At 42.2% G+C, this 57671-nt stretch carries 48 protein-coding genes (1 of these 48 running past the window's edge); 33 read left to right on the top strand and 15 right to left on the bottom strand.

All coding sequences use genetic code 11. From position 1 onward, the window contains the following. From DV872_RS00230 to DV872_RS00215, 4 genes are all read left to right on the top strand, one after another. Positions 1-375, top strand: the end of a protein-coding gene (locus DV872_RS00230) for an amidohydrolase (protein WP_114627816.1). 1014 nt of this gene lie to the left of the window's left edge; the window shows 375 of its 1389 coding nt (coding positions 1015-1389); its start codon lies off the left edge, out of view; its stop codon occupies positions 373-375. Positions 376-508: 133 nt separating this feature from the next. Further along, on the top strand, positions 509-1834 hold the full coding sequence (locus tag DV872_RS00225) for a VWA domain-containing protein (protein ID WP_114627815.1): 1326 nt from the start codon (positions 509-511) through the stop codon (positions 1832-1834). Positions 1835-1843: 9 nt separating this feature from the next. Then, a complete protein-coding gene (locus tag DV872_RS00220) occupies positions 1844-3376 on the top strand; it encodes a cell wall metabolism sensor histidine kinase WalK (RefSeq protein WP_114627814.1) in 1533 nt (510 codons plus the stop codon). Then, entirely contained in the window at positions 3373-4050 is a 678-nt protein-coding gene (locus DV872_RS00215) for a response regulator transcription factor (protein WP_114627813.1), read from the top strand. The genes DV872_RS00220 and DV872_RS00215 overlap by 4 nt, the downstream gene beginning before the upstream one ends. A 20-nt stretch (positions 4051-4070) precedes the next feature. On the opposite strand, the gene DV872_RS00210 is transcribed toward DV872_RS00215, so the two are convergent. From DV872_RS00210 to DV872_RS00200, 3 genes are all read right to left on the bottom strand, one after another. Further along, positions 4071-5144: a sensor domain-containing diguanylate cyclase gene (locus tag DV872_RS00210; protein ID WP_114627812.1), complete on the bottom strand. Its 1074-nt coding sequence runs from the start codon at positions 5142-5144 to the stop codon at positions 4071-4073. 85 nt (positions 5145-5229) lie between these two features. Next, positions 5230-6996, bottom strand: coding sequence for an HD domain-containing phosphohydrolase (locus DV872_RS00205; protein ID WP_114627811.1), 1767 nt, complete (start codon positions 6994-6996; stop codon positions 5230-5232). A gap of 160 nt (positions 6997-7156) precedes the next feature. Continuing rightward, a complete protein-coding gene (locus DV872_RS00200; protein WP_114627810.1) occupies positions 7157-8386 on the bottom strand; it encodes a hypothetical protein in 1230 nt (409 codons plus the stop codon). Between the two features lie 164 nt (positions 8387-8550). Here DV872_RS00200 and DV872_RS00195 point away from each other — a divergent pair, with 164 nt between their 5' ends. After that, entirely contained in the window at positions 8551-11319 is a 2769-nt protein-coding gene (locus DV872_RS00195; RefSeq protein ID WP_114627809.1) for a hypothetical protein, read from the top strand. A gap of 47 nt (positions 11320-11366) precedes the next feature. Here DV872_RS00195 and DV872_RS00190 read toward each other — a convergent pair whose 3' ends face one another. The 6 genes from DV872_RS00190 to DV872_RS00165 form a co-directional block, all read right to left on the bottom strand. Next, a complete protein-coding gene (locus DV872_RS00190) occupies positions 11367-11807 on the bottom strand; it encodes a hypothetical protein (protein WP_114627808.1) in 441 nt (146 codons plus the stop codon). 403 nt (positions 11808-12210) lie between these two features. Beyond that, complete coding sequence (locus tag DV872_RS00185; protein WP_158546756.1) at positions 12211-13377, bottom strand: uroporphyrinogen decarboxylase family protein; 1167 nt, start codon at positions 13375-13377, stop codon at positions 12211-12213. A 13-nt stretch (positions 13378-13390) separates the two neighbouring features. After that, the gene (locus tag DV872_RS00180) at positions 13391-14404 is read right to left on the bottom strand and encodes a DUF2961 domain-containing protein (RefSeq protein ID WP_114627806.1); all 1014 of its coding nucleotides are present in this window, start codon (positions 14402-14404) and stop codon (positions 13391-13393) included. 25 nt (positions 14405-14429) lie between these two features. After that, complete coding sequence (locus DV872_RS00175; RefSeq protein ID WP_114627805.1) at positions 14430-15275, bottom strand: carbohydrate ABC transporter permease; 846 nt, start codon at positions 15273-15275, stop codon at positions 14430-14432. Positions 15276-15296: 21 nt separating this feature from the next. Next, on the bottom strand, positions 15297-16184 hold the full coding sequence (locus DV872_RS00170; protein ID WP_158546755.1) for a carbohydrate ABC transporter permease: 888 nt from the start codon (positions 16182-16184) through the stop codon (positions 15297-15299). A 73-nt stretch (positions 16185-16257) separates the two neighbouring features. After that, positions 16258-17541, bottom strand: coding sequence for an ABC transporter substrate-binding protein (locus tag DV872_RS00165; RefSeq protein ID WP_158546754.1), 1284 nt, complete (start codon positions 17539-17541; stop codon positions 16258-16260). Between the two features lie 495 nt (positions 17542-18036). On the opposite strand from DV872_RS00165, the gene DV872_RS00160 reads away from it, so the two are divergent. Then, complete coding sequence (locus tag DV872_RS00160) at positions 18037-18921, top strand: sensor histidine kinase (RefSeq protein ID WP_171832026.1); 885 nt, start codon at positions 18037-18039, stop codon at positions 18919-18921. Further along, positions 18914-19558 (top strand): response regulator transcription factor, encoded by a 645-nt coding sequence (locus tag DV872_RS00155; RefSeq protein WP_114627801.1) that lies wholly within the window; start codon positions 18914-18916, stop codon positions 19556-19558. The genes DV872_RS00160 and DV872_RS00155 overlap by 8 nt, the downstream gene beginning before the upstream one ends. Before the next feature lie 117 nt (positions 19559-19675). On the opposite strand, the gene DV872_RS00150 is transcribed toward DV872_RS00155, so the two are convergent. Both DV872_RS00150 and DV872_RS00145 read right to left on the bottom strand, forming a co-directional pair. Then, entirely contained in the window at positions 19676-20098 is a 423-nt protein-coding gene (locus tag DV872_RS00150) for a hypothetical protein (RefSeq protein WP_114627800.1), read from the bottom strand. A 3-nt stretch (positions 20099-20101) separates the two neighbouring features. Beyond that, a complete protein-coding gene (locus DV872_RS00145) occupies positions 20102-20296 on the bottom strand; it encodes a helix-turn-helix transcriptional regulator (protein WP_114627799.1) in 195 nt (64 codons plus the stop codon). A 143-nt stretch (positions 20297-20439) separates the two neighbouring features. On the opposite strand from DV872_RS00145, the gene DV872_RS00140 reads away from it, so the two are divergent. The 5 genes from DV872_RS00140 (at position 20440) to DV872_RS27205 (ending at position 23227) form a co-directional block, all read left to right on the top strand. Further along, positions 20440-20817: a hypothetical protein gene (locus tag DV872_RS00140; protein WP_114627798.1), complete on the top strand. Its 378-nt coding sequence runs from the start codon at positions 20440-20442 to the stop codon at positions 20815-20817. 300 nt (positions 20818-21117) lie between these two features. Then, positions 21118-21735 (top strand): transporter substrate-binding domain-containing protein, encoded by a 618-nt coding sequence (locus DV872_RS00135; protein WP_158546752.1) that lies wholly within the window; start codon positions 21118-21120, stop codon positions 21733-21735. Positions 21736-21805: 70 nt separating this feature from the next. Further along, entirely contained in the window at positions 21806-22627 is an 822-nt protein-coding gene (locus DV872_RS00130; protein ID WP_114627796.1) for a hypothetical protein, read from the top strand. Positions 22628-22632: 5 nt separating this feature from the next. Then, the gene (tsaA, locus tag DV872_RS26785; RefSeq protein WP_199563404.1) at positions 22633-22974 is read left to right on the top strand and encodes a tRNA (N6-threonylcarbamoyladenosine(37)-N6)-methyltransferase TrmO; all 342 of its coding nucleotides are present in this window, start codon (positions 22633-22635) and stop codon (positions 22972-22974) included. Next, positions 22901-23227, top strand: a complete 327-nt coding sequence (locus DV872_RS27205) for a hypothetical protein (protein WP_370446646.1) — start codon at positions 22901-22903, stop codon at positions 23225-23227. Before tsaA ends, DV872_RS27205 begins: the two co-directional genes overlap by 74 nt. A 251-nt stretch (positions 23228-23478) precedes the next feature. Here the strand turns inward: DV872_RS27205 and DV872_RS00120 are convergent, their stop codons facing one another. Beyond that, complete coding sequence (locus tag DV872_RS00120; RefSeq protein ID WP_114627795.1) at positions 23479-24909, bottom strand: Sapep family Mn(2+)-dependent dipeptidase; 1431 nt, start codon at positions 24907-24909, stop codon at positions 23479-23481. Positions 24910-25130: 221 nt separating this feature from the next. Here DV872_RS00120 and DV872_RS00115 point away from each other — a divergent pair, with 221 nt between their 5' ends. From DV872_RS00115 to DV872_RS00035, 17 genes are all read left to right on the top strand, one after another. Further along, a complete protein-coding gene (locus tag DV872_RS00115; protein WP_114627794.1) occupies positions 25131-26213 on the top strand; it encodes a LacI family DNA-binding transcriptional regulator in 1083 nt (360 codons plus the stop codon). Between the two features lie 5 nt (positions 26214-26218). After that, positions 26219-29368 (top strand): glycoside hydrolase family 2 TIM barrel-domain containing protein, encoded by a 3150-nt coding sequence (locus DV872_RS00110; RefSeq protein WP_114627793.1) that lies wholly within the window; start codon positions 26219-26221, stop codon positions 29366-29368. Further along, a complete protein-coding gene (locus tag DV872_RS00105; RefSeq protein WP_230391357.1) occupies positions 29365-30249 on the top strand; it encodes a carbohydrate ABC transporter permease in 885 nt (294 codons plus the stop codon). Before DV872_RS00110 ends, DV872_RS00105 begins: the two co-directional genes overlap by 4 nt. Continuing rightward, complete coding sequence (locus tag DV872_RS00100; protein WP_114627792.1) at positions 30246-31058, top strand: carbohydrate ABC transporter permease; 813 nt, start codon at positions 30246-30248, stop codon at positions 31056-31058. Before DV872_RS00105 ends, DV872_RS00100 begins: the two co-directional genes overlap by 4 nt. Positions 31059-31124: 66 nt before the next feature. Beyond that, the gene (locus DV872_RS00095) at positions 31125-32405 is read left to right on the top strand and encodes an ABC transporter substrate-binding protein (protein ID WP_158546751.1); all 1281 of its coding nucleotides are present in this window, start codon (positions 31125-31127) and stop codon (positions 32403-32405) included. 68 nt (positions 32406-32473) lie between these two features. Then, entirely contained in the window at positions 32474-33871 is a 1398-nt protein-coding gene (locus DV872_RS00090) for an MATE family efflux transporter (RefSeq protein WP_158546750.1), read from the top strand. After that, positions 33868-34794, top strand: coding sequence for a DMT family transporter (locus DV872_RS00085; RefSeq protein WP_114627789.1), 927 nt, complete (start codon positions 33868-33870; stop codon positions 34792-34794). The genes DV872_RS00090 and DV872_RS00085 overlap by 4 nt, the downstream gene beginning before the upstream one ends. Before the next feature lie 972 nt (positions 34795-35766). Then, the gene (locus tag DV872_RS00080) at positions 35767-36372 is read left to right on the top strand and encodes a GNAT family N-acetyltransferase (RefSeq protein WP_114627788.1); all 606 of its coding nucleotides are present in this window, start codon (positions 35767-35769) and stop codon (positions 36370-36372) included. Positions 36373-36629: 257 nt separating this feature from the next. Beyond that, a complete protein-coding gene (locus tag DV872_RS00075) occupies positions 36630-37511 on the top strand; it encodes a sugar ABC transporter permease (protein ID WP_199563402.1) in 882 nt (293 codons plus the stop codon). An 11-nt stretch (positions 37512-37522) separates the two neighbouring features. Further along, entirely contained in the window at positions 37523-38416 is an 894-nt protein-coding gene (locus tag DV872_RS00070; RefSeq protein ID WP_114627786.1) for a carbohydrate ABC transporter permease, read from the top strand. A 59-nt stretch (positions 38417-38475) separates the two neighbouring features. Next, on the top strand, positions 38476-39936 hold the full coding sequence (locus DV872_RS00065; RefSeq protein ID WP_114627785.1) for an ABC transporter substrate-binding protein: 1461 nt from the start codon (positions 38476-38478) through the stop codon (positions 39934-39936). Positions 39937-40215: 279 nt separating this feature from the next. Then, entirely contained in the window at positions 40216-41265 is a 1050-nt protein-coding gene (locus tag DV872_RS00060) for a glycosidase (RefSeq protein WP_304481663.1), read from the top strand. Between the two features lie 88 nt (positions 41266-41353). After that, a complete protein-coding gene (locus DV872_RS00055) occupies positions 41354-44515 on the top strand; it encodes an alpha-mannosidase (RefSeq protein WP_114627783.1) in 3162 nt (1053 codons plus the stop codon). Beyond that, positions 44508-46682: a glycoside hydrolase family 3 C-terminal domain-containing protein gene (locus DV872_RS00050; protein WP_233516401.1), complete on the top strand. Its 2175-nt coding sequence runs from the start codon at positions 44508-44510 to the stop codon at positions 46680-46682. Before DV872_RS00055 ends, DV872_RS00050 begins: the two co-directional genes overlap by 8 nt. A 140-nt stretch (positions 46683-46822) precedes the next feature. After that, positions 46823-48241 (top strand): response regulator, encoded by a 1419-nt coding sequence (locus DV872_RS00045; RefSeq protein ID WP_114627781.1) that lies wholly within the window; start codon positions 46823-46825, stop codon positions 48239-48241. Continuing rightward, on the top strand, positions 48238-49962 hold the full coding sequence (locus DV872_RS00040; RefSeq protein ID WP_114627780.1) for a sensor histidine kinase: 1725 nt from the start codon (positions 48238-48240) through the stop codon (positions 49960-49962). The genes DV872_RS00045 and DV872_RS00040 overlap by 4 nt, the downstream gene beginning before the upstream one ends. A 221-nt stretch (positions 49963-50183) precedes the next feature. Beyond that, positions 50184-51542, top strand: a complete 1359-nt coding sequence (locus DV872_RS00035) for a hypothetical protein (protein ID WP_114627779.1) — start codon at positions 50184-50186, stop codon at positions 51540-51542. 65 nt (positions 51543-51607) lie between these two features. On the opposite strand, the gene DV872_RS27200 is transcribed toward DV872_RS00035, so the two are convergent. Continuing rightward, a complete protein-coding gene (locus tag DV872_RS27200; protein WP_147283073.1) occupies positions 51608-51760 on the bottom strand; it encodes a Fic/DOC family N-terminal domain-containing protein in 153 nt (50 codons plus the stop codon). Between the two features lie 28 nt (positions 51761-51788). Between DV872_RS27200 and DV872_RS00025 the strand changes: the two genes are divergently transcribed. Next, a complete protein-coding gene (locus DV872_RS00025) occupies positions 51789-54212 on the top strand; it encodes a CHAT domain-containing protein (protein WP_114627778.1) in 2424 nt (807 codons plus the stop codon). A gap of 191 nt (positions 54213-54403) precedes the next feature. Here the strand turns inward: DV872_RS00025 and DV872_RS00020 are convergent, their stop codons facing one another. After that, entirely contained in the window at positions 54404-55510 is a 1107-nt protein-coding gene (locus DV872_RS00020; protein ID WP_114627777.1) for an alpha/beta fold hydrolase, read from the bottom strand. A gap of 99 nt (positions 55511-55609) precedes the next feature. Beyond that, positions 55610-56179: a Crp/Fnr family transcriptional regulator gene (locus tag DV872_RS00015; protein ID WP_199563401.1), complete on the bottom strand. Its 570-nt coding sequence runs from the start codon at positions 56177-56179 to the stop codon at positions 55610-55612. A gap of 492 nt (positions 56180-56671) precedes the next feature. On the opposite strand from DV872_RS00015, the gene DV872_RS00010 reads away from it, so the two are divergent. From DV872_RS00010 to DV872_RS27195, 3 genes are read left to right on the top strand one after another with little or no spacing between them, the layout of a single operon-like run. Continuing rightward, positions 56672-57070, top strand: coding sequence for a transposase (locus tag DV872_RS00010; RefSeq protein ID WP_114627775.1), 399 nt, complete (start codon positions 56672-56674; stop codon positions 57068-57070). Between the two features lie 11 nt (positions 57071-57081). Next, positions 57082-57447, top strand: a complete 366-nt coding sequence (locus DV872_RS00005; protein WP_114627774.1) for an ATP-binding protein — start codon at positions 57082-57084, stop codon at positions 57445-57447. Next, positions 57434-57511 (top strand): ATP-binding protein, encoded by a 78-nt coding sequence (locus DV872_RS27195; RefSeq protein ID WP_370446645.1) that lies wholly within the window; start codon positions 57434-57436, stop codon positions 57509-57511. Before DV872_RS00005 ends, DV872_RS27195 begins: the two co-directional genes overlap by 14 nt. The last annotated feature ends 160 nt before the right edge of the window (positions 57512-57671 follow it).

Genomic DNA, 57671 nt, shown 5'->3' with positions numbered 1-57671 from the left:
TACCTGATGCAGTGCTTCCACAGCAAAGAACGAGGTGGCAGCCCGTCCCCCTACCAGATGCTTAAAATCGCCAGCGCCGATGGTGCAAAGATGATGGGACGTAATGATCTGGGCAGCCTGGAAGCAGGAAAAGCTGCGGACCTTTTTATGGTGGATATGTCCCGCCTGGAAATGGCCGGAACCACCCATGATCCGGCAAATCTTCTGGCCAGAGCCGGAGTTACGGGAGAGGTCTACCTCACAATGATAAACGGGAAGGTAGTCTTCAGAGAGGGAGAACTCATCGGAATTGATGAAAAACGTCTTTTCAATGAAGCAGAAAAGTCCTGCAATTCGTCTATTAGGGACAGATGTTCAGCCTATAAGAATACTTAAAGAGAGCTCGATCTTTCATCGTATAATTTGAACCTTACAAATTTCTTACAAAGCTTTTACAGTCAGCTGAGCCGCCGAACTCAGGAGGCAGATAGAATCAGAAGTATATTCATATTATGAGGGAGGGAAGAAAATGAAATCTTCCAGATTAATTAAAGGGATTATGCTTCTAGTAATTTTTTCTTCTGCTGTTATGGCTCAGGCCCAGAGTGTTGAGCTCAATGTATCTGTCACCAATTCATGGCTGATTGCCGATGAAAACCAGAAAACATATCTTAAAGTCGGCTTAACAGGATTTGAACTGACTGGAAACACAGAACGAACGGCTTCTAATATTGCGATCGTCATGGACAAGTCGGGCTCCATGGATGGTGATAAGATTGAAAAAGCCATCGAAGCCGCCATGCTGGCCGTAGATATTCTGGGTGAGAATGATATTTTATCAATTATCACCTACTCCGACTATGTAGATGTTCTGCTGCCTGCAACCAAAGTCAGCAATAAACTCTCTATTAAAAGAAAAATTGCCTCCATTAAATCGGGAGGCAGCACAGCACTGTTTGCGGGTGTCAGCAAGGGTGCCGATGAACTTGAAAAATTCCTTGACAGGAATAAGGTGAACAGGGTTATTCTTCTTTCCGACGGTCTGGCCAATGTAGGCCCTGAAAGTCCTGCAGCCCTGGGAGACCTGGGTTCCTCGCTGAAAAGAATCGGAATATCTGTCACAACCATAGGGTTGGGATTAGGATACAATGAAGACCTTATGACCCGCCTGGCTCAGAAGAGTGACGGGAACCATGCATTTGTAGAAAACTCAAGAGACCTCAGCAGAATCTTTGAGTATGAGTTTAAAGATATTCTGTCTGTAGTCGCTCAGGATGTTACTATTGAGATAGAGTGTAAAGAGGGATTTCACCCCGTAAGGATTCTGGGAAGAGAAGCTGATGTCATAGGTAATAAGGTCTATACTTCTTTGAACCAGCTTTACAGTAATCAGGAAAAGTATTTTCTGATAGAAGTGGAAGTGGATCCTTTTGCAGAAGGAGAATCTGTGGACATAGCCGATGTACAGATGACTTACTCCAATATGGCCACAAGAAAAAAAGAGACCCTCACAGGTTCCGGAGTCATCACTTTCACAAGAAACGATAAAGTTGTGGAAGACAATATAGATAGAGAAGCAATGGTGAATGTGGTAACCCAGATTGCAGCGGAAAAGAGTGAAGAAGCTCTCCGTTTAAGGGATGAGGGAAACATTGAAGAAGCAAAAGCTGTCCTCAATGCCAGTTCGGATTATCTTAAGGAACAGTCAGAAATATTGTCAGCACCGGAACTGGCCGGTTATGGAGCCGAGTACGAGGAAGATGCAGAATCCATAGACGATGAAGAGCAGTGGAATGCCACAAGAAAGAAAATGAAAGATGACCAGTTTGAGCTGCAGAACCAGCAGAGTTATTAAGGGGAATAAGTGAAAAGAAGGCTCCTTCTTACATTCATACTCATTATATTTATGCCCATCACCGTCATGACGGTGATGGCTGTTTCAAGCTATAGGGGTACGAAACAGCAGATTATCACTGAGCATCAGGAAGAGGCTGCGGCAGTTCTTTTAAGCAATGCCCGCCTGCTCCAGAACCGCCTTAATCAGATTGAGACAGAGTTGAACGAGACTCTCCTTGATCCGTCCCTTCCCCACCAGGAACTGCGGAATGAGATGAACAGCAAGAGGCTTGTGAGGCAGGCCTTCATTATTGATTCTTCCAATACCTTTCTATATCCCCTCAAAGAGGGAGAAATCAGTGAGCGGGAAAATGATTTCATTATTGAAGCGGAGGGCATGGAACTGGCTTCCAACCTGCGCGCCCGTTCTTCTCATTCTGAAAATAGATCTATTGAATCTCACTGGTACACCTGGTTTATGGGAGATGGAATCAACTTCATATCCTACCGAATTGAAGAGGGAACTGTAAAAGGGTTCCTTATTGAACGATATGCCCTTATATCCCAGCTGATCAATGTTCTGCCCGTAGCACAGGGGACAGATGAAAGCTTCAGAATCCAACTGACCGATGCCAGGGGAGATGTATTGTATCAATGGGGAGATTACAGTGTCGGTGAGACGGTTGAGCCCCTGCAGGAGTATTCTCTCAAGGAACCCCTTGGTTCCTGGCGGCTGTTCTATTACCACAATCCGGCAATTAACAGTGAAACAGATCTAAGCGCCTTTTCCATGATTCCTGTCATAGCACTGTTCACAATTCTCATGCTTTTACTGGCTATCTATTTTTACAGAGAAAACACAAGAGAAATGAGAATAGCCCGGAACCAGGTAAGTTTTGTGAATCAGGTGTCCCATGAGCTGAAAACGCCCCTGACAAATATCAGACTCTACTCAGAATTATTACAGAATCTGCTTACAGAACCGAAGGAACAGGCCTATCTCGATGTCATTGTTCAGGAAGGGAGCAGACTGGGCAGAATGATCAATAATGTCCTGACATTCAGTAGAGGAGAACGGGGTGAACTGAAGAAAAATATTGAGAAAACAGATATTAATAATCTGATAACAGAGACCCTTAATAAATTCAAACCTCTACTGAAAGAACACGCCATACTCTATGAATTTGAAGAAATCGAACTCCCCCTGATAGAGACAGACAGGGATATGGTAGAACAGATTCTTGTAAATCTCATTGGTAATTCCATCAAATACGGCAGGTCTGGAAAATACCTGGGCATTAGGACTGAAGTGGATGAAAAAAACTGTACCATACTTATCAGCGACAAAGGCCCCGGGATAGGGGACTCAGAGAAGAACAATATATTTCAACCCTTCTACCGCATAGATAATTCATTATCCCAGAACAGCTCAGGTACAGGCATCGGACTGTCCATTGCCAGAACACTGGCAGTAGAATCGGGTTCAATTCTTAAACTGGAGAAATCGACGACTGGTGCCTGTTTTTCTCTGACCATACCCATCAAGGAAGTTAACAATTGAAAATACTGATTGCCGAAGATGATCTATACACAAGGATGGGTCTACAGGAGATCCTCAAGGGTGAGGGTTATGAAACCGTATGTGCAGAGAATGGAGAGGAGGCATATGAGCTTTATCTCAGAGAGCAGCCGGATCTTCTCTGTCTGGATATAATGATGCCCATTGTTAACGGCTATGATCTGTGTAAAAAAATAAGGAAGCAGAATCAGCAGGTTCCTGTTATTTTCATAAGTGCCAAGACAGAAGAGATTGATAAGGTTGTGGGCCTGGAACTGGGTGCTGATGACTATATTGTAAAACCATTTGGTGTGAGAGAAGTGATTGCCCGGGTAAAGGCAGTCTTAAGAAGAAGCACCCCTGCCGCAGAAACAGAAGGAGAAAGTTTCCCCTTCGGGGAGATAACCATAAGCCCGGAAACATTGACGGGCACAGTTCAGGGCAGGGAAATTGAGTTTTCTCCCAGAGAAATGAAACTGCTTAACTACTTTCATCAGAATAAGGGAAAAGTACTCAGCCGGGACCAGTTATACGATTATGGCTGGGGAATGGAATACCTTCCCAGCTCCCGCTCTCTGGATCAATTCATATCTCAGCTGAGAAAAAAAATTGAAGATGACCCGGTCCATCCCAGCCTGATTATCACAATACCTACCGCCGGGTATAAATACCCCTGACAGTAATTCATTCAGGGATATCATTGTTGGATTTCGTTATCTTCCGACTCAATAATTTCCTCAAGGTGCTCGGGCATATCAGAGATTGTCATCTCGGATTTTCTATTTTTTTCCTTATACATATTCATATCGGCCATATGCATTATCTCGTTGAGACTCCTGCCGTCTGATTCATAAACCCCTATACTGAGTCCTATCTGTATGGTTTGTTTTTTATTCATATCATCAAGCTTTGAAAGCAGGCGGGTCTTGAGCAGTTCAGCATCATGTAAGACAGTATCAGGCAATAGAATAGCAAACTCATCTCCCCCATAGCGGCAGGGCATATCAGCAGCCCTGAGATGTTCACGAAGGAAATCTGCTACTGAAATCAATACACTATCACCTTTTTTATGGCCGAAATTATCATTAATCTTCTTAAAACCATCTATATCAATCATCATCACAGAGAAGAAACGTTCAGTCCTTTTACAGCGATCAGATTCTTTCTCATAATATCTGATGAAACTACGGCGATTATTTAGCCCTGTCAGAGAATCTACTGTGGCAATCCTTTTAAGGGCTTTCATATAATAGGCTTTTTCTATGGCAATGGCTGCAAAGTCGGCGATTGTAGTTAACAGCTGCAGTTCCAGTGCTGTAAAGGGCTTTCCATCAATCTTATTGATAAGTTCAATGACCCCAAAAACTCTTTTTCCATTTTTCAGAGGAACTCCGATAATGGACTCTGTATTAAAATGATTCAATTCATCCATATCCGAAGAGAAGCGCTTATCACGTTTGACATCTTCGACTATCAGGGCTTCACCGTTTTCTGCTATCCAGCCTACAATGCCCTGACCACAGGGTATGGTCTGCCCCCGCATCTGCTCCACTCCACTTCCGACAACAATTTCAAATTTCAATGTCCCCGTTTTAGGATTACGCAACAGCAGTGACCAGTATGTGGGCGCAAATATTATTCCGACATGCTTCATCACAGCATGCATTGTTTTATTGACTGTACTGGATGAGCTGATTGCCTTTCCCATCTCCGTAAGAAATGAAAGCCGCACCAGATCATTCAGCTGGTCATTAATATCAGTTTCACTCATATCAACTCCTGAATTTTAAAATAATAACATAATTTAAACAGCATTACGAGTTTCTCTGTTTCCAGACCGTTGCCATGCATCAAATCTATTTAGTCTCTGTAGGGGCAGCATACTGGCTATCAACTTCAATATTGATTCTATTGATCTCATCAATGTTTTCCAGGAAGACCTTAACCAGTATTGGATCAAATTGTTTACCACTTTCTCTCTTCAAGTATTTTAATACACGAGGCTGATCCCAGCCCTTCTTATAGTGACGATTTGAAATAAGAGCATCATAGACATCTGCTACTGCTGTAATTCTGGCCAGCAAAGGGATTTCATATCCCTGCAATCCATCAGGATAGCCTGTACCATCCCAGAATTCATGGTGGGAATAGGCTATGGTTCGAGCGGTTTGAAACAAGATCCTATCTGAGTTTGAAAGAATATCCCGGCCAATGGTTGTATGTGTCTTTATGATTTCAAATTCTTCAGGCGTCAGCTTTCCGGGCTTTTGAAGAATACTGTCCGGAATACCGATTTTTCCAATATCATGCAAAGGGGATGCTGCTTTCAAATTCTGAATATGATCTTCAGACATCCCCAGTTTCCAGGCAATAAATCCGGATATTTCTGAAACCCTTTTAACATGAGTGCTGGTTTCTTTAGATCTTTTCTCGATAACTTCACCCAGGGTTGTAATAATCTGATTCTGAGTTTCTATGAATTCTTCTCCAAGTTGGATAATTTCTTCTTTCTGAACATTAATGATTTTCACCCTTTTCAGCCCCCTGACGGTGGTATACAAAAACTGCCCAAGCAGGACGAATATTAAAATAACCAAAGCAAAAGAAAGCCCATGTATATATAGAAAAGAAGGCTCTTTATTAATAAGGATCGCATCATCAGGCAGTAATGATGAATCTATGCCGAATTTACTTAAAACTTCATAGTCATAAATTGTTTTATACATATCTTCATAATTGGTAATAAACTGTTTCGCTTTACCTTCCAGAAGGTACCCGGTCATTGTTTTCATGGCCACAGTTCCCATTCGATACGAATCAATGACACTGCCCCCGAGAACCCCTGTACCTAATTGGTTATCCCATCCGACAAAGATAGGATTATTCGAAATATCGGAAAGCTCCTGCTCTGCTTTTCCTTCTGAGTAGAGATTATTTCTGCCATCAATTGAATAGGGAGCCAGAAACAACACACTGTTATCTGGTAGACAAGCAACTGAGTTCTTCAATTTGGGGAAACAGCGATGAGTCATAATAGAAAAATCAATGGAACTGCTATAGGATTTCTCTTGTAACAACTTAAAATTCTGATAAGTTTTATCTGCTAAATCGGAACCAAGTATGAGATGAATAGAAGCTGTCTCTGGAAATATTTTTAGGATCTGATGCAGATTTCCCCAGTAATCCGGCCTTTCCAGTATGATACTCTTCAAATTTGGATTCTGAAATTCATAATTATAATCATTGATCCCACAGGCGATAACAGGAACAGCTGGAAAACCTTGATTCCCATACTTCATTATGAAATGAAGGGCATTGTCATCTGATACAATTATGCCGTCAAATTTCATCCATCTATATTTATCAGTTATCAATTTATAAAAAGCATCATAGAAATATTTGCTTTTTGAAAACTGTGTATCCATAAATTCCACATTATAACAGGCCTCCGGAAAGTCCTGTTTAAGGGTATCAAGGATTCCATTATTGATATTATGGGACCATGAGTTTTTAGATGAGTAAGAGTGAAGAATCAAAAAACGGTGAGATACATTGACCTCAGAGTAAATTGTCACGGCATTAATACAGAAAAAGAATAGTATTACATTTTTTTTATTAGTCATTAACAGTCAACATCCATATTTTTTAAATAATAAAAAAAATATATCATAATATTGAATCAATAAACACATATTCAATCACTATCAATTCCAGCTCAGAACAAGAGCGATCTCTCCATATATTCTACCTTGAAGAAGACTCTGACAGCAGTCATTGTTTCAGCTACCTGTAATCGCGGCTGTCAATGACCATTATATGTTTTGAGGAAGGGACCGTTATATTAATATCCCCTTCTGGTAGGGGGAGATAGACCGCTCCTCCAGGGTATAGGTATCCTTTGAAATTGGAATCGGCATATTCAGGTTGAAAATCATATATCTTATTCATAGACTTAAAACCGTATATCCCTTCATCTTCCTTCAATATAAGAGCCAGGTAGAAGCTTTTGAGAATATTGTGAAAGCTGTCGAATTCCGGTACATACTCCTTCATTATCTTGGGAAGACTGTGAGCAGTACCCTGAGGATGGTTAATCATTTTTCTGAATATATCACTGGTTCCCGCCTGTATTTTTAAATACTGCATAAAGAGATAACTTAAAGCGTAATCCTCATCCCTCTCCTCCCAGGTACAGAGTGCTGTTCCCGTCCAGGGAGAATATGAGCTGTCACTGAATACTTCCAGATTTGAATCAATGACTCTCCTCATTACAAATTCTGTAGCACTCTCTGCCAGACCTTCATCCATCCAGAGATCCATCTCTGAATAACCGTGTTTCTGCCTGTTGGTATAATTTATAAGGTGCATATATTCATGGGGGAGGGTTTCCATCATTTCTTTTGAACCAGGGCTGCCATATTCAATATTCATGTAGAGGATCTCCATCTCATTGGAACTCTCCATATGATTTATACTCTCAAGATCACCGGAACTGAAATAACCCAGCATCGTATCATCCAGAAAAGAGTAGTAGAGAATGACAGTCTTACCGTTCTTATCAATATCGCTGGGAGTGCCGAAGGAGCGATCCATTCTGCTGCTTATTCTACGATCAAAGAAACGGCCGATCATCTCCCATTGGGAAAAATTATCAAACTTAGATCCTTTCTCCATATAGATCAGGCAACGGCTGTCTTTATCACCATAGACAAGATTAGCTTCCACTTCATAAATGGATTCCTCTTCTTCAATTAAAAAGATGTGATTCCTGTCATTATGAGTCAAGGAATTACGGGGCTGAAAAGTGTATTGAGGAATGGATTCTGCCGGTGATCCTGATGACCTGTGACCGGATGATTTCTCAAATTGAAGATGGCTGAAAGATCCTATAAAATGAGGCTTTTCATCCGGCTTTGCTGAACCATTTACAATAAGGAGGAAATCATTTCCAAAAATGGAAAAAGGGAGCAGAAAAGAAAAAATCAGAATATTCAGAGCTAATAACCGTTTCATATTTTGAGATATTAACACTCACCCGGATACAGCGGATACTCTTTTGCGACATAAAAGCGATTTTGATTTTTTGAACACATGTATATGAAACTATCTTGACAGACGAATAGGGAATCATTAGCCTGACTCCGGTCTGAATTAAGTTACGGAGAAACTCAGAACAAATGAAAAAAAATGTACTCTTTCTATTATTGCTTACAATAACAATCGGTCCCCTCACTGCACAATATGCACCGGGAGTCGATTGGAAGAAAATTGAAACTGAAAACTTCACAATCATTTTTCCCGCAGAAATCGCCGAACAGGCCGCAGTTGTAGCCGGAAAGATAGATCTGGTTTATGAAATGGATGCCATGGCTTTTAAGAAAGTAAGGCAATCCAAATGGCCTGTCATCCTAAGCACATCCGGCATGGTTCCCAATGGTTATGTTGCCATGGGACCTCGAAAAAGCAACTGGTTTGGAACCCCAATACCAGAAGATATTTCAACACTGGACTGGTATGATACTCTCGCTCTCCATGAGACACGTCACATGGTTCAATTTGACAGGCTGAACAGCCGCCTGAATCACCTGTTATATATTCTGATGGGACAGACCGGGCTGAATATAGGTATTTCTTTAGGAGTACCGGACTGGTTTTTTGAAGGAGATGCTGTTGGAGCAGAGACAGCTTTTTCAGATACAGGAAGAGGAAGAGATCCACTCTTCTATCAGGGAATGCTGGAGGTAGTCAGGGAAGGTGAGTTTTCCTATCAGAAAATGGTTAACGGTTCCTTCAGAGATTCGGTCCCCGGTCATTATGAAATGGGATATTTCCTGACTTCATATATAAAAAAGAACTATGGTGAAGACAGCTGGGATAGGATTCTTGATTCAGCAACTCTCTTCCCCATCCCAGCCTTTGGGATGTATCTGGGTGCAAAAAAAATCAGCGGAAAATCATGGTCAGCTCTATATGATGAGATGGCAGAGGATTTGAAAAAGCAGTGGAAAGCACAGACTGACAAGGTGGATCTGACAGAGAATACAATTATAACAAATCCGCTGGAAAAGGATGCTGTCAGATGGGAAATAATATCTGTGGAGAATGGACGTATCCTGGCCAGAAAAACATCCATGGCTGATACTGCGGAACTTATTGAAATCACAGACAAGGGTGAGAAGAAACTGCAGAGAGTCCCCGAATATGGCTCAATGCATGCATCCGGGAATAAAGTTGTATGGTCATACATTAAACCATCAACCCTCCACGCAGCACAGAGTTGGTCTGATGTGATGGTATTGGATCTCGAAACAGGAAAAACAATAAACCTCAGCAAGAGAGAACGATATTTAATGCCTGCTCTCAACCATACAGCCGATAGGATTGCCGTAGTGGAATGGAGTGAAGAGAGAAAAGCTTCGCTGGTAATACTAAATACATCAACTGGTGAAGTAACAAAATCCTACAGGCTGCCCGAGGGATATTTTCCTGCAAATCCGGCATGGTCAGACAATGATAAGACTATCTATTTCACCGTTCAAAGCGACTCCGGCCGTGCCATAGCCGGTATGAAGTCAGATTCTGGAGATTTTTCTCTTCTGACAGAGTTTAGTGCAGAAAATATTAAATCAGTACGGCCCTGGGGTGATTATGTATTATACAGTTCACCCTTAAGCGGCTTAGAAAATATCATGGCTGTTCATATTGCATCGGGAGAAAAATTCCAGATAACATCTCGTATCAACGGAACCATAAAGCCCTTCACCGATATCCGGAATGAGAGTCATGTTCTTTATTATGAGGAAAATACTCCTGGTGGATCACTCCATATTGCCCGTCAGGAATTAAATCCCGAAAACTGGATAACAGAAAAAGCTATGACCCCCCTGCCCTTTGTCTATTACGGAGACACCGGGCATGTAGAGGCGGACGCCGGTTGGAATCTTGAGCGCGTCAATCAGGAAGCGGATGTATACACAGAGGAAGATATTCAGGATTACTCTCTTCCAGGGAGTAAGTTCAACATTCATTCATGGGGTATCGGCAGTGTAGAAAATTTCGATTCAAGGCTTCAGGTCTATGTAAAATCAAATGACATCCTTGATACAATGGAATGGACCCTGGGAGGGGAATATGATTATAATGACAACTCCCCGGGAGCATTCTTTAATTTAAAATGGACCCAGTTATATCCAAATATAAGCTGGAAGAATTCATACCGGTACAGAGAAATTGAAAGCAATATGAGCCATGATTTATCAACAGCCCTGGACCTGTCCTTCCCAATTAACCTTAGCCGGGATATATGGTATCACTCATTATTACCCTACACAGGAAGCAGTCTTCAGGCATGGATTGATAAGAGGGGTGTTCAAGATTCAAATCTGACTGTTCCCCTCTATTATGGAATGGATTGGATATCAGCCCTACCCGGCAGTTACCGCAGTTTGTATCCTAAACTGGGAATAAACGAACAACTATACTTCGAACACAATCCCCTGCAGAACAGTGAGTACTTCTTTTCAAACCGCTTGACTCTCTATCTGCCGGGAGGCATAAGAAATACAAGCCTGATGTTAAGTTGTAACGTTGAGAATCAGACCGGAAACTATTCAAGCAGAGTCTTATTCTCCAGAGGATATGAAGCCGACACTGCGGGTCAGCTCTATCAATTCAAGGGCAACTATGCTTTTCCCCTATTGTATCCTGATCTGGCTCTTGGCTCCTTTTCCTATATAAAAAGGATTAAAGGAAACCTGTTTTATGATTACACAGGACTATATGAAAACAAGACAGAACAGGGAAGCTTTCAGTCGGTGGGAGCTGAACTCTCTATGGATTTCACTGCTTTAAACTTTAAGAATCTCCCAATTAATATGGGTGTTCGATTCTCCTGGCTTATAGAAGAAGAGAAACCAGTTGTTGAATTCATGTTTATGAATCTTTAGCCCTGAGTTTGTGTCAGTCCGGGGGTCAGAAGCCCTTTTCCTCCGGACTAATTAAAAACCGTCAGAAAGAGAACCGCAGCAATCAAAAAGATGCTGATAAACCCGGCAATCATGACTCCCAAAGTTTTTGAATAACCTACAGGGCTAATCTGCTTCCTTTTGTCCAGTGATTTAATTATCGGATATAGTCTCCAGTAAAAAGAGGAGATTGACAGTATCAGAGCCCCGATACTGACCAGCTTGATTGTATCATTTCCAAGAATAACAATGACAATCAATAAGGAGATAAAGATAAGTTTGGTACCGGCTACCCAGTTAATCAAGTAACTGACAAGGGGATAAATTACTGAATCATTCTTTGACTTTTCGTAGGCATTAAATACGCCCATACCGTTACCCCGTCTGGTCCCTGGTGTGAAGTACAGCATAACAATATTCGCCGTTTCCAAAACAACAAAAATCATTATTACAACAGATAGAATATTCACTGCTTACATCCTTTTAGTCTTCAATTTATTTTAAAAAAACCTGAGATCTTACATTTATCTATATCATTATTTTAACAGACGTACATTTATATGCATACATTAACACCATGGAATTGTAATCCCGGGGATGGCCAGCTGTTCATGACTTCAATTATCATTGCGGAAACAGATGATGCGGTGGGTTTTTATATTAAATAAATTCTCCACTGCCGATAACATCCTGAAAACTCTGTCTACAACTCTATTTTTATTTACTTAACAGAAAAAGCCCTGGATTTATTGATACAGAGCATTATATTTAGAGTTCTGACGATGTGATAGGAGAGAGGGCAGCGGCCGTTGGCCATGTCTTATTCCCTCTTAAAAGCATTAATGGGGTACAGTATTTCGCTGTACCCTTTTCTTATGTACTGAGTTGCTCAGTAATCTCAATCATTTTTTTATAGTTTTCGAGAGTAGAAGGACTAATATTCCTCCCGATGGGAGAGGCCGAGGGCATGAGAATAAATCCGCTGCCAGAGTCTGACGGTCCGGATCCAAGGGCTTCTCTCACTTTTAGTTCAAAATCGCCCTCCCCCATTATCTCTATATCACTGAGTTCCAGATTCCCAAAGAGAACAAGTTTGTCCCCATATTTTTCTCTCAGGTATCTTAGGGAGACATCCCCCTGGGGAGGAGGTTCAACGGGATCCAAACCTATACATCCCGTAGAGACAACATCATCGAGGACTGACTTCAAATTTCCATGTAGGTGCATTCGTGGATATCCATCATATTTCCTGATAATATCAATGATTGGTTTATCATAACGGACCACATATTCCCTGAATAGACGGGGTGGAAGATAGGGAGGACAGGCATATTCAGGACCATAGATCCGCCAGAGCCGCCCCGGCAGAGCCCGGGCTATTGCTTCTGTCCTCTTTAAGATCAGTCGACTTATCTTTTCCAGGGCTTTGTGAAAAAGCTCCGGCTCAGTCAAAGCCATAATTGTGTATTCTCCCATATCAAAAAGTGAAGCGGCCTCGCACAAGGGATCACCCATATCCAGGCATACAATCCCCGAATCTCCCAGAGCTTCTTCAATCTTAATAACTGAAGAGACATCCACCTCTCCGCTAAACTCAGACACAGGTAGATTAATCCACTCTTTAAAGTCTTCAATATCCTTTATGAAATGCTCCAGCGTCCAGATTGTATCGACATCTTTGTCTCTGGCAGTACGCTGAGTCAGTATCTTCTTTCCTGCCTTTATTGTGGTTGTCCTGCAAAAAGATCCCTTATCATTATAAAACTCTTTTATACTGGTCAATTCTTCCAGAGGATCGGGAGCTGTATTCAGAAAATTCACAGTTTTCAGCACAATCCTGTCTGATTTTTTAATCGTCAGATCAATCAGGGGCTGCCAGGTTGGATCTGTATAGATATTAAAGGGATCTTTGTCTGTAACATCCTGGGTCAATCCATCAAGCTCATAAAAAGAGACGGGAGGCCTATCGACCTTCTCTCCCCGTATAGCAGCCATAAGTCTCTCTTTTCTGGTCATAATAAGCCCTTTACTTTTTTCCATACCTATCATGTCCTTATTTTTTAAGAGAGTAATAATAATAGCAGCTTCGAAAATCGGCCATGAATTTAACTTTGGGATAACCATCCCTTTCCAGAGGAAAGACTGATTGATCTGATTTTATATCAGAGAAATATTCCTCAGTATAATCCATTACAATCCGGCAGGATTTTTGGTACCGAATCTTATCCATCTCCCTGCAGCGGAGCATAGCAATACGAGAGCCTCCTGCAGGCAGAGTCTCATTTTTTAAAATGGCAGAGTAGCTGTTGGACTGGACACACTTGAATCCCCAGGAATAGCCGTAATAGTCTTCTGTTCCGAGATATTCCATGGAAGGATGGTCCTCACCATCAATGTAGACCTCATTATTGGCCTCACAAAGGCCTTCTCCCTTTGCACAGAAGGGATTGTCCGCTTCAATTTGCAGCCAGTGAGCGGCAATAGCTCCAGCGGATTCACTCTTAAACACTTCGAGAATATCATTGGGAACAAGATTACGCCCCACTCTGTAATCTACCAGAAGATATCCGCAGTTTTCCGGCAGTGAAGGGAGAAGGTCATACTGCAAATCGCTGTATCCGATCAGATCAATATCTGATGTATTTTCTATCTCAATTCTTATATGTTTCCGAAAGGGCATTTCCAGATGGAAATTGTGTGAATATTTGACTTTTGAAAAGAATACAGTATCAAAAAAGCTGCTCCCGCACTGAATATCTCCCAGAAAATCCATCCAGGGCATCTCTATGGAAGGAGTCTCTTCCATGTCGTACCACACTCGAACAATCAGAGATTTTGCGCTGTCGTCGCTCCCGTCTTCAACATTCAGATCTTCTTTTTTTTTAAAATAAATTGAGGAGTGAATTTGAGAAACTACGCCGGGGCCTTCCCTGTCAATGAGTGTAATAACTGCCCGGCCGTTTAATTCCTGCATACCCGGATATTTATCATAAGGCCAGGTAACCGAACTGAGATAAGTTCTTCCCGGTTGAAGAAGAGAATTATTCAAAAGTCTATTATGCTCCATAGAAAAGCCCCCCCCTCATAATTTTTTAACTCTTGACTGAGCCGGAGGTTAATCCGGAAATGAAAAACTTCTGCAGCCAGATATAACAGATGGCCAGCGGGGTGATAGCGTAGAACAGAATGGCAAACACATCATCCCACTTCTGGGTGTATTGTCCGATTGCCCGGAATATTCCGGTGGTGACAGTATAGAATTTACTGCTTCCGAATATCACGAAGGGTGTTATAAAGTCATTCCAGGTCCAAACTGTAATAAATATAATTACACTGATCAGGGCCGGCTTCATGAGGGGAAATATTATACGGAAGAAAATCAGAATCGGCCCGGCCCCATCCATTCTGGCTGATTCATCCAATTGGGGAGAGATCGTGCTGATATAACCTGTCAGGACAAAAGTAGTAAAAGGCATGTACCAGGCGATGTAGAGAAGAACCAGACCCGGGGCTGTGAGCATCAAGCCGATTGTTTTGAGTATCTGTATTACTGGTATGAGAATAACCTGTATGGGAATGAGCATACCTGCCAGGAGCAGCATATATGCAATTTTGAAAAAGCCTGTTCTGTTCCTGGAGAGGATGTATGACATCATTGAGGCAATCAGAACGACTAGAATAAGTGTCACAATTACCAGCCCCATTGTGAATACATAGGCTCGGGTTACATTGAAATTGGGAGCATTGAAGTTTCTTATCAGATTATCCAGGGTAAGGTTTCTAACAGGGATTCCCATGGGATTGGCATAGATGTCTTTTTCTTTCTTAAAAGCATTGATAATGGCAATATAAAAGGGAACCAGACTGATGAAAGAGACTATCAGTAAAAAAAAATGCTTAATAATTGCCGGTATGATTTCTTTCTTTCTTATCTTCATATTTCGTTAGTTTCCTTCTTATCAACTTATGAGAACTTCTTCTCTTTTACGAAGAATCCCTGTCAGTACCAGAGCGATTGTCATTACCAGGGAAGTCATGTATATAGCCACTGCAGATGCATAGGATATTCTAAATTGATTAAATCCAATTTTCATTATATAGACAGCAATGGTTTGGGTTGTTTCAGCGGGTCCCCCTCCGGTCATAACAAAAATGATATCAAAGATCTTCATATAACCGGTAAACAGGAATATTGTGACTGCTGTGAATGAGGGAGCCAGCCAGGGGAATGTAATGGCCCGGAATTTTATCCAGGCATTTGCCCCATCTATTTTTGCGGCCTCATATAAATCCAGGGGGATTGCCTGGAGTCCCGCCAGATAGAGAACTGTAGCGAATCCGGTTGTCTGCCATATACTTATTATAAGGACAGTAACAGGCGCATTTCGGGGAGTCCCCAGGAAATCAAATTTGGGAATTCCATACTGTTCAAAGAGAGTATTTACAATCCCTATATAACTCAGCAATCCTTTAAAAATGAATCCTACAGCCACAAGGCTTATAAGTTGAGGAAAGAAAAATGCTGCTCTGTAAAAGTTATTAATATGATTCTGCTGCTTTAACAGAACCGCCAGAGTTAATGAAATAACATTTACAAGAATCGTACCCAGAATTGCAAAATAAAAGGTCGTTACAATACTTGAACGGAACTCATCATTAGAAAATGCACGGATATAATTGGTGAATCCGATAAATTCCATGGATTTTCTAATTCCGTCCCAGTCAAAAAAGGAATAGTAAAAACATAAAATGATGGAGAAGACAATCAAACCCACATAGATGATAAATCCAGGAGAAAAGAGTATCAGATTCTCAATCTTGATTTTTGTTGGTCCTCTTAACTTCATACAATATTTTTCCTTATACAAAAAATTAAATTGGAGAGTGTGAAGTGCAATTGATGTCACACTCTCCATTATTTTATTTTACTTCTGCAACAAAATTATCAATTTTCTTAAGAAGGTCATCCAGGCTTGAATATGACTGAGTCAGAACAGCCTCAGCCCCACTGGTGAAATAATCACCAATACCCATGGGTGGTGCATCACCTAATGGGTGCTGCATCACAGGACGGGAGAATTCCGCACTGGTAACCAGATCAGCCAATTCTTGCTGAAGTGATGACATGGAATATGACAAGGGGGGGGTCAGGTTGGAGTAAAGACCATCTACCTGAAGAAATTTAGCTCCTAATACAGGGTCGAGAGTCGCTTTTTTCATCAGCTTAAAGGCTAATTCCGGATTTTCAGAACCTGAATAAATAGCAAAACCATTTCCATATCCACCGGATTTAGTGACATTAACTCTTCCGTCTTTTGTTGGAAGAGAGAACACGCCACATTCCCAATCTTTCTCCGCTGAAGCTTCAGCGGCGGTAAACCAGGAACCCATGGGGTACATTACGGCCTGCTCATTAAGAAATGCCTGTTCCAGCTGTGCATAACCGATACTTAAGGCTCCTTCCATGAAGTAACCATCTTTCACAAGTTTATCCATATATTCAAGAATTTCAAGAACCTGGGGATCATCCCATTTCTTTTCTCCTGAGTAAATCAGACTCCACCAGTCGGGGTATTCTTTAGAGAGTTCAGATCCCATAAACAGATCCCAGAAAAGTACAGGAACCCACTCACCTCCCATGGCTATAGGAGTAAATCCGGCATCCTTGATTTTTGCACAGACGGTGTTTAAATCATTCCAATCATATGGAATATCATCTTCTGTCAAGCCGCTCTCGGCCCAAAGTTTTTTGTTATAGAACATTAAACCCTGAGGCTGGGCTGAAGAGGGAAAACTATACAGCTTGCCCTCATAGGCTGCAGACATAAGATTCTTGACCTGCTTTAAATCAGTATCATATGCAGGGATCTCCCAAAGATGACCGGCATCAGCAAAGGCCGGTACATCCTGAAAATTCATCCAAAGGTCAGGAACATCACCGGAAGCCAGCCTGTTACGTATAAAATCGCTTGAAGTGGCAGATGTGGTGGCAGATGTTTCTACAATTTCAACCAGCACACCTGGATTCTCCGCTTCAAAAGCGATTGCCACAGTTCTATAGAATTCAAGGTCAATGTTGGGTGTAATCCATACCATCCATTTGATAGTGGTCGTCTCTTGTTTGTCCTCCGCCTGCCCACCGGAAAAAGCCGGGAGTAGAACCATCAAAGAACACAGAATAATAAACAGTAATCTCTTCATCATATAAGCCTCCATTTTTCTTTGTCAAAATATGACATTTTCAATCCATTATATTTTCACACGGTCTGTTTGGGGTGTATAGTTACCCTGGTAACCAATTAAAGTACCCTGGTACTTTTTACTTTAATTGTTTTTCCATTCAAACTCAGATATCATATTGCCATGCTGCAAAAAAGAACAATCCGGCTTCTGTTATTTCTTTTTTCAATAACCTTACAATGTCTTTCCATTCTCCAGTATCTTTGGAAGGACATTGAAGTATATAGCTTTAACTGGTTCCCTCAGTATATTACGGTCGTTATTATTTCAATACTGTTGACGATTCTGTACTATTCTATTAAAGCCAGGAATTATCAATTTTTATCTTTATTAATCAGATTTGTTCTGTTGTTGGTCGTTTTTTTACCATCGGGAATTTACATTGGATTGAAGCAATTTTTTCTACTTTCTTTTCTCCTTGATTTAACCTTTTTTTACCCTTTCCCCAAGAATAGTATAATGTCCATATGTTCTTTTATGACAATTTATATGGTCAGCATTATCAGTAGATTCTCAGCCCAGGATATTCCTCTTCCTGTATTTCATGACATTCTTTATGTGTTTATTTTTTCTTTCCTGGCAATATTCTTTTTTACATTCTCAAAATATAATTTTGATTCCTATTCTCATATGGTAAACAGGGTCAGTCACCTGGAAAAGACGATTAAAAAACTTACTGATGCAAACAGTGGATTTCAAAACTATTTACAAATCACAGAAAAAAAATCTACTGAAGATGAGAGAAACAGGATTATCAGAGAAATTCATGATTCCATAGGATACACTCTTACAACTGTAATGATGCTCTCTATGTCTATTTTGGAATCAAATGAACTGAACATAGATAATAAAATAAAAAAGGTATTAAACAATATAAACAGTTCGGCAAAAAGTGGCTTGAATGATATGCGGATTGTGCTGCGCATTTTGAAAATTAAAAAAGAGGATAAGGAGTCTGACTTATCAAAGCTCCGTAAAATGGTACGAGCTTTTGAGATGGCCACGAATATCGAGGTCAGGCTGGAGTACGGAAACTCTCCAAGTAATTACAGTAAAGAGGTTTCTCATTTCGTATTTCGGCTCATTCAGGAGGGGATGGTTAATTCCTTAAGACATGGACATGCTACTAAGATCGATGTTTATTTGTTCATAGAAAATAAATATTTGATAATTTCTATCTGGGATAATGGAAAAGGATTCAATGAATTATCCCTTGGAATCGGTTTGAAGGGAATGGAAGAAAGATTGAAAAAAATTAACGGAACCTTCTCAATATCAAACAACACAACGGGTGTCTCCCTTCGCATTGAGATACCCATGAACAAGGAATCACTTGATGAATAAAATTAAAATTCTCCTGGTAGATGATCAGATTCTTTTTATTAACAGCCTCAAGACAGTCCTCGAAACCAAGGGAAAGGAAATTGACGTTATCGGGGTATGCTATAACGGAGAGGAGGCTATCGATTTCTGCCGGCACCACAGTCCAGACATGATTCTTATGGATGTAAAAATGCCTGTAATTGATGGTGTGAAGGCCGCAAAATCAATAACAGAATCCCAACCACTTATCAAGATTGTCATGCTGACAACTTTTGATGAAGATGAGTATGTTAAAGAAGCACTGAATGTGGGTGCTAAAGGCTATTTACTTAAAGATATGCTCCCGGAGGATCTTATCTATGCTGTAAAGACCGTGATGAACGGAATGATGCCTATATCTCCCTCAATCATCAAGCAAAGTATGACCAAAGGTGTATCCAGGGACGTCATGGGGTGGTTTAAGGAGTTAAACAGCAAAGAACTTGAAATCTTAAAACTTATTACCCATGGATATGATAATCAGGAAATTGCCGAAGAGGTCAATCTGGCAGGGCAGACTGTTAAAAACTATGTATCAAATATTTACGAGAAAATGGATGTGCGAGACCGAATGCAGGCGATGAGGCTGTGCATTGATCTTAAACTATTTGAAGAATAATGAGAAATCAGGATAATATGACATTCTCAAACCGGCAAATAATTTTTAGCATTCAGAACGCATGCATGAGCTGCGTGGTGTATACAGAGACAGATAGCTGATCACCATTTATAAAAATCAATGAGAGGTCTCTTGATTTTTATTATTTAAACTCTTGTTGTAGAATTTTGTAAATATCACTGTAATAAGTACTACTGCAAGAACCCAAAAGTACATTTCCGAATCTGATATGTATGAAATTAAAGTAACCGCAATGATCAACAAAGATTGAAGTGTATATCCCATAGCCCGAGATCTTTCGATATTTCGAATGATCCTTTCATCTTGTAGGCTGAGATCATAATCCTGCTGATATTCTTTATCATTATATTTAATAATTAGAAATATTAAAAATGGAAAAACAACAGCAAATAATCCGATTCCAAATCCATTAAAAAATGAGGAATTAAAATCTGTCAATCGTGTAAGAACCAGAGTTATTGCTGCAACAATATTTAATGCACCAATTAGTATAATCCTGTTTTTTAAAGTAATTTTCATCTGTTATAGCTCTCCAAATAATTCGTCTAATGTTTTTCCCAGTACCCTGCAAATATTATTACAGAGTGAAATTGTCGGATTATAATTGCCCGACTCAATTAAACCAATGGTTTGTCTGGTTACACCGCAGAGTTGGCCCAGCTCTTTTTGTGTAATGTCTCTTTCCATTCTTGCAATCTTTATTCTATTTAGATTCAATAATGCCCCTCTTCATGTAACTATTATATTCCATATGTAATATATATATTGCATAAAGTCAACTATACATTGCATTCCTTCATGAAATATGTGATAAAATAGATGAAATCAAAAATGATGATGCGAAACGGAGTGAATCAATAGTGAAATGCTACTATCATAATGACATAGACGCTGTTGCAATATGCAAAAACTGCAGCAAAGGCTTATGTAAAGAATGTGCTGCAGAACTGGATGATGGAATAGCCTGCAAAGACAGGTGCGAAGAACAAGTAGAGTACATCAACTCACTGATAAACAGAAATATTAAGGCTATCTCAAACAGAAAGCGTTTTTTATTACGATCCTTTCTCTTTACCTTCCTATCCGGCCTGATCTTTATTATTTATGGAGTCTACAACTTTCGAGGAAATGGATTTGACTATTTTACCATTTCAGTCGGTTCTGTTTTTCTACTGACATCTTTATTTACAGTACTGAATGCCAAATCTCTTGAAGAGAAAAAGAAGAGAACGAAGTAATATTCTATTCCGGGTTTTATTCGTTATTACAAGAGCTGATATCTCTGGATATTCCAGCTCTTGTGCAGGACATTATGAAAAATATCTGCCCATAGCCTCCAACTTTCGAACTCAGAATCCTCAACAGTAAACTGTTTCTCCGCAAAACAATAAAGGATTCCTGCACAAGAAGATTGACACATAACAATTATGATCCTATATTCACGTTTCCTCTTGCTTCGAGTGCTTGGTTCACTTATCTTTAGTAATACAGTACTACTTTTTTATGCTTATTCATCAGTTAATAAGAAGGCATATAAAATGTGTATCAAAAAGATACAAAATATTCTTATCCTCACGACACTGGTTCTATTGAGTGTTATGGCACATGGACAATCATCAACCGGACAAAACCTCAGCAATTTACCCGATCTTCCCTTAACAGTTGAGGAACAGAATTGGATACAGAATCATTCTGTAATACGAATCGGTGTGGATTCCTCTTATGCTCCCTATAGTTTCCGTGAAGAAGATGGAAGCTACCACGGTATCGCAATGGAGTTTACCGAATACCTCAGCCAATGGCTTGGAATTACCATGGAAGTAATTCCTGATTTAAGTTGGACTGAAATTCTAACTGCTGTTCAGGATCGGGAATTGGATGTGGTACTCACCATGTCCCACAGGCCTGAACGCGAAGAGTTTGTGAACTTCACCGAGATCTATCTCCCCACACCTCTGGTCATTATGGAGCAGAAAGGTGTGACCAGAATCCGAAACGAATCTGATATTGATGGTCTAACGGTGGCACTGGTAGAGGAATACTCATCAACGGCCAGGGTATTGGAAGAACACCCCGCTGTGAATCCGCTTCTATGTGGCCGGAAAAACCGCTATCACCAACCTTGCTGTAGCCTCTCTTTATGGAACAGGGCTTAATGGTCAGCGTTATGGAGTGAGGAAAGACTGGCCGGAACTGGCATCAATATTGAACAAAGCCATGTAGAACATGCCCGAGAAAGATAGACGTTCATTGTTTGAGCAGTGGCTGCCTCCCGAAGCATCACTCCAGGCCGTAAAGAGGCCTCCAACAGAACAATTCTTTCTGACAAACGAAGAACGTATATTGCTTACTGAAAATGCACCCATTGAGATAGGTGTGATGAATGCCTGGCCCCCCATTGATTATGTAAATGACCAGGGAAAGCCAATCGGGATCGGTGCCAATTTTATAGAAGCCATCAATTTAAGACTTGATGGAGCACTGAAAATCATACCCGGTTCGTGGGATTTTATATATGCAGAGTATCATCCATTTACAGTCAGTTCTCATCCTTCATGCTGCAATCTGAGAGTGACGGTAAAAGCCCTGGGTGACTATACTTCTAAATTGCAGTCCAGTTTGCATGAGGGGGTAAGTTCTTCCATACAGGGACCATATGGGATGTTTAACTTTAAAAATGGAAAATACAAGAAACAGCTCTGGATAGCAGGCGGAATAGGAATTACACCGTTTTTATCGTTCATCACAGAGGTCGATGAAAACTATCATGTAACCCTCATCTGGACAGTGAAGACCCTCGGTGAAGCGAGCTATCAGGATGAATTGAATTCTGCAATCAAACATAAGCCAAATGTCAGAATTTTGATTCATGATACAGAGACAAAGAATCATTTCAGCATAGAGAATCATTATAACAGTGTCAATTTAGCAGATACGACGGCTTTTATTTGTGGTCCTGAAGGAATGCGATATGGCTTTATTGAGCAATTATTGAAGAAGAGAGTGTCTATTAATGATATTCACTTTGAAGAATTCAGCTTCAGGTAAAGCTTGTGAACAATCAGGAAAAAAATGAAATGCATATTATTGCCCATATTCACACAGATTTTGTTACAAAATTTGGAATTCCGCGGCAAAGCGGTCTTATTGAATCGTTGGAAGGAAAGATTATATTTGAACCAGAATATCGTAATTCTGCGGCAGTTCGAGGATTAGATGGATTTTCACATATTTGGCTTATCTGGAAGTTCTATGAGATTGATAGGGAAACCTGGTCACCAATGGTGCGACCACCACGCCTGGGAGGTACTCAAAAGATGGGTGTTTTTGGTACCAGATCTCCATTTCGCCCCAATCCGATTGGACTTTCAGCCGTATCTATCCTATACCGATAGCCATTCTGAGGCTGCTTGTGGATTCACTGACTCTCAGATATACAGGAAAATAGAGGTGGTAATTCCTCAAAAATGGCTCAATATTATACCTGAAAATAAAAGAGAAGCTCTTATCGGAGTGCTATCAAATGATCCCAGACCACAGTATCAGAATGATCCGGAAAGGATATACGGTTTTGAATTTGGAAAGTTTAATATTCAGTTTAGAGTAGCAAATGACACAGCCCTTATTTGCTCAGTATCTCCCATATAATTTGTGTTGTGTCTCCCTGATCTTAAATAAATTCCGACTTTACCGGGGAACGAACATCCTATTTGCCCTTGACGATTGGCCATTAAATATCTCAGTTCAGACTCTAATTCTATAGAAAAGGAGCCTTTATCTGGACATGGCTTTCATTTATCAGAAACAGATGTTTCCCTTTCTTATTGGTTTTGATCAGATAGTACGGGTCTCTGCAATATTGAAAGGGAAAAAAATAAAGAGTCGTCTCATCTGCCGCTTTACATCGGGGATGACGTTTTATCCAGCATCACAGCGGCCTCGACATAAATCCTGACAGCCTGCTCCAGGGTCTCTAGGCTCACCGCTTCATCCGGGCCGTGAGCTGATCCCAGATCCCCGCCAAAGGGTTTCTGTTCATCCGGTGATCCAGGGCCGAAACCTATGGCACCGGGAATTTTGCGGGCATAGGTCCCCCCGGCCATTACATAGGGCTTTTTATGGGAGCCGGTCAGGTTATTATATAAATCGCTCAGTTTCCGGACCAACGGGCTGTCTGCATCAACCAGAGAAGGTGCGCTGTCATAGATAACCTGGAGATCGCCACCAGCAGGTTCTATCAATTCCCCCATAGACTTGACTATCCTCTCGGAATTGTCTCTAACGGGATACCGGATATCCAGGGAGAGAATTAAATGATTCTCTTTTTTCCTCAACATCGTAGCACAGCAGGTCAGAGGACCCGAAATTTCACTCTCTAAACTGATGCATGCCCCCCGGCCGTAATCATCAGACAGGAGAATTCCGAGAACCTTGAAAACATCCCGGTCTTCCACGGGTATAAGATTTCTGTCTTTCAAAAAGGAGATCAGCGGTTTCAGTGCATTCAAACCTGCATGGGGAGAGGATGCATGAGCCCCCCGTCCCGTCGTCTCCAGAATAAGACCGTTCTCCCCCGACCTTACGGAACATTCGGTACTCCCTGTCTCCTGGTGCATCAGATCCGCTGTTGCCGACGGTACCAATTCCATACGGGCAAACTCGGCAACCGATGAGGGAGCAGTTCCTCCCTCAAAGAAAAGGATATTGTCACTTTTCAGGGGGAAAGTAAGATCCAGCCTCAATATCCCTTTTTCACCATGACAGACAGGAAAATCATCATCCGCAACCAGGGAGATATCCGGAACTTCCGCCCTGCTCAGATAGTAATCCATATCCTCCATTCCGCTTTCCTCATCGCATCCCAGAACTATTTTGACACGACTATCCTTCAGCAGATCCTGTTCTCCAAGGTATTTCAGAGCAAACAAAAGGGCTACAACCGGGCCTTTATCATCCACGGTTCCTCTTCCGATGATGTATTCCCCCTGCCTTGTAGCGCAAAAAGGGGGATGATTCCATCCCTCTCCTGGGGAAACGACATCAAGGTGCCCGAACAGAGCGATATCCTTCATCCCTGCTCCCTTTTCTCCCGGCAGATTGATTTCAAGACAGTAATTATCAAAGTTCTTCCATACAAAACCCATCTCTCCGGCCAGCTTTTCTGCCTCTTTCAGAACGAGGTAACAATTCTGACCATAGGGTTTACCCGGAAGAGACTCCCCCCGGACACTGGGTATGTCAATAAGCCTGTTCAATGTCTCGATAAATTGCTCCCGATTTTCGGATAGAAACTGATCAATAGAATGTAAACCTTCTGCTATAGAAATCATTTAGAAACTCCTTTTTCACTAAATAGAACCACTGATTTTGGTAAATATTATATATTATTACTAAATTATAAAGAGATTTTAGTAAACCCAAAGGGCTTAAATGCTACTTTAAAGGGCATTTCCCTGCTTCATCTTATATTTTAATTATTTATTCTTGACGGCTAAGTAAAACTTGGTAATAATATAGACTGTTTTAGTAAAATCATATAAACGGTGAATAAATGGCAAGATTAAAAGACATAGCAGAGTTGGCGGGAGTCTCCATCGCCACGGTATCAAGAGTTCTGAATCAGGATGAAAGCTTTTCCATAACCATGAAGACCAAGCTGAAAATCCTTCAGATCGCTCAGGATCTGCAATATCAGAGAACAAACAGTACCCGCAGTTCAGAGAGTATTACCAAGGCCGGCCATCTGGGGCTGATCATGACCCGCAGTTCAGAGAGTATTACCAAGGCCGGCCATCTGGGGCTGATCATGCTCTACAGTGAATCAGATGAAATAAAAGATCCCTATTATCTGACAATACGTACCAGTGTCAAAAAAGAGGCAGCCGAACTGGGTCTTCTGACAAGCGAGTTTTTCTACTCACAGGAAAATAACCTGAACATGAACATGATCGATTATTCGGCTCTGGTCATTATCGGGTCGGTAGGTCTGTGGACAAAAGAACTGGAAACTGCCGTCAAAAAGGCGGACCGTCCGGTAATCTTTGTGGATTTTGCTCCCCATTTTCCCGGCGCGGACTGTGTTCTGACGGATTTCCAAAAAATGATGGAAACCGTTCTGGATCATATGGTAGGGATGGGATATGAAAAAATCGGCTATATAGGGGGGCAGGAGTTCAATATTGTGACGGAAGAACCTGTCAAAGACCCCCGGGAAACCTATTTTGAACAAATTATGAAGATAAATGGTCTGTACAATCCAGATTTAGTTTATGTCGACCGGTCAATCACTTGTGAAAATGGATACAATCTGACCGAAAAAATGATCATGGATAAGGTACTACCTGAAGCTGTTTTTGTAGAAAATGACACAATGGCCATCGGTGTTCTGAAAGCCTTCAGAGAGAATGGCATTAAAATACCTGAAGATATCTCTATTGTCAGTTGTAATGATATCCCGTCAGCAGAGTATCTGACACCCTCCCTGACAACCATGCGGATTCATACAGATTTAATGGGGCAGATGGCGGCCCGTCTGGCCAATGAGCGGATTAGTCTTAAACGGGACACAGGAATCAAGCTGGCTGTTCCCAATGAACTCATCATCAGACAGAGCTGCGGCTCTGAAAAGGAATAAAACTCATGAATCCCTTATTTAAATACAGCTTCGAACGGCAGGACTGGTGTAATCTGGATGTTCTTGAAAGAAACCGGATACCTGTCCGCCCGTTCTATTGTTCCTATGCGGATGAAAAAGCCGCTCTCTCCTTCGATAGGAATCGGAGCGGTCGTTATAAACTGCTGAACGGCCTATGGAAATTCCGTTATATGGAGACCCCCTTTGCTCAGGATGAGTCCTTCGAGTCCCCTTCATTCGACGACAGTGGATGGGAAGATATGACAGTCCCCTCACACTGGCAGATGTCCGGATACGGAGCCCCCCACTACAGCGATGCGGTAACACCCTTCCCCATTCAGGATGTCCCCTGTATTCAGACCGATAATCCCACGGGACTCTACCGGCGGAATCTGATGATCCGAAAAGAAGATGACATGGAATACATTCTCCGCTTTGACGGAGTGGAAAGTAGTTTTCATCTCTGGGTCAACGGACATTTTACAGGATACAGTCAAGTAAGCCGGCTCAGTGCTGAATTTGATGTGACTCCCTTCTTATCGGATGGCGAGAATACAATAGCCATAAAGGTTTATCAATTCTGCGACGGGAGTTATCTGGAAGATCAGGATATGTGGTGGCTGGCAGGGATCTTCAGAGACGTCTCTCTCATGACCCGCCCCTTAATCCACATAAGTGATTACAACATTGAATCTGCCCTGTCGGAGAACGGGATGGACGGTGAAATTACAATCGATATGAAGGTTGAGAACCACTCCCTCCGGCCGGAAGAGATCACTATAAACCTGATTCTGAAGGATGAGCAAAAAACACTTATATCCCTATACGAAACAACTAATTTGAAACCAGGTGAATCGGCGAGGATCACCCTGGGAGGAAAGGTAAATGCCATCCATTCCTGGAATGCTGAAGATCCGTATCTTTACAGTGCACTCCTGTCTCTGGAACTACCGGAAGGCACGAACAAAGAGATTTGTCCGCTAAGAGTCGGCTTTCGCAGAGTGGATCAGAAGGACGGACTGATCCTGGTCAACGGTAAAGCCATCCGCTTTAGGGGAGTAAACCGTCATGATTGGAATGCAAAGACAGGAAGGACTGTCACAGTCGATCAGATGAGAGAGGATCTCATGCAAATGAAACAGAACAACATCAATGCGGTCCGTTCGGCTCACTACCCCAATCAGCCGGCTTTTTATGATCTCTGTGACCAGCTGGGTTTCTATGTGATGGAAGAAGCTGACCTCGAGTGTAACCAGACCTATTACTGCGAAAATCCCGATAAACTGAGTGAAGATCCCCGTTGGCGGGAAAGCTATCTGGACCGGATCGGAAGGATGGTACTGAGGGATCGAAACCACCCCTCCATACTCTTCTGGTCCCTGGGAAATGAATCAGGTTACGGAGAGAATTTCAAGGCAGCGTATAATCTGGTCAAGTCTCTCGATCCCACGCGGCCGGTTCATTACGAAGAAGACAAGGACGCCTGTTCGGCCGATATGTATAGTTCCATGTACACAAGTCATGAAAAGATGGCGGAAATAGGAGCCCTTAAACTCGATAAACCCCATATTATCTGTGAATACGCCCATTCCATGGGGAACGGTCCCGGGGGATTGATGGAGTATTGGGATCTTTTTAAAAAGTATCCTCGTCTTCAGGGCGGTTTTGTCTGGGAATGGAAAGACCACTCTCTGATAAAAACCACCGACCAGGGGATTCCCTACTATAGCTATGGAGGAGATTACGGCGATACTCCCAATAGCGGCGCATTCTGTTCCGATGGACTTGTACAGGCCGACGGTAAACCGACTCCGGGACTGACACAGTTGAAAAAGGCTCTTGAACAGGTCCGGGCGGAAAATCTGAATATGGAGGATGGCACTGTCCGGATAGTCAACGATTATGATTTTATCACACTATCGGGAATGACCCTCCGCTGCCATGTCCGGACAGCTGAAAAAATACTGATAACAAAAGAGATCTCCCTGCCGTCGATCCCGCCGGGAGAGGCTGAGAGTATAAGGCTCTTCAGCGATCAGGATCGAAGGGAAATGGACGGCTGTTCCGATGAGCTGCTGATCCATATGGAATTCCACCGTCCTCTATCAGCCGGAGAGGGGCCCACAGAATACTGGGAGACGGCTTTTACTCAATTTTCTCCTCCCCCCCGAAGAGTCGAAAACAAAGAGGATACGGCACCGGTTCACGACAAAAGAGCCGAAAAAATCTCAGTACGCGAGGTAAATGACACCCTCCTTATTACGGCAGGAACCACGGTTCTGGAATACGATCGGATACATGGGTTCATAAAGACACTCCGCTGTGAAGAGGATCTGCTGATTAGCGGCGGATTCCCCATGGATTTCTGGCGGGCCCCGATTGACAATGATAAAAATACGAAACTTCACTGGCAGAAATACCAGGTGAATAAGATTAAACCCTTTACAGCCAGTATCACAGTAAGCGAAGAGGAAGGAGTTATCCGGATCTGCGCCGAAAAAATCTATGCCCCCATCGTCATGGAATGGTCTATTGCCGTAGTGGAGATCCTCACGATGAACTCAAGGGGAGTCATAACTCTGGAAACCCGGGGCCGTCCGTCTGGAAGACTCCCGGACAGCCTCCCCCGTATCGGAATGCGTTTCGAAATGGCGGAAGATATGACAAACCTTCAGTGGTATGGAAGAGGCCCCGGAGAAAACTACAGGGATAGCTTGGAGGGTTCTCCCCTAGGTCTTTATGACAGTACAACGGATGAGAGCTATTACCCCTATGTGGTTCCACAGGAACATGGAAACCACTGTGATGTACGCTGGCTCTTTATCGGGAACAACGAAAACCGGGGACTCTGTATCGCCGCACAGGATGTGCTGAACTTCAGCGCCGGACATTATTCACGGGAGGTTCTGGAGAAGGCTGCACATACCTGTGATCTTGTCCCTTCCCTCCGGCCGATTTTAACCCTGGATAAAAGCCATCATGGTCTGGGAAGTGCCAGTTGGGGCCCGGACGCCCTTCCGCAGCACACACTGAAACCCGAACCATTTCATTATATCTGGGGTCTTATCCCCGGAAGGAGAGAAGAGGCCCCTCATCTGGCGAAAAGGCTACGCTCACAGCTCCAGGAGACAGAAAAAAGGATACCTAATCAATGAAGAACCCCATGAAAGCCCTGGCCGTAAATCAGAAGAATGCCCCCTACTACTTCCTGGCTCCGGTCATCATTATTTTTCTGATATTTATGATTTACCCCATCATCCATTCTTTTGTTCTGAGTTTTCAGAAATTTGACAGTGGAGTGTACTCATTTGTCGGCTTCGGCAACTATATGACCCTTATGAAGGATCCGGTCTTCTGGAGTGCCTTGAAAAACACATTCATCTACCTCCTGGTACAGGTCCCCTGCATGGTCATCATTTCCCTGGCATTAGCGGTCATTCTGGACCAGAAGTTCCTTAGGCTCAAACCCCTGTTCAGGATGTCTCTGTTCCTCCCATCCATAACGGCACTGGTTGCCTATGCCATCGTTTTCAAAATGCTTCTAAACACCGAATACGGCATAATCAACCACCTATTCCAGTCCATCGGACTGCCGAAGGTCGACTGGCTGAACACCACATGGGGAGCCCGGATATCCATCATCATGGCCATTACCTGGCGCTGGACGGGATACAATATGGTCATCATGATCGCCGGCCTGCAGGCTATCCCGACCTCCCTGTTTGAATCGGCCTGCATCGACGGAGCCAATGCCTGGCAGAAGCTGCGAAAGATTACCATCCCCATGATGAAACCGATCATACTTTTCATCAGTATAACCTCCACCATTGGAACCCTGATGCTCTTCGATGAGTCCCTGATTCTCACCAACGGCGGACCGGACAATGCAACGATCACCACAGGCCATCATCTATACAATTCGGGATTCCAGTTCTTCAAGTTCGGCTATGCCGCCTCGATCAGCTATATGCTGGTCCTGATCATAGCCCTGTTGTCATTCATCCAGTTCAAACTGTCCAAGAGAGAGAATTCATGAAGAAATTTCTGACCTATCTGTTTCTAATCATTGCGGTGGCTGTCTCCCTGTTCCCATTCTATTTCATGTTTGTTTCCTCCGGGAATTCAAACAATGAGATTCTCAGTTCACCCCCTGCTCTGACAGCAGGCACTCACCTGATAGAAAACCTCCAGGAGCTCAATAAAAAGATAGATCTTATCAGAATCATCTTTAACTCCCTGTTTATCACCTGTACATATACGATTGCGTCCCTATTGATCCATTCCATGGCGGGATTTGCTCTGACAAAGTACAACTTCCGACTGAAGAATGTGCTGTTTTCAATCATCATGGTCACCATGATGATCCCGGCTCAGGTACTGTATGTTCCCCTGTTTACCATGATGAATCATCTAGGCTGGGTGAACAGCTATCAGGCAGTTATTCTGCCCACTCTGGCAAACGCATTCGGAATCTTTCTTATGCGCCAGAATATGCAATCATTTCCGGAATCCCTTCTGGAGGCCTCCCGCCTGGATGGATACAACGAATTTTCAATTTTCTTCCGAATAGTCCTTCCCAATATGAAATCTGCTCTGGGAGCCCTGGGGATCTACATGTTTTTAAGCATGTGGAACAGTTTTATGTGGCCCCTGATCATAATGAGCACCAAAAGCATGTATAACTTTCCCGTTGCCCTCTCCGTGCTGGACGGTAATAACTGGCAGAAAGATTACGGGGTTATCATGCTGGCAACATCTATTGCGACTCTACCCATTCTGGTCATATTTCTGATACTGCAGAATCAGTTTATCTCCGGGGTCATGGGGGGAGCCGTTAAAGAATAGTCTCAACTCACCGTCCCGTATGGGAGGGTATCTTACAATTGGTATCTATAAAAAATGGAGGATACAATGAAAAAAGGGAATTTCGTTTTATTGGTTTTATTGGCAACGCTTATCGGATTCACCGGCTGTAGCAAAGAGAAAACAGCTGCTGCGTCTGAGGATAGCGGGAAAGTCGAGGGTAATCTTATTGTCTGGAGCTGGGATGTGGCCCTGGCCCATCTGGAGGAAGTCGCTCCGGGGTTTCAGGAGCTATATCCGGATGTAAAGTTCAATTTTGAAGAGATGGGAACGACTCAGATCTACGGTAAAATGACCACATCTCTGGCTTCAGGAATTGGGCTCCCCGATCTGGTTTCACTGGAAGGTGAGCAGATGTCAAAATTCGGCTCCAAATTCCCCGACAAGTTCCTGGATCTGACGAGCCATGTCAATCCATCAGATTTTCTACCTGTAAAGATCGGTGAAGCGACCTCCGGGGGCAAGATCATTGCATACCCCTGGGATGCGGGCCCCTGCGGTCTTTATTACAGATCCGATATTTTCGAGCAGGGCGGTATCCACGCGGAAGATATTAAAACATGGGATGATTTTATCACTGCCGGTATTGCTTTAAAAGAAAAAACAGGTGTGGCCATGATGCCCCTGGCAACCTCCCGGAAGGATACATTCTACCGCCTTCTTCTGATGCAGCTGGACAGCTTCTACTTTGACGATGCTGGAAATACCAGAGTCAACTCCGCCGAATCCATCCGGGCAATGGAGATGGTAAAAAAGATCTATGATGCCGACATTACAGTGAACGACGGCAGCTGGGATGACTATATTATATCTATCAAGGAGGGCCTGGTTGCCACAGTTCCCGAGGCTGTCTGGCTGATCGGAAGCATCAAAGATGCGGCACCCGATACAGCGGGTCTATGGAGAATCATGCCCCTTCCCGGATTTGATGAAAATAACAGGAACGGTTCTTCCAACGGTGGTTCCGTTCTGGCAATTCCCGCGGTAACAAAATCACCCGATGCGGCTATTGCTTTTGCCGAATATGCCATGACAGACCAGGCTGGTCTGATTCAGGGATTCAAGAATTACGGTCTTTACCCCTCCTACATTCCGGTGTACCAGGCTGATATTTTTCAGCAGGGAGATGAGTTTTTCGGTGGACAGAAGATCTACAGTATGTTCGGTGAGATTGGAAAGAGCATTCCTGCGGTTAATTACACTCAGAATTTTGCAGAAACCCTGGATCTTTCCAAAAATGCTGTGGCCAAGGTTCTGCTGAAAGGAGCAGATGTAACCCAGACCATGAATGACCTTCAGAATGAACTGAGCGCCAAGTTCGATAAGTAATCATCAGAAACTTTTAAAAAAACGGGCTGTCACAGGGCAGCCCGTTTTTTCACTCACAGAGGATATCATTGAAAACAATTGCACAGAAGAATACAAAACAAATACGAACGGAAATTATTATCCTCATCCTCCCGATTATCCTGGAAAACATCCTTCAGCTATCGGCGGGGGTCATCTCAACGGCGATGATCGGTCGTCTCACAGCGGCGGATATATCCGGGCAGGGGATCTGCCTGCGTCTGACCGATACACTCTGGTGCCTTTATAAGGGTATTGGTATCGGAGCAACCATCCTCATAGCCAGGGCGTATGGCGAGGGTAACAACCGGAAAGTAGATCACATCACCGTTCAGACATTTCGAACAGCCGTCCCCCTATCCATTCTGTTCGCCCTGATCCTCTTTCTGACTCCTCTTACATTCCTTCAGTTTTTCACCAGCAATCCGTCTATTCTGAAACAGGCCCTGCTGTTTATGAGAATTATCATCTTCGGATTTCCTTTCGTCATCACCATGCAGATCGTAACGGCCAGCTTTCAAGGCCGGGGAGATACGAAAACCCCCATGTTCATAGCCCTTCTGGTAAACCTGGTAAACATCATTTCCGGATATCTTCTGATTTTCGGTTCCCTCGGATTCCCTGCCATGGGTATTCAGGGAGCGGCGATATCCCTTGTCCTCTCCCAGGCTGCAGGTGCGGGAGCAGGTGTGTACCTTCTATACGGTAGAAGAGGGCAGCTTAATCTGAAAAACAGAAACAAAGAGAGCTCCTTTCTGGATAAAAACATGATAGCTAAGATCTATCACATGGGGCTCCCTGCTTCATTCGAAAGTATGTTCTGGCAGTTTTCGGCCATCATACTCAGTAAAATAATACTCTCCTACGGAGAAGGTCCCTTCGCGGCCTATCAACTGGGAATTCAGGCCGAGACTCTGACCGAAATGCCGGCTATAGGTTTCGGCATTGCTGCGACCACCCTAACGGCCCGGGCCATAGGGATGAAGGACCCCGAATTGTACAAGCAATATTTCAAACAGCTTCTGCAGTTATCCCTTGGCATCAGTGTCGGAACCTCCTTACTTTTAATCACAATGCCCGGTGTGTTCATGAGCCTGATGACCGATAATCCGGAGCTGAAGGCCATCGGAATCCTTTATGTAGCCATCATGGGTACTATTCAGATTCCCCAGAACCTCTCCCGGATATTCAATGGCGCCATCCGGGCCGCAGGATACTCCCGAATCCCCATGTACATTGCAGGTGCCGGGATCTGGGGATTCAGGATTCCCCTTGCCTTGCTGACGGCCTATGTCTTTCACTGGGACCTTGTTTTTATATGGCTTTGCATCGCGGTGGATCAGATTATGCGCTTTATTCTCAGCATATTGGTTTACAAAAATAAAAGAATAGCCCATTTTATCAACAGGGAGCCGAGCATCCCTGTGAAAGGAAATATTGCCCTATGACGACTCGTAAAAAAGGAAAATCACTGTTGGCCGATCTCTCTCTGATTATAGTGGCCCTCATCTGGGGGTCGGGATTCATCGCCACTCAGTACGCCATAGACAGCCAAATGAGCGCCAGTATGATCATGGCCCTGCGCTTTTCCATAGCCTCTCTTGCCATGGTTGCCTTCTTCTTCAGATCCATCTTGGCCATAACAAAATCGGATATTCTAAGCGGTCTTCCAGCGGGAATTTTGCTCTTTCTGGCTTTTTTCGCTCAAACCATCGGTCTGGAATACACGACGCCCTCAAATAATGCCTTCATAACATCCACAAATGTCATCATGGTTCCCTTTATCACCTGGATTCTTCTAAAAAAGGCTCCCCCCATGAAATCATTCATTCTTGCGATGGTCTGTCTTCTGGGGATTTTGCTCCTGACATGGTCCCCCGGGAAGGGAATCGTGTTCAATAAGGGTGATTTATTGACTCTGGTCTGCGCCTTTCTCTTTGCCTGCCATATATCCTATCTGGATGTGGCCTCTAAGAAAGTCGATGTGGGGAAATTGACTTTTATCCAGATGTTCACTGCGGCAGTCCTGTCTATCCTGACTCTTGTAATCCTTGATCCCAGCTCTGTCTATCAGGCAGATTTCTCCACCGGCCTGTATCCCGTTCTGTATCTGGGGCTGTTCAGCACCTGCCTCTGTTTTTTGATTCAAACGGCAGCGCAGAAAAAAACCACTTCCACAAAGGCGGCCTTATTCCTGTCTACGGAGTGTCTCTTCGGTAGTTTCTTATCTGTCTTGCTTGGTCTGGAACCATTGACGGGTTCCATGATACTGGGTGGTTCTATCATCATGGCCGCCATTGTTCTGTCGGAAATTGACTGGAAGAATCACTGGAACAGTCTCTCGGGAATGGTATTGCACATGGTGGCCTGAAACTGAACACGGACCCCATTGGCGTACTCCATGATAGAAATCTTCCCATTTCCATTTCCCCAGCCTGGTCAAATTTTATCATGAGAAAAACTGGAAGAATAGTAAAATTTACACTTTCCCTACAGCCTCAACATCGTTTTCATCTTTTAGGCAACATGGCGTAAACCTGCCTGAAAAGCAGAAAAATCTGGATCTCTGACATAGCCGAATCTGCTGCAAAACTTTGATACTCATTAAGATCTCCCTGGTTTCTAGTAGAATAAATACTGAAATAACCAATTCGGAGGTATCTTTATGAGATTATATAAAGAACAACACCACTATTATTGTAGTATCGATCTCCCCATCAAAGTATGTATATCGGTATTATGAATCAAAGCGTGAAAGTTCTCTATCACAAAAATATACAAAAATATACAAATAGATCCTAATATTTTCCTTGAAACAGTTACTCCTTCCCCACATTCTATTTTCTAATAATTTGAATTTGCTCCTACTCGTTTCATAAATTTTTATTGCATGGATTCCGGGTAGACCGGGGAACTTACGTCCCTGTTGCCCTCTAAGAACCGTGTGAGCAATTTTCACCGCACACGGCTCAAGGCCCTGTCAATTTACGAAACGTAGACCAGCGGTAAAATCCGTCTGGATTCCAGCAGTTTTAGATTAGCATGACTGTCACGCATAGCAAAGTATTCTTCTTTATGGTGCAGGATAATTTATATCCTTTCCCAAAACGCATCCAGAAATGATATCTAAGCCACCCGGGAGATTTATTCCTGTTATTTCGGCAACCGGTTAACCAGCCAACAGGGATAAGCCCTGATTATCTCTATCAGCCAAAGTTTAGTTTTACTTATATTCTCATACCTGCCGATAGGAAGGGATAAAAAAAGAGAAGGGATAATCCCTGAGAATCCCTAAGAATTTCAGTTAATCTATTTTATTCCTCTTCCTAAAGGAGTTATTATCATGTCCTACACCATTCGCCCCTTACAGCCCTCCGACGAGGCTGCTTTAAAACACATCTGTTTTCAAACCTTCAGAAACGGAACCGATGAAAGGTATCGGGAGCTGGCGGGTCTCCATTGGGCGGTTCCTTATCTCCGGTATGAAAGGGAAAACGGGTTTGTGGCGACGGATACCGAAGGAAAAGTAATCGGATATGTTCTGTCAGCCTTGAATGCCAGGGAATTTCGCAGCTCTTTCAAACAACGAATGAGCAAGGAAATTTTAACGGAGTTGAAACATCAGCGACGGAATTTCGGTTTATTTGAGTATCTGGAAGTTCGCTCCCATTTTCAGAAATATGAAGAGACTTTGCCTCCAGGAACCGACCGGGATTATCCGGCCCATCTCCATATTGATATCTTGCCGGAACATCAGGGAGCTGGACTTGGAGGGCGGCTGATGGACGCTCTGATCGAGCGGCTTCGAAAGGCGGAGTGCCGGGGAATACACCTGGGAGTGGGAAATGATAACACAGGAGCCATCCGGTTCTACCATAAGATCGGTTTTGAAGCTCTGAAAAGTAGCCAATCTTTAGGGGCCGCAATCCATATGGGACTCAAGATTTAGAATGACGAACAGGGGAGATTGCTGTTGGCCAGTCAATTTATGATAACAGAATTCTCATAACGTAAAAATGTTGTGTATAGGATCATAGAATTTTTCCGTTCCGAAATTTATCCATAAAGTACCGAAATCAGCCCATGGTAATACGCGGGAAGTCGCGCCAATATAGATACGTAAATCAGAAAAATCTATACGAATTTTATATATGGGAACAACTTGTGGTATTAAGCAAATACGTCTTACAAATAAAGCAACATAGAGTGAAATACCTCATGATGCTGCCCGGAATCATCCTGCTCATACTGATTAACTATCTGCCGATGTTCGGAAATATTATTGCGTTCAAGGAAATAGATTATAGTCTTGGTATTCTTAAGAGTCCATGGATAGGCTTTGAGAATTTCACCTTTATGTTTGCCAATAATGATTCATGGATAGCAATTAGAAACACCCTGGGCTATAACATAACCTTCATAATTACCAATATTATTGGTTCGGTTGCTCTTGCCATTGGACTCAATGAAGTTCGCAATCGTCGAGCTGCCAAGATATACCAGGTTTTGATTATCATGCCCCATTTCATCAGTATGGTTGTCGTCAGCTATCTGGTTTATGCTTTTCTCGGGTATCACTCAGGGTATGTTAATGACTTTCTAAAGAACACGCTGCACCTTGAACCCATTAGTTGGTATATGTCTCCCCAGCACTGGCCCTTTATTCTCATCATCGTCAATAGCTGGAAAGCCTGGGGTTATGGCACTGTCATATATTTAGCCACAATGATGGGCTTTGATCCCCAGATCTATGAAGCGGCCACCATTGATGGAGCCGGTCGGATGAAGCAGATAATGAAGATAACAATTCCTCTTCTTATGCCCATAATAACTCTCATGTTCATCCTTTCTCTGGGAAGAATCTTTAATTCGGATTTCGGCTTGTTCTACCAGGTCACCAGAGGATCCGGAGCTCTTATTAAAACAACTCAGACCCTGGACACCCTTGTTTATCGGTCTCTTATCCTTGTGGGGGATATTGGGATGTCATCTGCTGCTGCGCTTTTTCAATCATTTGTCGGATTCCTGACAATTATTACATTCAACATGATTATTCGAAAGATGAGCCCTGACCGGGCTATGTTTTAGGGGAGCTGACAATGAAAAAGATACAGGGCCGTTCAGATATCGCACTTAATATTGTTTTTATTTTTATTATTGCAGTCACACTGATACCTTTTATATTACTGCTTACAATTTCATTTTCCAGTAATGATTCGGTGATTAACAATGGATTTAACTTCATTCCCGAAGACTGGAGTCTAGAGGCTTACTCAATTCTTTTTAAGAATCCTCGTGTCATCATTGATGCCTACAAAGTAACGATTTTTGTCACCATAACCGGAACTTTTCTGCATCTTTTTGTGGCTTCCATGTATGCCTTTGGGATTTCCAGTCCAGACATGCCTTTTCGAAGATTTTTCACCTTCTTTTTGTTATTAACAATGCTGTTCAACGGTGGAATGGTCGCCAGTTATATTGTTAATACAAAGATGTTAAATTTTAAAAATAATTACAGAGCCTTAATAATACCCTACCTGATGAATCCCTGGCATATTTTAATTCTGCGAACCTATTTTACAACATCCATTCCCGGTTCCCTTTTAGATGCTGCAAAAATTGACGGCGCCGGTGACTGGAGAGTTTATTTTAATGTCATGTTGCCCCTGGCAAAACCAGTTCTGGCAACCATAGCACTTTTTTCAGTTCTCATTTATTGGAATGATTGGTTTCAGAGTCTTCTCTACATCACTGAAGAGAGTAAGTTCAGCCTGCAATTTGTCATGCTGGAAACCATGCGTAAGATAGAGATGATGGAGCAATTGATGAAAATCGGTGCACCTCCCGAAGTTGTCGCTAATCTTAAAAATCTACCCGCCGAAACAGTCCGATTTGCCATGGTTGTCATCGGTATCGGTCCCATCATTTTTGCATACCCCTTCTTCCAGAGATACTTCGTTGAAGGAATGACCATAGGATCAATTAAAGGGTAGATGAAGTTGTTCATCAATGCTGTGCGTTGCATGGTAGAAAATTATAAGGAGTTTAATTTATGAAAAAAAGGATAGGATTGGGTTTTGCTTTATTGGCAATGGTCTTGATCGCATCTCCTCTTTTTGCCACAGGGCAGAAGGAAGCTGTAAACGACGGTGAACCTGTAGAAATCACGATCTACATGCCAGGATCGGGAGCTCAGGCTGATCAGGAAATGGTTTTGGAAGAGATTAAGGCTTACGCTGGTGAAAAGATTGGTGCATACCCTAACATTGAGTTTATCGGTTGGGGAGAATGGGATGATAAAAAAAATCTTATGATCGCTTCCGGTGAGGATTTTGATATTGCCTTTACCGCTTCCTGGAGCAATTTTGAACAGGAAGTAAGTAGAAATGCCTGGTTAGCACTGAATGATCTTATTGATGAGAATGCCCCTAGTCTCCGTGAGAATGTCGGTAGATTTCTGAATGCTCCCGTAATTGATGGTAATATTTATGCTGTTCCTACTGTAAAAGAAGGAGCTGAAGGTAACGCCTTTCTTTACAATGCAAAGTATGTCGAAAAATATAATATTCCAATCAAAGATATCAAAACTCCCAAAGAACTTGAGCCCTGGTTGGCTTTAATCAAGGAGAAAGAACCCGATGTCGTCCCCTATCTGGTAGTTAAAGATCGTGTTTCTGATCTGCCCCGTACCATGATGTCTAACTGGGACAAATTGGCCAAAGGATTCTCCAGACATGACGGTGTGGTTATGCACGACTGGCAAAATGATAAAAAATGGGATTGGTCCGCCACTATGTACGATTGGTTCAATGCCGGTTATTTTCAGCCTGAGGCAGTCGATTTAAAAGATCCCAACGATACCAAATACTGGAATAACGGAAACTGGTTCGCCTTCTCTCATGTTGCCCACCCCGGCAAGGCAGGAGAATTGTCCAATCAGCATGGCTATTCAATCGTTGCAGGAGCCAATCTTCACCAGCCGATGGTTACAAAAGATATTCATCTAGGCTCTATGATGGCTATTTCCCAAAGCTCTAAACACCCTGTAGAGGCTATTAAAGTTCTGGATCTGATGAACAGAGATAAGTACTTCAATAACCTGATAAACTTTGGTCTCGAAGGTGTTCATTACGATTTCGTTGATCAAGAGAAGGGAATTATTGAACTTCTTAGTGATGGATACCGTCCTTCCATGGGATGGGCTCTTCAGAATCAGTTCCTTAATTATATCACTGCCAAGGAAGATCCCAATAAATGGGCCAAATATGAAGAGTTCAATGTTTCCGCTGATGTTTATGATTCAGTAGGTTTCTTTCCCGATATGAATCCTGTAAAAACCGAAATGGCATCTATTTCAAATGTACTGGAAACATACGAAAGAATGCTTGACCGGGGTGTGATTGATCCCAATTCCATCAAGGATGAATTTCAAGAAGCTCTGATTAATGCAGGAGTAGAGGCTGTTGCCACAGAACTTCAGAATCAGATAGATTCTTACCTGAGCAGCAAATAAACCCTTTCCTCAGAGGGGAAGATCGACGGAATTGAATGTTGAGATTCCCCTCTTCAATTATAAATAAATTAGCTTTTCCAAACCTTGTTTCTTGGCAACAAGATTCTATTACATTTTTATCCCCATATACGAGGCAATCTAATGATGCATGAACATTACTTGAAGTATTGGCAAAAACAGGAACGTTTAATTGAAAAAAGAAATGAAATAGAGGAAACGTTTTATAACGGGATATATGATAGGTATAAAAATCCTGTAATTACACGCCATCATGTTCCTTTGTATTGGCGTTATGATCTCAATAAAGAAACAAATCCTCATTTCATGGAAAGACTCGGTATCAATGCCGCATTTAATCCTGGCGCCATATATCATAATGGAAAATATATTCTCGTCGTTCGCGTTGAAGGATTAGACCGAAAGTCCTTTTTTGCCCTTGCCGAAAGCGAAAATGGAATAGATGGGTTTAGGTTCCATGATTATCCTCTTTCCTGGGAAAACAACGATGATGAAGAGACCAACATCTATGATATGCGCCTGGTTAAGCATGAGGATGGGTTTATTTATGGAATTTACTGTTCTGAAAGAAAAGACCCTGATTCGGATGATAGTTCCTCCGCTCTGGCGGAAGCGGGTCTTTTGAGGACAAAGGACCTGAGTCACTGGGAAAAGCTTCCGAATATTAAGGCATCATCTCAACAGCGGAATGTTGTTCTTCATCCGGAATTTATTGACGGCAAGTATGCCTTGTACACAAGACCGCAGGATGGGTTTATTACAACCGGTTCTGGAGGGGGTATCGGATTTTGTCTTTGTGAAAGCATGGAGAACGCGGAAATCAAGGATGAAAAGATTATTTTTGAAAAAAAATATCATACGGTCTATGAAATGAAGAATGGTCAGGGACCTGCCCCCATTAAAACTGAGAAAGGGTGGATACATATTGCCCATGGAGTAAGAGATACTGCTGCCGGCCTGCGATATGTTCTTTATATCTTTGCCACCAGTCTTGATGATCCCTCCAAAGTTATCGCCAGGCCCGGGGGTCATCTAATCGCCCCCTACGACAATGAGAGAAGCGGTGATGTTTCCAATGTTGTTTTTTGTAATGGGCTTATTGTGGATGACCGTGGGGATGTGTTCATCTATTACGCGTCCAGTGATACCAGAGTACATGTTGCCAAAAGCTCTGTAGAGAAATTGACCGATTATACATTTAATACACCGGAAGATCCCTATAGATCTATGCCTTGTGTGGAACAGCGGAAGGAATTAATTAGAAATAATCTGCTGCTATTGGAGAATGGTCTGGATACCTCAGCAAAATGAAAATGTTTTGATCAATTTTTTGGGTTCCTGCAATCGTTTAAATTTTATCTTCTCGAAATAAAGTATCAAATCGGAGACAGAATCATATATGTATTTTGAAGTTGAAAGGTTGGAGCGGCAATTGAAAGAGCTGTCCTCCTTAATATATCGGGATAAGTTAGAAATAAGCGTATGTACAATTAAAAAAGGTGACTATCAAAGCTTTGAGGAAGCGGATGCCAACACAGATCCATGGACGGATTTTCACTGCGGAACGATGAAATGGGGGGATCCCGACAGCCGGTATTGGTTCCGTATTGAGATAAGTATCCCTGATAACTTCGTAGATCGGGAAATCGTCTTTCATCTGAATACCGGCAAAGAGGGTACTTCCGAATGGGACTTGAGTAAGAATCCCCAGTGTCTTGTACGCATCAACGGAGAGATCGTTCAGGGCTTTGACCTGAATCATTATAGAATTCTACTGACCCCTAAGGCCGAACTGGGAGCTGAATATACGATTGATGTTCAGGCCTATAGCGGCTTTAAAAAACATCATGTGGATTTCATCCCCGCCTTCTCCCTTTATGACAGAAAGACAGAGCAGCTCTATTTTGATTTATCAGTTCCACTTGAGGTTGCCAGGCGTCTGGATGAAAACGACAAGAGAAGGATTGATCTGCTTTGCAATTTAAATGAGGCCGCCGATTCCATCGATTTCAGAATGCCCTATTCCGAAACCTATTACACATCCCTCAGCAAAGCGATCCAGTACCTCGACCAAGTTCTCTACAGTGATAAAAACCGAAAAGAAGATATAACCGCCACTTGTATCGGTCATACTCACATCGATGTGGCCTGGCTCTGGGATTTAAAGCAGACTCGGGAAAAGGTCGTTAGAAGTTTTTCTACCGTATTTAAGCTGATGGAGGAGTATCCCGAGTACATATTTATGTCCAGCCAGCCTCAACTATATCAGTTCATAAAGGAAGACCAGCCAAAGCTCTTTCAAAAAATTAAAGAAAAAGTCGCTCAGGGAAGATTCGAACCGGAAGGAGCCATGTGGGTTGAGGCGGATTGCAATCTCTCTTCGGGAGAGTCCTTAATCCGGCAAATCCTGTTTGGAACACGTTTTTTCAGGGAGGAGTTTGGAGTGGAGAATACGATTCTCTGGCTTCCAGACGTTTTTGGTTATTGTGCATCCCTCCCCCAGATTTTAAGCAAATTCAATATTGAATATTTTATGACATCCAAAATTAATTGGAATGAATATAATAAAATGCCCTTTGATACTTTCCGCTGGGAAGGTATTGACGGATCTGATGTGCTTACACATTTTGTAACCACCACGGATTATAAAAAAGAGAATGGGATCAATACGTTTACCACCTATAACGGAATGATTGATGCCAATCACATCATGGGGGCCTGGCAAAGGTATCAGCAGAAAGACATTAACGATGATATTCTTGTCTGTTATGGCTACGGCGATGGCGGCGGCGGCCCCACCAGAGAAATGCTTGAAACGGCCAGAAGGATGGAACGGGGAATTCCCGGCTGCCCCACCGTTAAACTTGATAAGGCCGGCAATTACTTTAAAAGACTTGAAAATAAAGTCCAGGGGAACAAGAGGCTGCCCCGATGGGTGGGTGAGCTCTATCTTGAATATCACCGCGGAACCTATACTTCCATGGGAATAAATAAAAAATATAACCGCCAATCCGAATTTCTTTATCAGGATGCCGAATTTTTCTCGGTTTTTGCCAGGGAGTCGCAGGTCCAACCCGATTACCCCGCGGAGGAAATCAATGCGGGATGGCGCATAATTCTCTTGAATCAGTTCCATGATATTCTTCCAGGAACATCGATTAAAAAGGTGTATGAAGATTCATGGGCCCAGTATGAAGAGATCCTTCAAAAAGGGAATGGTATTGTTACAGGGGCCATAAAGTCCCTTGCATCTCGAATTGATAGTGATAAAGAATCCCTTGTTGTTTTTAATCAACTTGGCTTTTCCCGAACTGACATTCTTGTCTTTAATTCACATAAGAAAGTCTCGACACTGGAGGATGGTGAGGGACTTCACGTTCCTGTACAAGAAATAGGCTCCGGAACCTACTTTGCCCACCTTCAGAATATCCCTTCCAAGGGTTATAAGACATACGTTATTCATGAAGCAGATATTTGCGAACCTGAAGATCCGTTTTCTTTTTCCAATGGGAGATTGGAGACCCCTTTTTACTCTGTCATTATAAATGAAGAGGGCAATATCTCCTCCCTGTATGACAAAGAGGAAAAACGCCAATTGGTCAAAAAAGGGCAGTGTCTCAACCAGCTGCAGGCCTTTGAGGATAAGCCCCACAACTATGACGCCTGGGATATCAACATCTATTATCAGGACAAGATGTATGACGTGAATCAATTAAAGAGCCTGGAAGTTTTAGATGCGGGGCTTCTGCGCTTTTGTCTTAAAATCGAAAAGGACTTTGTAAACTCTAAAATCATTCAGAAAATATATTTCTACAAAGACAGCCGCAGGATAGATTTTGCAAGCACCATAGATTGGAAAGAATCTCAGATCCTCCTGAAAGCAGCATTTCCCCTTGATATTCACAGCTCACGGGCGACCTACGAAATTCAATACGGCAATGTTGAAAGATCAACCCATTCAAACACCAGCTGGGATTTTGCACAGTTTGAGGTCTGCGGACATAAATGGGCCGATATTTCCGAGGATAACTATGGGGTGAGTCTGCTCAACGATTGTAAATACGGCTACGATATAAAAGGGTCCACCATGCGCTTGAGTCTTATTAAATCGGCGATTGAACCGAACCCTGAGGCAGACAAGGGAGTTCATGAGTTTACCTATTCCCTCTATCCGCATAAAGGGAGGTGGCAGGATGGTCATACCGTTAGGCAGGCCTATTTCCTGAACTGTCCGCTATACACAGAAGAAATTGGACTCCAGAAGGGGCCCTTACATCGAGAGATGAGTTTTGTCTCGGTCAATCAGGAGAACATTATAATCGAGGTAATAAAAAAAGCGGAAGATCGGGATGAAACCATTCTAAGAATCTATGAGTGCTGTAATCGGAGAACAGAAGCAGAATTCCATTTCGCCGGGAAGATAGAGACCCTCCATGAATGTGACCTCCATGAACATAAGCTACAACCTCTATCCTTTAAAGGAAACAAAACAAAACTTCTTTTTAAGCCCTATGAGATTAAAACTGTCACCCTGGGCCTTGTGGAGGAACTCTGTGACTGATTATCCGTTTCAGGACAGATCTCTAGCTCTGGAAACCCGGTTAGAGGACTTGATCTCCCGTCTTTCTGTAAAAGAGAAGATCTCTCAAATGCTTCATAGATCTCCTGCTGTGGGGCGACTGGGAATAAAAGAGTATAACTGGTGGAATGAGGCTCTTCACGGCGTCGCCAGAGCGGGAACGGCGACAGTCTTCCCTCAGCCCATAGGCCTTGCGGCCTCCTTCGATGAGGATCTTGTTCATAGAGTGGCCTCTATTACCGCAGATGAGGGGCGGGCTAAATACCACGAAGCGGTAAAGTATGATGATCGCAGTATCTATAAAGGCCTCACCTTCTGGAGTCCCAATATCAATATTTTCCGTGATCCCCGCTGGGGACGGGGCCATGAGACCTACGGAGAGGATCCCTATCTGACTTCCAGATTGGGTGTTGCTTTTATAAGGGGAATTCAGGGCTCCGACGAGTCGATGCTGAAAGCCGTTGCCACACCTAAACATTTTGCGGTTCATAGCGGTCCAGAGGAGAAAAGACATCATTTCGATGCACAGGTATCTCTGAAAGACCTCTATGAAACGTACCTGCCGGCATTTAAGGCTGCAGTGACCGAAGCAAAGGCTGAGGGGGTGATGTCCGCCTATAACGGGGTGAATGGTGAGCCCTCCTGTGCCAGCGAAACACTGCTGGTAAAGATTCTACAGAAAGAGTGGCAGTTCAAGGGTCATGTGGTATCCGATTGCTGTGCCCTTGTAGATCTTCATGAACATTACAGAATAACAGCGGGTCCGGTGGAGTCGGCGGCAGAAGCCTTGAACAAGGGCTGTCATCTCAACTGCGGGAAGATCTACAATTACCTCATAGAGGCCTATGACCAGCAGCTGGTAACAGAGAATACCATTGATGAGGCATTGGGCCGTGTCCTGAAGGCTCGATTCAGACTGGGGATGTTTGATCCTGTACAGAATCATCCATACAGCCGGATTCCCTTTGAGGTCGTAGCATGTTCAGAGCATCGTGGGGAGGCAGTCAGAGCCGCGGAAGAATCCATTGTCCTGCTGAAAAACAGTTCAAGCATACTCCCCCTTGATAAAGACAAGATTAAAAGTATTGCCGTCATCGGTCCCAACGGAGCCGACGAAAATGTGCTCCTGGGAAATTACAGCGGAACACCGGCGGCCACTGTCACGGTTCTCGAAGGAATAAGAGAAGAGGTGAATCCCGAAACCCGGGTCTATTACTCCGAAGGGTGTAGAATGATCGATCCCCCTGAAGACTGTCTGTATGCGGATATTTACGGCTGCTTTTCCGAAGCTAAAGCCATGGCCAGCCGGGCCGATGTTGTAGTCCTGGCCCTGGGACTGTCCACCCTCCTGGAGGGAGAACAGGGGGATGCCTCCAATTCCGATGCAGCGGGGGATCGATTGCATCTGGGTCTGCCGGGCAGACAGCAGGAGCTTCTGGAAGAGATTTGCGCCCTGGGAAAACCGGTTATTCTTGTCCTGATCAATGGCGGTCCTTTGACCATCGGCCGGGCCCATGAACTGAGCGATGCGGTCATCGAGGCCTGGTATCCCGGAGCCGAGGGGGGACGGGCCATTTCCAATATTCTTTTTGGGAAAAGCAATCCTTCAGGAAGACTCCCGGTAACCTTTGTGAAATCCATGAATGACTTGCCACCTTTCGGCGACTATTCCATGAAGAATCGGACCTATCGATATCTGGGAGTGGAGCCGCTCTACCCCTTCGGTTTTGGTTTGAGTTACAGCAGCTATACCTACGCCCTCCTCTCCCCATCTTCAAGGGATATATCCTGTGGAGATTCGTTGGATATTCAGGTTCGTCTAACAAACAACGGAACCATGGGGGGTAAAGAAGTCGTTCAGCTCTACCTGGGACGGGATCGCGAAACCAGCGACGAGCCCCGCTTTTCATTGAAAAAGGTAGTAAAAATCAATTTAGAACCAGAGGAATCTAAGAAGATATCTTTTCGACTGAACTCTTCAGATTTTGCTTTTTTCGACAACAGCGGCGAACAATTCGTTGTACCTGGAAATTATAAAATTTATATCGGCGGAAGTCAGCCTGATAGAAGGAGCCTGGAACTGACCGGAAAGGACGTTCTTTTATGCACCGTGAGTTTGCGTGGTGACTCGTATTATTTGGGGAAATGAACTTACAGAAAAGCATCTTCACAGATAAGTACGGAACCCCACTCAATGGTCGTAATCGATGAAATGTTTGAAAAATCTACTTCGGAATGATATTATGTTTTACCAATTTCTTCTGATGCGGAACATAAGGGCGGTACGTTATGTTTAACGTGATACTCGTTGATGATGAACCCTGGACACTTTCAGGGATCGAAAAGACTTTTTCTTGGGCAGAGCATGGTTTTAACGTAATCTTCAGGTCCACAAATCCATTCGACGCCTTTGAACAATGTTTGAAGCAGGATTGTGATGTTGTTTTCCTCGATATTCGGATGCCGGGATTATCGGGGATTGAGTTCATGGAAAAACTTACCGGGAGGAAAGATCCGCCCCTGATCGTTGTCATTAGTGGATTTGATGAATTTAAATATGTGCAAAAGGCAATGCACTACGGAGCATTTGATTATTACCTAAAACCGATTAAGAAAGATGAAACATCGGAGCTTTTGATAAAAATCAAGAAGAAACTGATGGAGAAGAGAAGGATAGAAGGCATTGAGTTGCTGGACTCCCTTGGCAGTGATGAGGGGGATCTTAGAAAGGAGTTGTTCGCGAGGGGACTTCCCGGAAGATATTCCTATTGGTCCGTTGCAATCGTAAAGGATCGTTTAGTGGAAAGGCTGGCGGTTCTGAATCCTTCGGGCAAGACAGACTATATAGCCCTTAGATCTGATAAAAAGAAAACAGCCTTTATTCTAAATTCAAATACAGATAAACCAGAGATAGACACTGACAATGACAGCGGAGTTTGGGGAATCAGCACTGTATCGGAATCGCCTGAGACTCTATTCTCTCTTTACAAGGAGGCGGATATCGCCGTGGAGTCTGATTTTTTCGGGACAGATGAGACTTTTTTCCGCTATAAAAAAAATAAAAGATCTGCCATTAGAAAGCTCTCGGAGAACCTGTCTCTCCATTACCGGAACAGGCGCTACGAAGAGCTTAAAAACGGAATTAAAATGATTCCTCAATTATTCGGGGAGAAGATATTTTCGATAGAGGCTCTTGTCTTTTTCTGGAATGAAATTCTCTCATCCATATCCGGAAATGAAAGTGGGGCACTGCTCTACGATTATAACTGCATAGTCAAAAACTTTTCCGGCATTGAAGATTATTGTCATCAATTATATACACTTATTATAGACAGAGAAGCTCTTGGCACAGAGGATATTTCGGGAAGCCGGAATAATAACTTCACGAAAATGCTTAACTATCTTGAAATCCATTTCTGCGAAAACCTTCAACTAAGAGGTCTTTCCGATCAATTCGGAATTAATTACACTTATTGCTCCGAGCTCTGCAATAAGATTTTAGGAACCTCCTTCTCAAAGTATATTAACCAGCTGAGAATTAAAGAGGCTTGTTCTCTCATTGATAATACAGAGAAATCTCTCCAGGAAATTGCCGAAACAGTAGGCTATTCAGATTATTTTTACTTCAGCAGAGTCTTCAGGAAAACAATGGATTTATCACCCTTAAAATACCGCAATATGAGAGATAAGGTTATGATTGAACAATGAAAATTTCGTATCAGCTGATACTGCTTATCACCATATTCCTGATCTCCCTATTAGGCATACAGTTTATATACTATATCAATATTAAAAATCTGACAGAAGAAGAAACAGAGACATATGCCCTGAAAATGGTTGAGCAAATTGAGAAGGAGGTGACGAATCACTTTACAGACATAATCAGAATAGCCTACACATTATCCTATAGTTCGGATACACAGGATTTACTCACAGCAGAAACACCGGTTGTCAAATATGAGAGCAGCAGTAAATTTCTTGAATTACGAAAACATCTCCTAAGGTCAAATAAAGATATCGATCGGCTGATACTTCACAGTGCCGACAACAGAGTCATCAGTCCCAATGAGTTTCCCATTAGTGAATTACTCAATTCAGAGTACAATTATTTAAATTCCTTAAAACAGAGACAGTTCACAAGACTATACAATTTAAAATCAAATGGTCGGGAAAACTTTTCCCTTATATATCCGGTCTATAACCTGGATGATAATTTTTCCCATGAAATTATTGGGTATTCTATTGCCGTTTCAAATATTGAGTTTCTGGAGACACTTATCTCAGAAACGGAGATTCCCAACAAATATGAGTTTTATATATTGGATACTCAGAATACGATCGCCGCGGCCAGTGAACGAATTAATAATGGAATGATCTTTCCTCTCCAGCTTTCCGGGAACATCCCTGAGGGGACTTTTATTGAGATGGAATATCAGAAAAAACCTATTTTATTTTCCAGTAAAGATATTTCTGACACCGGGTGGAAAGTCTGTGCTGTCATCCCCATCTCCATGGTCAACACAAAACTTGTCCGTATTAGAAATATCGGTTTTTTCATCTCACTGGTCTTTCTGATAATTCTCCTCTCAGTGGGGGCTGTCATCAGCAGAAGCATAACACGGCCTATTGACCGGGTCGTTGAATTTGCCGCCTCGGTCGTTGATCACTCTACTCGGAAAAGGCTTGATCTCCCCAAAGGGAATGAGATGCGTATTCTTTCGGAATGTATCAACAGTATGCTGGACCGCATGGATCTGATGAACAGAAAAATTCTTGATACAAAAACCTCTCTTCTGAAAGTGGAGCTGGAAAAGAAAAAGGCTGAGCTTGAAAATCTTCAAGCTCAAATCAATCCGCATTTTTTGTACAACACTCTTGAATGTTTGAGAAGCCTGGGTGTTCATTACGAGTCCGATGAGATCACAGAGATTTCCACTGCAATGGCGGATATTTTCAGATACAGTATAAAGGGTGATGAGATTACCACCATTAAAAACGAAATGGATTGTATCGGTCAGTATCTGAAAATAATTTCCATACGATTTCAGGATCGCTTTCGATTTACAGTCAATATAGATGAGAATATCTTCAACTGTAAATTACCCAAAATGACACTTCAGCCGATTGTGGAGAATGCCGTATATCATGGTTTGGAGCCAAAACTGGGAAACGGAGAGCTCTCTATTCGCGGGTACCGTAAGGAAAACAACCTTTGTATCTCCATCTATGATAATGGAATCGGGATATCCAAAGAAATTTCCGAAAGCATAAATAATTATACGGAAGCGTATATTTCGGAAAAGCGAAGCATGGGTTTACTTAATATTAATAAGAGGATCAAGATAAGATTCGGCAGTAACTATGGAATCCAAATAAAAAGCCAAAGAGGCAAGGGAACTTATGTAAATGTTGAACTTCCAATTCATTAAAATGAGACACACGTTTATCATTTATATAAATTTTCCTTGTAAAATTAAAGAGGATGGATATAAGATTGTCTGCTATGAAGAAAAGATTCTCTTCAATTAAAATTATTATATTACTCCTTTTTTTCTTGCTGTTACCGGTGTGCAGACAGCAAGAGGAGCCTGTACAAGACGAAACGTCCTTAACAACTTTATCAATTCAATGGATAGGACACGATCTAAGAATGGAAGACCCCCAAGTTTTAAGTCAGGCTGAACAAATAATCATGGAAAAATTCGCTGTTAATATTGTTTTTGAGAGCTTGTCCTTTGAGAATTGGGACGAGCAGGTTTTTCTTTCCCTCACCTCCCCGGATGTACCCGATATGATCGAATGGGATTTTCGGCCCTTTAAAATGGCGGTCCTGAAGAATTGGGTCAATGAGGGATTGATTCGCCCCCTTCCTGATCTGGAAAGTTATCCAAATCTGAAAGCACTATCATCCAAAATGTCTGAATATGACCGAATCAAGGTGGACTCCGAATACTATGTCTGGCCCTTATATCGTGGTGATATGCCCGGAGATGGTAAGACCGCTCCGGTTGACTTTCTTTACAGACGAGACTGGGCGGAAGAGCTTGGGCTATATAGGGAGACCTATACCATCGAAGAGTTCTTTAAATTGGCCGAAGCTTTTGTGGAATATGACCCGGGAAAAAATGGACCCGGCAAAACCATAGGTTATGCAGAAGTGAATTGGGGATTCGGGGAAATACTGCGAGCCTTTAACAATCCTCCAATGGAGTTTGTGGAGCGAGATGGAGAGTATGTCTGGACGGGCTATGATGAAGAGACCCTTGATGGTATTAAATTTATGCAGCGTATGTACCAGGAGGGAGTCTATTTTCCAGAATTTTATTTAGCCGACTACAGCTCTGCGGTTGACCTCTTCCGATCGGGAAGAGTGGGAATAATATTTGATAACCTCCCCCTGGATAATCTGGATAAGTATATCGAAGTTTTCAAGGGTATGTATCCGCAAAAAGATCCCTATCAGTCACTGGCTTATATGACAATTGTCAACAGCGATGGAGAGCCTTGGGCTTATGAGGAGGCTTCTTTCTGGTCATCATTTATTTTCCCCTCTCATCTTTCAGATTCCAAGATGGATACAATCTTACGGATGTTGGATTTCATTGCTGGATCAAAGGGAAAGGATGGATCAAATGAAAAGAATATGGGGAGCAGCAACTATAATCCGAATATTGAGATTTACAGCAGGTTAGTCGAAAATGGACTCGATTCCTTTTATACCTCCCCGGATATTCCCTCCCAAACAAAGGAGATGTTCATCCGGAACAGGACTATCCGTATGGAGTCAAAGTCCAGAAAAGTATTTGATCTCGATTATCAGTTCTTCAACGGCACCGCTAAATCTGAATATGCCTTCAATCTTTCATCCGCCCATAGCAGCAATTTTTTCGAACAGATCAAAAGGATCATTGTCTTTTCAGAAGATGTGGAGGTGGATTATAGTCACTATATAGCCACCCTAAAACCGGAAATAGACAGAGTTCTAGATGAGTTGAATTTACAATTCTGAAGCCTTGGAAGACGAAAGGAAAGTAAAAAAAATGGTGTACTTCCAGATAGTTTTTCTGAATAGTTTTATGATAAACATAGCTTATTGATGTATTGTTCTTGTAAAATAATTGAGTTTATTAATATTGATTGGTTAGGGATTATATTCGCAATTCCTTTCAATTCCGCTATTGCTGACCGAGCTCTGTTTTCTTGCTTTAGGATGTTTTGTTTTTCCATATTATAAAAATTGATAAGCAGGTAAATTATGATAAAACGCTGTCACATATTTTTATGCTTACTACTCCCCCTCCAGCTGCTTCCAGCCCAAAATACAAAACAGCTGCGAAAGGCAGACACACAATTTCAGAAAGGTGCAGAATTATTTCAGCAGGGAGATTATGCAGGAGCAATTCCTCTACTTCAGACTGCGAAGGAATTATATGAACTGCAGCCCCCTTCATATGATAATTCTGCTTATGCAGCTTTATGGAAGGGAATCGCATATTACTATTTATTCGATTATGAAAAAGCTATTCCTGAGCTGCAGGCAGCTGTAAAAAAGGCAAAAATACAGGATATTAAAGACATTACTCTAAGTGCCACTCTACATCTGGCCAATACCTATTATGCTCACGATTTGTGGTCACAGGCTTATGAACTGTATAATTCCGTATTAATATTATTAGAGGATTCTACAAGTATTGAATATTATCCAGGAGTTTATGAAGGACTTGGTAATATAGATTATGCCTGGGGGAAATATGATACTGCAGAAGAATTTTATTTACTGGCACTGGATTACGCAACCCGGAATGGTGTAGAGGAAAACATTATTTCATTACAAATTTCTTTAGGTAAAATCCATCATGCTCGATATGAAATGGATGAGGCCATAGAAACTTATTTACGTCTTCTGGATAGACCAGGGATTATTCAATCCAGATTCTATGGGGCCCTTTTAAACAGCCTCGGCATTGCATATTTTCAGAAAAACGAACCTGAAACTGCTCTGGATTATTATTATAAAGCCCTGAAAGTTGCAAAGGAACAGGGGAATGTATTGGTAGAACTCCGGCTGCTGATTCATATCGGCGGTGCTTTACACATTCAGGGTGAATACAGCAGGGCTCTGGAATTTTATCAAAGAGCACTACCCCTTGCAGAAGCCAACCAGCGTGTAGGAGATGCATCGGTTTGTCTGTTTAACATAGGATTGGCATATAATTATCTCGAGGATTATAATTCTGCAATTCCATATTTCTTAAGGGCAATAGAGAATAAAGAGAAGCTGCGTCTCTCGGCGACAGGAAAAGACCGCCTGGATTATCTGGCGGCAGAAGTTCATGTCTATCAATGGCTGGCGACAACATATCTCCTTCTTGAAGATTTCGAGAAAACTGTTAATGCCCTGGAGTTTGCTTCGACAAAGTATTTAAGGGAGCAGCTTCAGGAGAACAGGGAAGAAGGGGCCCTGAAGTTCAGCGGAGTATTAAATTATCAGAAAACCCTAAGCGAAGAACAGGCAATCTTAAATTTCGGCGGCAGCGCTCTACCCTGGCTTTCAATAATTAGTATCACACAAGACACAATAAATGGTACATTTGCAATACCTGAGACTATTCTGTCACAACTTTCTGACCAGACTTTAAATCATTTCAAACAGCTTGAATCCTCCCGCCGGAGGGGGATTACCGTATCAGGAAAAGAAAATCATGAAGAACCCACTCTAGTAATAAATTTTGAAGATTTAATAAAATATTACCGTATGCTGCTTTCATATAACGGGAACTCTCAGTTGATACGGGAAGTCGGAAGATTATTGTATGATTATCTGATAGGACCGGCTGAAGAATATATTAAAGACAAAAAACATTTGATAATTATACCCGATGGTATTTTGGCTTTTCTTCCATTTGAGACTCTAACCATGCCCGACGGCAGATACCTGATTGAACAGTACGATATTTCATACGTTCAGTCTCTTGCTGTGTCCGAATTAATAAGTCAAAGAAACTATCCGTCGGACCGTATGGATTTATTGGGTATAGGAGGGGCTCATTATCAGGTAGAGTCAAACTCCTTAAATAATTCTGTCTATAATTCCCTTTTTGAAGAAGGCTGGAAGGATCTATCCGGTACTCTTGAAGAAATCCGAAATATAGGCAGGTATTTTCCAGAATCGGATTTATTAACCGGAGATGATGCAAGTGAATCTATGATAAAATCATTGTCTACAAAAAATGAATTAAGAAGATATAAAATAATTCATTTTGCAACACATGGTTTTGTTTTACCGGAACAGCCTGATTTATCAGCTATAGTTCTTTCTCAAAATAATCTGGGTAATTATGATGGTTATCTGAGTGTCCCTGAAATTGCAAATCTGAAATTTGAAGCTGATTTTGTAAATCTTTCCGCCTGTGAAACAGGACTTGGTAAAATCTATGGAGGAGAAGGAGTTGTCGGATTGTCACAGGCATTTCTAATTGCAGGTGCAAATAGTATGTCGGTCTCTTTGTGGCAGGTAGCAGATGCTTCAACAAGCGATTTTATGACAGGATTTTATGAACTGATAAAAAGTGGCCGGCCTTATTATCAGGCCATGGCGGAAATGAAACGAAATTTTATAAACGCAGGGGTTTATGATGATCCTTTTTTCTGGGCACCATTTGTTTTTTATGGGGAATAGTTTTTTTTAGTAATGTAATATAATCGATTCAAAGGATTTCCCGACTAATGTCGACAGGAGGAGATTCTACGGATTCATTGATGATGTTACCGGTTGATAATCAGCGGCAGCACCAGCGGTCAGGTTAGGGAGCCGCTGGCGGGCGGGGAACAACATTCATGAACAGCTGGAATTGATTGCTCCCTGCCAATTTATTTATTTAAAAATTCTATGATAGCCTTGTTGGATTTCTCCGAGATCTCAAACATAAATCCGTGACCTCCTCCTTCAAGAATCTGAAGCTCGGCTCCAGGAATCGCGGCCTCAATTTTTCGGGCCTCTGACGGCGGGGTTAAGATATCCTGGTCTGCAGCCAGCACCAATGTCGGTGCTTTTATCATAGGAAGCCGGTCAAGGGCATCGAATCCAAGAATGGCCTCTACCTGACGAGCAAGAGCATCAAAGGATTGGGGATAAGGAGGATTCTTAGACATACCAATTATCTGTTTAACCATTTCTTCATTTTCTGAAAAACTCACTGTCATAGTGGTTAGCAGGGTCATCAGCGGGATTATCTCGTTATTTTGGTCATGCTTCTTAATAAATTTCATAAGCGTGGTAAAGCTGTCCAGTGTAAGTGTCGCTTTACTAATGGTTGCACTCAGAATCAGCTTATTTACTCTGTCCGGGTACCGAATGGCCAACTCCTGGGCAATAGTACCTCCCATAGATCCACCTAATACATGTGCCGACTCAAGACCCAATGCATCCATGAGCCCGACAGTGTCTTCGGCCATATCGGCTATTGTATATGGACTTTTGGCCTTTGAGCTCCGCCCGGCATCCCGGTTATCGAAAATAATTACCTGGAATTGTTCCGATAAGATCGGCAGATAAGCCATATGTGCCGTTAAGTCCATACTTAAACCGCATATCAAAATCAGCGGTTCTCCCGTACCATGAACCTCGTAATATAACTCCTGATCATTAACTGTTACATAACCTGTACTCATTTTATCTTCTATCTGTTCATTTGACAGATCCGCAGGTTTAGAAAGCTCTAGCTCTAATGATTTATCAGTGGCTTCATTTATTTCCTGTGGACTGTTTGTTGTACAGGAGATAAAAAAAGTAATCACTAAAATTACCATTACAGCTTTCATTTTTGCCTTATTTTTTATTCGACCGGCCAGAGTACTCCGAAGCTTAGCTCGGGAATGAAGGCCATGTATTCTTTGCGACCAGCCCTCTCCGAACATAGAGACCTCGGAACTTGCTCCGGGGTTCTCCATTAAATTTATACTCATTTTTTTTGTCATATAAAACTCCTAAAATTTAAATCCAATATATTTCTATACTGTAGAGGTTTTAATTAGCTGCTTCATTGACTTGAGTTAAGATCTAAATAAAATACTGTTTTATTTTCCTGATAGACGTCTTTTTATTCTACTTAATGATTCCGGTTTTACTCCCAGGTAACTTGCTAATAGATATTGAGGAATCCTGTTAACCAGCTGAGGTTTATTAAATAAGAAATACTTATATCTTTCTTCCGGGGTAGATATTCTATATTCTGTAAACTTGTTCTGAAGATTTTCAATAAGTTTTTTTGAATAAATTCTACTAGCTTCTTTCAGTTCCGGAAATTCATTTAACATTTTTTCTTCTATTTCTTCATTGGATACAACGACAATTGTATCCTCAATACATTCCAAATAATGAACAGATTCTACATTCTGACCGTAATTCAAAGGTATTACAGGATCTTCCTCAATATAGAATTCTATCGTTTTTTCCTCGCAATTATCAATTATATAACTTCTGACACATCCTTCCAAAATAAAAAAGGTTTCATTTGATATTTCTCCCTGAATTAATATAAGAGAGCCTTTTTTATATTCTTTAATAATATGAGCCTTTCTAAACTTGGCTATTAAATCTGATGATAGAGTCATATGTTTTGAAAAATACTTTTCAAGTTTATCCATAATAAAAATGAGAATAGCAATAAATTGTTTTTAATTCAATTAAGTGAATAAATAGTTTTATTCCAATTATTACCCCAGGGAATGACCCGATCACCGGAGGTTTCAAATCATTCTTATTTTCTAAATGCTTCTTCATACCATGAATAACATTTCTCAAGTTTTTCCTTAGATTACTTGTATAGATTTGACCTGGTTTACAATTAAGTTACAGTCAACTTTTGATACTGAATGATTTTATTGCCGCATTATTCAAGTTTAACTTATTACCATATATACGTTTACAATTCCATCCAATATGAACGCCTAATATCCGTAAATGATGTCCCTAAGAGTTTTGTAATGGAGATCTATACCATTTTGCTGTAGAAAACGCCGAATTGCGTTGCAAAGCTGTCCCGAAGGGTTTGTCCACTCCAATACATTGCTACTCATTAAGGGCTCCCTGGTTTCGAGTAGAATTAATACTCAAATAACCATTTTGGAGGTATCCTTATGAGATTCTATAAAGAACAACACCACTACTATTGTGGTATCGATCTCCACACCAAAGTTATGAACATTTGCATTATGGATCAAAGCGGGAAAATTCTCAATCACAAAAATATACAAACAGACCCTGATGATTTCCTTGAAGCAATTAACCCTTACAAAGAGGATATCGTTGTCTGTGTTGAATGCATTTTTACCTGTTACTGGATTTCAAATTTATGCATAGAACACAACATCCCCTTCGTACTTGGACATGCTCTCTGTATGAAAGCTATAAGCGGTGGTAAGACAAAGAATGACCGGATTGATTCTGAGAAGATTGCAGCCCTTCTCAGAGGAGGCTCAGCTGTATCTAATTCCAGACAATCCCCCAACATACGTGGAGAAAAATATTATCAATAGGAGAAAAGAGTATGAACAACAACCAAGCTACCCTGTCAAAATTGGATGAAATGAGGTTGCACGGCATGTCCAGAGCTTTTCAGAGTATTCTGGAAACCGGGATGAATCAGAAGTTTACAATAGATGAGCTTCTCACCCAACTGGTAGACATGGAATGGGAGGACCGGATCATCAGAAAACAGGAGCGACTGATCAAGGCTGCTGGATTCCGGTATCAAGCATCTATTGAAGAGTTAGATTACCGGAAGGATCGCAATTTAGATAAGAATATGATTTTAAGATTATCTGATGGAAGTTGGATAGAACAGAGTAAAGACATTCTTATCCTTGGACCCACTGGTACCGGCAAAAGTTTTATTGGTAGTGGCTCTGCTTGACCGACTGTTTCATAATGCTCACAGGGTAATTATAAAAGGGAAATCATACAGGAAGGCTCTTTAAAAAGTATGACCGTTTATGATATAGGTGAAGGGGCCCTATGTGTCAACATAGTTGAAGCATCAACTTTTTAAGGAGATATTCAATTATGAGATACAGTTTAGGATTCAGAGAATCACAGTTAAGGAAAGTTTTACCACCGGTCAACAGACCAATTTCAGAT

The organism is Oceanispirochaeta sp. M1 (assembly GCF_003346715.1).
Classification (GTDB): domain Bacteria; phylum Spirochaetota; class Spirochaetia; order DSM-2461; family DSM-2461; genus Oceanispirochaeta.
This window is presented reverse-complemented; position numbering and strand designations above follow the sequence as displayed.

Bases quoted from the DNA above. Each gene is read 5' to 3' on its own strand.
- DV872_RS00110 (WP_114627793.1), top strand. From the start codon at position 26,219: ATGAATCCCTTATTTAAATACAGCTTCGAACGGCAGGACTGGTGTAAT.
- DV872_RS00150 (WP_114627800.1), bottom strand. From the start codon at position 20,098: ATGAAAATTACTTTAAAAAACAGGATTATACTAATTGGTGCATTAAAT.
- DV872_RS00035 (WP_114627779.1), top strand. From the start codon at position 50,184: ATGGAAGACCCCCAAGTTTTAAGTCAGGCTGAACAAATAATCATGGAA.
- DV872_RS00040 (WP_114627780.1), top strand. From the start codon at position 48,238: ATGAAAATTTCGTATCAGCTGATACTGCTTATCACCATATTCCTGATC.
- DV872_RS00200 (WP_114627810.1), bottom strand. From the start codon at position 8,386: ATGAAACGGTTATTAGCTCTGAATATTCTGATTTTTTCTTTTCTGCTC.
- DV872_RS00020 (WP_114627777.1), bottom strand. From the start codon at position 55,510: ATGACAAAAAAAATGAGTATAAATTTAATGGAGAACCCCGGAGCAAGT.
- DV872_RS00080 (WP_114627788.1), top strand. From the start codon at position 35,767: ATGTCCTACACCATTCGCCCCTTACAGCCCTCCGACGAGGCTGCTTTA.
- DV872_RS00210 (WP_114627812.1), bottom strand. From the start codon at position 5,144: ATGAGTGAAACTGATATTAATGACCAGCTGAATGATCTGGTGCGGCTT.
- DV872_RS00010 (WP_114627775.1), top strand. From the start codon at position 56,672: ATGAGATTCTATAAAGAACAACACCACTACTATTGTGGTATCGATCTC.
- DV872_RS00165 (WP_158546754.1), bottom strand. From the start codon at position 17,541: ATGATGAAGAGATTACTGTTTATTATTCTGTGTTCTTTGATGGTTCTA.
- DV872_RS00115 (WP_114627794.1), top strand. From the start codon at position 25,131: ATGGCAAGATTAAAAGACATAGCAGAGTTGGCGGGAGTCTCCATCGCC.
- DV872_RS00130 (WP_114627796.1), top strand. From the start codon at position 21,806: ATGCCCGAGAAAGATAGACGTTCATTGTTTGAGCAGTGGCTGCCTCCC.
- DV872_RS00185 (WP_158546756.1), bottom strand. From the start codon at position 13,377: ATGGAAAAAAGTAAAGGGCTTATTATGACCAGAAAAGAGAGACTTATG.
- DV872_RS00025 (WP_114627778.1), top strand. From the start codon at position 51,789: ATGATAAAACGCTGTCACATATTTTTATGCTTACTACTCCCCCTCCAG.
- DV872_RS00005 (WP_114627774.1), top strand. From the start codon at position 57,082: ATGAACAACAACCAAGCTACCCTGTCAAAATTGGATGAAATGAGGTTG.
- DV872_RS00155 (WP_114627801.1), top strand. From the start codon at position 18,914: ATGAATAAAATTAAAATTCTCCTGGTAGATGATCAGATTCTTTTTATT.
- DV872_RS00180 (WP_114627806.1), bottom strand. From the start codon at position 14,404: ATGGAGCATAATAGACTTTTGAATAATTCTCTTCTTCAACCGGGAAGA.
- DV872_RS00055 (WP_114627783.1), top strand. From the start codon at position 41,354: ATGTATTTTGAAGTTGAAAGGTTGGAGCGGCAATTGAAAGAGCTGTCC.
- DV872_RS00045 (WP_114627781.1), top strand. From the start codon at position 46,823: ATGTTTAACGTGATACTCGTTGATGATGAACCCTGGACACTTTCAGGG.
- DV872_RS00135 (WP_158546752.1), top strand. From the start codon at position 21,118: ATGTGTATCAAAAAGATACAAAATATTCTTATCCTCACGACACTGGTT.
- DV872_RS00015 (WP_199563401.1), bottom strand. From the start codon at position 56,179: ATGGATAAACTTGAAAAGTATTTTTCAAAACATATGACTCTATCATCA.
- DV872_RS00070 (WP_114627786.1), top strand. From the start codon at position 37,523: ATGAAAAAGATACAGGGCCGTTCAGATATCGCACTTAATATTGTTTTT.
- DV872_RS00120 (WP_114627795.1), bottom strand. From the start codon at position 24,909: ATGATTTCTATAGCAGAAGGTTTACATTCTATTGATCAGTTTCTATCC.
- DV872_RS00065 (WP_114627785.1), top strand. From the start codon at position 38,476: ATGAAAAAAAGGATAGGATTGGGTTTTGCTTTATTGGCAATGGTCTTG.
- DV872_RS00095 (WP_158546751.1), top strand. From the start codon at position 31,125: ATGAAAAAAGGGAATTTCGTTTTATTGGTTTTATTGGCAACGCTTATC.
- DV872_RS00225 (WP_114627815.1), top strand. From the start codon at position 509: ATGAAATCTTCCAGATTAATTAAAGGGATTATGCTTCTAGTAATTTTT.
- DV872_RS00105 (WP_230391357.1), top strand. From the start codon at position 29,365: ATGAAGAACCCCATGAAAGCCCTGGCCGTAAATCAGAAGAATGCCCCC.
- DV872_RS00160 (WP_171832026.1), top strand. From the start codon at position 18,037: ATGTCCATATGTTCTTTTATGACAATTTATATGGTCAGCATTATCAGT.
- DV872_RS00170 (WP_158546755.1), bottom strand. From the start codon at position 16,184: ATGAAGTTAAGAGGACCAACAAAAATCAAGATTGAGAATCTGATACTC.
- DV872_RS00205 (WP_114627811.1), bottom strand. From the start codon at position 6,996: ATGACTAATAAAAAAAATGTAATACTATTCTTTTTCTGTATTAATGCC.
- DV872_RS00085 (WP_114627789.1), top strand. From the start codon at position 33,868: ATGACGACTCGTAAAAAAGGAAAATCACTGTTGGCCGATCTCTCTCTG.
- DV872_RS00175 (WP_114627805.1), bottom strand. From the start codon at position 15,275: ATGAAGATAAGAAAGAAAGAAATCATACCGGCAATTATTAAGCATTTT.
- DV872_RS00100 (WP_114627792.1), top strand. From the start codon at position 30,246: ATGAAGAAATTTCTGACCTATCTGTTTCTAATCATTGCGGTGGCTGTC.
- DV872_RS27200 (WP_147283073.1), bottom strand. From the start codon at position 51,760: ATGGAAAAACAAAACATCCTAAAGCAAGAAAACAGAGCTCGGTCAGCA.
- DV872_RS00195 (WP_114627809.1), top strand. From the start codon at position 8,551: ATGAAAAAAAATGTACTCTTTCTATTATTGCTTACAATAACAATCGGT.